General features: G+C 53.7%; 49 protein-coding genes and 1 riboswitch (1 of these 50 running past the window's edge). Of the genes, 17 read left to right on the forward strand and 32 right to left on the reverse strand.

What is annotated here, in order from left to right; translation table 11 throughout:
• From Q0824_RS16255 to Q0824_RS16290, 8 genes are all read right to left on the reverse strand, one after another.
• Window positions 1–1,124, reverse strand: a 1,124-nt coding sequence (locus Q0824_RS16255; protein ID WP_298453201.1) for an ATP-binding protein, incomplete at its 3' end; no start/stop codon positions are given.
• A 35-nt stretch (window positions 1,125–1,159) separates the two neighbouring features.
• Complete coding sequence (gene aroB / locus Q0824_RS16260; RefSeq protein ID WP_298453204.1) at window positions 1,160–2,257, reverse strand: 3-dehydroquinate synthase; 1,098 nt, start codon at window positions 2,255–2,257, stop codon at window positions 1,160–1,162.
• Window positions 2,250–2,816 carry a shikimate kinase AroK gene (aroK, locus tag Q0824_RS16265; RefSeq protein WP_298453207.1) on the reverse strand — a complete coding sequence of 189 codons (567 nt, stop codon included), beginning with the start codon at window positions 2,814–2,816 and terminating at the stop codon, window positions 2,250–2,252. Before aroK ends, aroB begins: the two co-directional genes overlap by 8 nt.
• 137 nt (window positions 2,817–2,953) lie before the next feature.
• The gene (gene pilQ / locus Q0824_RS16270; protein WP_298453479.1) at window positions 2,954–5,008 is read right to left on the reverse strand and encodes a type IV pilus secretin PilQ; all 2,055 of its coding nucleotides are present in this window, start codon (window positions 5,006–5,008) and stop codon (window positions 2,954–2,956) included.
• A 65-nt stretch (window positions 5,009–5,073) separates the two neighbouring features.
• The gene (locus tag Q0824_RS16275; RefSeq protein WP_298453209.1) at window positions 5,074–5,622 is read right to left on the reverse strand and encodes a pilus assembly protein PilP; all 549 of its coding nucleotides are present in this window, start codon (window positions 5,620–5,622) and stop codon (window positions 5,074–5,076) included.
• A 2-nt stretch (window positions 5,623–5,624) separates the two neighbouring features.
• Window positions 5,625–6,236, reverse strand: coding sequence for a type 4a pilus biogenesis protein PilO (pilO, locus tag Q0824_RS16280; protein ID WP_298453212.1), 612 nt, complete (start codon window positions 6,234–6,236; stop codon window positions 5,625–5,627).
• Window positions 6,236–6,799 (reverse strand): PilN domain-containing protein, encoded by a 564-nt coding sequence (locus Q0824_RS16285; RefSeq protein WP_298453215.1) that lies wholly within the window; start codon window positions 6,797–6,799, stop codon window positions 6,236–6,238. Before Q0824_RS16285 ends, pilO begins: the two co-directional genes overlap by 1 nt.
• The gene (locus tag Q0824_RS16290) at window positions 6,799–7,863 is read right to left on the reverse strand and encodes a pilus assembly protein PilM (protein WP_298453218.1); all 1,065 of its coding nucleotides are present in this window, start codon (window positions 7,861–7,863) and stop codon (window positions 6,799–6,801) included. Before Q0824_RS16290 ends, Q0824_RS16285 begins: the two co-directional genes overlap by 1 nt.
• 195 nt (window positions 7,864–8,058) lie before the next feature.
• Between Q0824_RS16290 and Q0824_RS16295 the strand changes: the two genes are divergently transcribed.
• On the forward strand, window positions 8,059–10,575 hold the full coding sequence (locus Q0824_RS16295; protein WP_298453222.1) for a penicillin-binding protein 1A: 2,517 nt from the start codon (window positions 8,059–8,061) through the stop codon (window positions 10,573–10,575).
• Between the two features lie 82 nt (window positions 10,576–10,657).
• On the opposite strand, the gene Q0824_RS16300 is transcribed toward Q0824_RS16295, so the two are convergent.
• Together Q0824_RS16300 and rpmE are read right to left on the reverse strand one after the other, a co-directional pair.
• Window positions 10,658–11,923 (reverse strand): malic enzyme-like NAD(P)-binding protein, encoded by a 1,266-nt coding sequence (locus tag Q0824_RS16300; RefSeq protein WP_298453225.1) that lies wholly within the window; start codon window positions 11,921–11,923, stop codon window positions 10,658–10,660.
• Window positions 11,924–12,150: 227 nt separating this feature from the next.
• Window positions 12,151–12,375 carry a 50S ribosomal protein L31 gene (rpmE, locus tag Q0824_RS16305; RefSeq protein ID WP_298453228.1) on the reverse strand — a complete coding sequence of 75 codons (225 nt, stop codon included), beginning with the start codon at window positions 12,373–12,375 and terminating at the stop codon, window positions 12,151–12,153.
• Window positions 12,376–12,590: 215 nt separating this feature from the next.
• Between rpmE and Q0824_RS16310 the strand changes: the two genes are divergently transcribed.
• The 5 genes from Q0824_RS16310 (at window position 12,591) to hslU (ending at window position 19,319) form a co-directional block, all read left to right on the forward strand.
• Window positions 12,591–14,765 (forward strand): primosomal protein N', encoded by a 2,175-nt coding sequence (locus tag Q0824_RS16310; protein ID WP_298453231.1) that lies wholly within the window; start codon window positions 12,591–12,593, stop codon window positions 14,763–14,765.
• A gap of 113 nt (window positions 14,766–14,878) precedes the next feature.
• Window positions 14,879–16,564 (forward strand): arginine--tRNA ligase, encoded by a 1,686-nt coding sequence (gene argS / locus Q0824_RS16315; RefSeq protein ID WP_298453234.1) that lies wholly within the window; start codon window positions 14,879–14,881, stop codon window positions 16,562–16,564.
• Window positions 16,565–16,573: 9 nt separating this feature from the next.
• On the forward strand, window positions 16,574–17,206 hold the full coding sequence (locus Q0824_RS16320) for an SPOR domain-containing protein (RefSeq protein WP_298453237.1): 633 nt from the start codon (window positions 16,574–16,576) through the stop codon (window positions 17,204–17,206).
• Window positions 17,207–17,415: 209 nt separating this feature from the next.
• Window positions 17,416–17,985, forward strand: a complete 570-nt coding sequence (gene hslV / locus Q0824_RS16325; RefSeq protein WP_298453240.1) for an ATP-dependent protease subunit HslV — start codon at window positions 17,416–17,418, stop codon at window positions 17,983–17,985.
• 2 nt (window positions 17,986–17,987) lie between these two features.
• Window positions 17,988–19,319: an HslU--HslV peptidase ATPase subunit gene (gene hslU / locus Q0824_RS16330; RefSeq protein ID WP_298453243.1), complete on the forward strand. Its 1,332-nt coding sequence runs from the start codon at window positions 17,988–17,990 to the stop codon at window positions 19,317–19,319.
• Window positions 19,320–19,369: 50 nt separating this feature from the next.
• Here hslU and Q0824_RS16335 read toward each other — a convergent pair whose 3' ends face one another.
• The 3 genes from Q0824_RS16335 to Q0824_RS16345 all read right to left on the reverse strand — a co-directional run bounded on the left by Q0824_RS16335 (window position 19,370) and on the right by Q0824_RS16345 (window position 23,586).
• Complete coding sequence (locus tag Q0824_RS16335; RefSeq protein ID WP_298453246.1) at window positions 19,370–20,614, reverse strand: patatin-like phospholipase family protein; 1,245 nt, start codon at window positions 20,612–20,614, stop codon at window positions 19,370–19,372.
• A gap of 119 nt (window positions 20,615–20,733) precedes the next feature.
• Window positions 20,734–23,040 (reverse strand): phosphoenolpyruvate--protein phosphotransferase, encoded by a 2,307-nt coding sequence (gene ptsP, locus Q0824_RS16340; protein WP_298453249.1) that lies wholly within the window; start codon window positions 23,038–23,040, stop codon window positions 20,734–20,736.
• A 15-nt stretch (window positions 23,041–23,055) separates the two neighbouring features.
• Window positions 23,056–23,586: an RNA pyrophosphohydrolase gene (locus Q0824_RS16345; protein WP_298453252.1), complete on the reverse strand. Its 531-nt coding sequence runs from the start codon at window positions 23,584–23,586 to the stop codon at window positions 23,056–23,058.
• Between the two features lie 172 nt (window positions 23,587–23,758).
• Here Q0824_RS16345 and Q0824_RS16350 point away from each other — a divergent pair, with 172 nt between their 5' ends.
• Window positions 23,759–24,415, forward strand: coding sequence for an HAD family hydrolase (locus tag Q0824_RS16350; protein WP_298453257.1), 657 nt, complete (start codon window positions 23,759–23,761; stop codon window positions 24,413–24,415).
• A gap of 60 nt (window positions 24,416–24,475) precedes the next feature.
• Here the strand turns inward: Q0824_RS16350 and Q0824_RS16355 are convergent, their stop codons facing one another.
• The 3 genes from Q0824_RS16355 to Q0824_RS16365 all read right to left on the reverse strand — a co-directional run bounded on the left by Q0824_RS16355 (window position 24,476) and on the right by Q0824_RS16365 (window position 27,226).
• Complete coding sequence (locus Q0824_RS16355; RefSeq protein ID WP_298453260.1) at window positions 24,476–25,672, reverse strand: class I SAM-dependent rRNA methyltransferase; 1,197 nt, start codon at window positions 25,670–25,672, stop codon at window positions 24,476–24,478.
• Window positions 25,673–25,898: 226 nt separating this feature from the next.
• A complete protein-coding gene (gene gcvH, locus Q0824_RS16360; RefSeq protein ID WP_298453262.1) occupies window positions 25,899–26,291 on the reverse strand; it encodes a glycine cleavage system protein GcvH in 393 nt (130 codons plus the stop codon).
• Between the two features lie 44 nt (window positions 26,292–26,335).
• On the reverse strand, window positions 26,336–27,226 hold the full coding sequence (locus Q0824_RS16365) for a LysR family transcriptional regulator (RefSeq protein ID WP_298453265.1): 891 nt from the start codon (window positions 27,224–27,226) through the stop codon (window positions 26,336–26,338).
• Between the two features lie 122 nt (window positions 27,227–27,348).
• Between Q0824_RS16365 and metE the strand changes: the two genes are divergently transcribed.
• Window positions 27,349–29,670 carry a 5-methyltetrahydropteroyltriglutamate--homocysteine S-methyltransferase gene (gene metE / locus Q0824_RS16370; protein ID WP_298453268.1) on the forward strand — a complete coding sequence of 774 codons (2,322 nt, stop codon included), beginning with the start codon at window positions 27,349–27,351 and terminating at the stop codon, window positions 29,668–29,670.
• On the opposite strand, the gene cpdA is transcribed toward metE, so the two are convergent.
• From cpdA to thiC, 4 genes are all read right to left on the reverse strand, one after another.
• On the reverse strand, window positions 29,664–30,470 hold the full coding sequence (cpdA, locus tag Q0824_RS16375; RefSeq protein WP_298453270.1) for a 3',5'-cyclic-AMP phosphodiesterase: 807 nt from the start codon (window positions 30,468–30,470) through the stop codon (window positions 29,664–29,666). The genes metE and cpdA overlap by 7 nt on opposite strands.
• A 232-nt stretch (window positions 30,471–30,702) precedes the next feature.
• Window positions 30,703–31,188, reverse strand: a complete 486-nt coding sequence (locus Q0824_RS16380; RefSeq protein ID WP_298453274.1) for a DUF1249 domain-containing protein — start codon at window positions 31,186–31,188, stop codon at window positions 30,703–30,705.
• 2 nt (window positions 31,189–31,190) lie between these two features.
• On the reverse strand, window positions 31,191–31,805 hold the full coding sequence (locus Q0824_RS16385; RefSeq protein WP_298453277.1) for an NUDIX domain-containing protein: 615 nt from the start codon (window positions 31,803–31,805) through the stop codon (window positions 31,191–31,193).
• Window positions 31,806–32,100: 295 nt separating this feature from the next.
• Window positions 32,101–33,978 carry a phosphomethylpyrimidine synthase ThiC gene (gene thiC / locus Q0824_RS16390; protein ID WP_298453279.1) on the reverse strand — a complete coding sequence of 626 codons (1,878 nt, stop codon included), beginning with the start codon at window positions 33,976–33,978 and terminating at the stop codon, window positions 32,101–32,103.
• A gap of 88 nt (window positions 33,979–34,066) precedes the next feature.
• Window positions 34,067–34,183, reverse strand: a riboswitch (TPP riboswitch).
• Window positions 34,184–34,389: 206 nt separating this feature from the next.
• Here thiC and Q0824_RS16395 point away from each other — a divergent pair.
• On the forward strand, window positions 34,390–35,751 hold the full coding sequence (locus Q0824_RS16395) for a TolC family outer membrane protein (RefSeq protein WP_298453282.1): 1,362 nt from the start codon (window positions 34,390–34,392) through the stop codon (window positions 35,749–35,751).
• Between the two features lie 85 nt (window positions 35,752–35,836).
• Here Q0824_RS16395 and waaA read toward each other — a convergent pair whose 3' ends face one another.
• Window positions 35,837–37,090, reverse strand: coding sequence for a lipid IV(A) 3-deoxy-D-manno-octulosonic acid transferase (waaA, locus tag Q0824_RS16400; protein WP_298453285.1), 1,254 nt, complete (start codon window positions 37,088–37,090; stop codon window positions 35,837–35,839).
• A 123-nt stretch (window positions 37,091–37,213) separates the two neighbouring features.
• On the opposite strand from waaA, the gene lpxL reads away from it, so the two are divergent.
• From lpxL to Q0824_RS16415, 3 genes are read left to right on the forward strand one after another with little or no spacing between them, the layout of a single operon-like run.
• Entirely contained in the window at window positions 37,214–38,161 is a 948-nt protein-coding gene (lpxL, locus tag Q0824_RS16405; RefSeq protein WP_298453288.1) for an LpxL/LpxP family Kdo(2)-lipid IV(A) lauroyl/palmitoleoyl acyltransferase, read from the forward strand.
• Window positions 38,148–39,125, forward strand: a complete 978-nt coding sequence (locus tag Q0824_RS16410) for an ELM1/GtrOC1 family putative glycosyltransferase (protein WP_298453291.1) — start codon at window positions 38,148–38,150, stop codon at window positions 39,123–39,125. The genes lpxL and Q0824_RS16410 overlap by 14 nt, the downstream gene beginning before the upstream one ends.
• Window positions 39,122–40,243 (forward strand): glycosyltransferase family 4 protein, encoded by a 1,122-nt coding sequence (locus tag Q0824_RS16415; protein WP_298453293.1) that lies wholly within the window; start codon window positions 39,122–39,124, stop codon window positions 40,241–40,243. The genes Q0824_RS16410 and Q0824_RS16415 overlap by 4 nt, the downstream gene beginning before the upstream one ends.
• A 1-nt stretch (window position 40,244) precedes the next feature.
• Here the strand turns inward: Q0824_RS16415 and Q0824_RS16420 are convergent, their stop codons facing one another.
• Both Q0824_RS16420 and Q0824_RS16425 read right to left on the reverse strand, forming a co-directional pair.
• On the reverse strand, window positions 40,245–41,294 hold the full coding sequence (locus Q0824_RS16420) for an ELM1/GtrOC1 family putative glycosyltransferase (RefSeq protein WP_298453296.1): 1,050 nt from the start codon (window positions 41,292–41,294) through the stop codon (window positions 40,245–40,247).
• A complete protein-coding gene (locus tag Q0824_RS16425) occupies window positions 41,291–42,313 on the reverse strand; it encodes a glycosyltransferase (RefSeq protein ID WP_298453298.1) in 1,023 nt (340 codons plus the stop codon). The genes Q0824_RS16420 and Q0824_RS16425 overlap by 4 nt, the downstream gene beginning before the upstream one ends.
• A gap of 111 nt (window positions 42,314–42,424) precedes the next feature.
• On the opposite strand from Q0824_RS16425, the gene Q0824_RS16430 reads away from it, so the two are divergent.
• On the forward strand, window positions 42,425–43,279 hold the full coding sequence (locus Q0824_RS16430) for a glycosyltransferase family 2 protein (protein WP_298453300.1): 855 nt from the start codon (window positions 42,425–42,427) through the stop codon (window positions 43,277–43,279).
• Window positions 43,276–44,604: an O-antigen ligase family protein gene (locus tag Q0824_RS16435; protein ID WP_298453302.1), complete on the forward strand. Its 1,329-nt coding sequence runs from the start codon at window positions 43,276–43,278 to the stop codon at window positions 44,602–44,604. The genes Q0824_RS16430 and Q0824_RS16435 overlap by 4 nt, the downstream gene beginning before the upstream one ends.
• Here the strand turns inward: Q0824_RS16435 and Q0824_RS16440 are convergent.
• From Q0824_RS16440 to Q0824_RS16460, 6 genes are all read right to left on the reverse strand, one after another.
• Entirely contained in the window at window positions 44,593–45,306 is a 714-nt protein-coding gene (locus Q0824_RS16440; protein WP_298453304.1) for a TcdA/TcdB catalytic glycosyltransferase domain-containing protein, read from the reverse strand. The two genes, Q0824_RS16435 and Q0824_RS16440, sit on opposite strands and share 12 nt — an antisense overlap.
• Before the next feature lie 5 nt (window positions 45,307–45,311).
• On the reverse strand, window positions 45,312–46,052 hold the full coding sequence (locus tag Q0824_RS16445; protein ID WP_298453307.1) for a glycosyltransferase family 25 protein: 741 nt from the start codon (window positions 46,050–46,052) through the stop codon (window positions 45,312–45,314).
• A 66-nt stretch (window positions 46,053–46,118) separates the two neighbouring features.
• Complete coding sequence (locus tag Q0824_RS16450; protein WP_298453309.1) at window positions 46,119–47,042, reverse strand: glycosyltransferase; 924 nt, start codon at window positions 47,040–47,042, stop codon at window positions 46,119–46,121.
• Between the two features lie 74 nt (window positions 47,043–47,116).
• A complete protein-coding gene (locus Q0824_RS17375; RefSeq protein WP_366521686.1) occupies window positions 47,117–47,938 on the reverse strand; it encodes a glycosyltransferase family 25 protein in 822 nt (273 codons plus the stop codon).
• A complete protein-coding gene (locus tag Q0824_RS16455; protein ID WP_298453311.1) occupies window positions 47,931–48,908 on the reverse strand; it encodes a DUF6492 family protein in 978 nt (325 codons plus the stop codon). The genes Q0824_RS17375 and Q0824_RS16455 overlap by 8 nt, the downstream gene beginning before the upstream one ends.
• Entirely contained in the window at window positions 48,905–49,795 is an 891-nt protein-coding gene (locus Q0824_RS16460) for a glycosyltransferase family A protein (RefSeq protein ID WP_298453313.1), read from the reverse strand. The genes Q0824_RS16455 and Q0824_RS16460 overlap by 4 nt, the downstream gene beginning before the upstream one ends.
• A gap of 204 nt (window positions 49,796–49,999) precedes the next feature.
• On the opposite strand from Q0824_RS16460, the gene Q0824_RS16465 reads away from it, so the two are divergent.
• Entirely contained in the window at window positions 50,000–50,878 is an 879-nt protein-coding gene (locus Q0824_RS16465) for a lysophospholipid acyltransferase family protein (protein WP_298453315.1), read from the forward strand.
• On the opposite strand, the gene Q0824_RS16470 is transcribed toward Q0824_RS16465, so the two are convergent.
• The 3 genes from Q0824_RS16470 to glnE all read right to left on the reverse strand — a co-directional run bounded on the left by Q0824_RS16470 (window position 50,879) and on the right by glnE (window position 55,516).
• Window positions 50,879–51,544, reverse strand: coding sequence for a 3-deoxy-D-manno-octulosonic acid kinase (locus Q0824_RS16470; RefSeq protein WP_298453317.1), 666 nt, complete (start codon window positions 51,542–51,544; stop codon window positions 50,879–50,881).
• Between the two features lie 55 nt (window positions 51,545–51,599).
• Complete coding sequence (locus Q0824_RS16475; RefSeq protein WP_298453319.1) at window positions 51,600–52,523, reverse strand: branched-chain amino acid transaminase; 924 nt, start codon at window positions 52,521–52,523, stop codon at window positions 51,600–51,602.
• Between the two features lie 89 nt (window positions 52,524–52,612).
• On the reverse strand, window positions 52,613–55,516 hold the full coding sequence (gene glnE, locus Q0824_RS16480; RefSeq protein ID WP_298453321.1) for a bifunctional [glutamate--ammonia ligase]-adenylyl-L-tyrosine phosphorylase/[glutamate--ammonia-ligase] adenylyltransferase: 2,904 nt from the start codon (window positions 55,514–55,516) through the stop codon (window positions 52,613–52,615).
• A 78-nt stretch (window positions 55,517–55,594) separates the two neighbouring features.
• Here glnE and Q0824_RS16485 point away from each other — a divergent pair, with 78 nt between their 5' ends.
• The gene (locus Q0824_RS16485; protein ID WP_298453323.1) at window positions 55,595–56,764 is read left to right on the forward strand and encodes a potassium channel family protein; all 1,170 of its coding nucleotides are present in this window, start codon (window positions 55,595–55,597) and stop codon (window positions 56,762–56,764) included.
• Window positions 56,765–56,786: 22 nt separating this feature from the next.
• Window positions 56,787–57,671, forward strand: partial view of a magnesium transporter gene (gene mgtE, locus Q0824_RS16490; protein WP_298453325.1) — the 5' portion only. Its footprint extends 459 nt past the window's final position; only the first 885 of its 1,344 coding nucleotides appear in the window; its start codon is at window positions 56,787–56,789; its stop codon lies off the right edge, out of view.

A 57,671-nucleotide genomic window follows, 5' to 3' on the forward strand; every position in this document is an offset into this window, starting at 1 on the left:
TCAGGCTCAGGCTCAGGCTCAGGCTCAGGCTCAGGCTCAGGCTCAGGCTCAGGCTCAGGCTCAGGCTCAGGCTCAGGCTCAGGAATAGGTTCTGCCGGCGCTACGGGCTCTGTCAACACCGGAACACCTTCCACTGCAGACATATCTTCCGGTGTTTCGGGACCAATGGTAATGCTTCTGCGAACACGATCAGGCTCTGGAAGCGCTTCACTATCCACAGCTACGGTTTCATCATACTGCTGGGACACGAACCACCAGGAAGCTCCCAGGATCAAAAGCGCCAACGCGGGCAAGCGAAACTGTCGGAAATCGATACGCTTGACGTTTTTTTGCCTGGATACATCAGACACGATATCCAGCCAAATGCCTGGCGTAACCCTTTTCAGCCGGGAAAAGCTCCCTTGGCTCAAATCATGTATCCGCGAAAGACGAGCGGGACTGAGGAGCTCACTCACCTTACCTCCCGCGTTATGGACGCGGGGCTCAAGATAGGAGAACACTTCTTCTATGGTTAGTGGTCGCAAATGGACCTGATGGACCTGATGGACAGTGACAGCGGAGTCGTCTAGACCTAGAAGCGTAACCAGGCGATCCTCCCCAGCGAAAACCGGGACAGCCGCCTTGGCTCGATCTGCCGCCAAAAACCCGTCAAGGATCAGCCTGAGTAGCTCTGGAGGGACCCGATCAGCATCGTCGACAAGTAGCACCATGCGCTGCCCCTTGCCAACCCTGGTTTCTGACCACCGGAAAAAGCGATACACGGCCTCTCGTGGGGTATCATCCGGGCTAGCGCCAGAACGGGCAACCTGTCGCAGATCCTTTGCAAGAGCGCTCGCACTGACCATGGCTGCAGAAGAAATGCGATGAAAACCCAATCGTGACGACTCACTGCGAACCAACTCTGCCAGCAACCGGCTTTTTCCAGACCCGGGGCCGCCGGTGAGTAGCAGAGCCATATCACCAAACCCGCATAGATGGCGCAATGCCTCCAGGGCGTGGTGACGCATACCATCCGGAAAGAAAGGGGTGTCCATCTCCAGCGGATTACCCCTAAGGCCATACCGCTGCTGCAAACGGGGGAACAGGCCTCCTCCGTCCAGGCTGTTGAAAGTGTCTTCAGTCACTAAACATCCCTACGGTTCAATATTACACGCCCTACTCAGCTTTCCTGATAACAGAAAGCGCTGAGCGTTGCCTTGAGATTTTCCGGAGATGCGCCGGATGTAACCTCTGCCTCACCCACAGCCTTGAGCAACACCAACCTTAATTTGCCATCGACATTCTTCTTATCGACGGCCATCAGGCTCATAAAGTCCGCAGGCCTCATTTGCTCGGGCGGCCGAGAAGGAAGACCAGCTTTGAGAATAATTTGCACAACCCGGTCATAATCAGCCGGGTTTATCGACCCCTCTCGTAACGACAGATCGGCAGCCATAATCATGCCAGTGCCTACAGCCTCTCCATGGAGCCAGTTGCCATAGCCGGCGAAGGTTTCGATCGCATGGCCAAATGTATGGCCAAGATTCAGAGTAGCTCGAATTCCACTTTCCCTTTCATCCTGAGCGACCACGTCGGCCTTGCTCGCACAAGAACGGAATATGGCTTCTCCCAACGCCTCGCTATCAAAAGCGACCAACCGACTCATCGTCTGTTCGAGCCAGTCAAGAAAGGCCAGATCACGAATAAGTCCGTACTTAATGACCTCCGCAAGTCCGGCGGACACTTCCCTGGGCGGCAAGGTCTTAAGTGTATCTGTATCAATCAATACCACTTCGGGCTGATGAAAAGCACCAACCATGTTTTTCCCAAGCGGATGGTTAATGCCGGTTTTACCACCCACGGACGAATCCACCTGAGACAATAGCGTGGTAGGAATTTGTATGAATGGGACGCCACGCTGGTAGCACGCAGCGGCAAACCCGGTCATATCCCCAACCACTCCACCACCAAGCGCTACCAGCGTCGTTTTCCGAGTGTGCTGCTTTTCCAGCAGGGCGTCGAAAATCAGATTCAGCGTTTCCCAGTCTTTGTGTTTTTCACCGTCCGGGAGTACCAGAGTATCAATAGCCTTCCCGGGAAAACTGGCTTTAGTTTTCTCCAGATACAGGGGCGCGACCACATCATTGGTTACGATCATTATCTGAGATCCGCCGACGTAATCTGAAAGGTCATATTTGCCCAGCACGCCTTCACCGATCACAATCGGGTAACTACGTTCGCCCAGCTCAACTTGAAGTTCGTGAAGCAACTTATACATGATTGCGTCCCTCCTTTCGCACCTGCCTTTGTTGCCGCGGTGTTCTTGGGTTTATGCGATTGACAAGTTGCCGCACCACAAGACGTGGACTCTTGCGATCAGTATGCATAATGATGTCTGCCAGCTCTGTATATAAGGGGTCCCTAACTGCAAACAACTTCCGCAAAACACCTTCGGGGTCGTCATTCTGTAGCAAAGGCCGATTCCGGTCTTTACGTGTGCGCTCCACCTGCTGCTCAATGGACGTTCTCAAGTAGATAACCACCGAATGCATTTTCAGGAGCGCGTGATTTTCAGGGCGCATTACCGCCCCACCACCGGTAGCAAGCACAGTCCCGGCCTCAGCCGACAGCTCTTCCAACATAGCCGTTTCTCGCTGCCGAAAACCCTCCTCCCCCTCAACATCGAATATCCAGGGAATGTTTGCTCCGCAGCGCTCCTCAATGATTCGGTCGGTATCAAGAAACCTGTATCCCAGCTCACGGGCAAGCATACGGCCGATGGTGCTTTTACCTGCGCCCATGGGGCCAACCAGGACTATGCGTTTGGGCAAAGACATAACTACCGCTCAATAATGTTCAGGCGGGTGAGAATATCACAGGGCTGAAGATTGCATAAGCTTCAGCATGGGTACCACAAGTCTTCAGACACAAAAAAGCCGCCGGTTTATCGCGGCGGCTTTTTTCCTGACCCCTGTTACTGAATCAGGTCATTCTTGATGATCTTCGGTGTGATGAAGATCAGGAGCTCGCTGCGAAGCTCAGTTACTTCTGTTCGCTTGAAAAGGCGGCCCAGATAGGGGATGTCGCCCAGGAACGGTGTTTTGGTAACCGTGGTTGAATTGGTGGACTCGAAAATCCCACCAAGCACAATCGTTTCACCGTTACCCACAAGTACCTGCGTTGTAATGGAGTTTGTATTGATGGCCGGACCGGCATCAGTATCTTCACCTCGGGAGTCCTGATTGACCTCCAAATCCATAATGATCTTGTCATCAGGTGTAATCTGAGGAGTAACCTCTAGCGACAAGACCGCTTCCTTGAATGAAGTGCTGGTTGCACCGCTGCTGGAAGCCTCCTGATACGGAATTTCCTGGCCCGACTTGATGGAAGCAGTTTGACGATCTGCAGTTACCACTCGCGGCTGTGACACCACCTCAGCTTGGCCATCGCTTTCAAAGGCAGACAACTCCATATCAATCAAGAAGTCAGTGCCAATATAGCCAAAGGCCAACGAGCCAGCTGGAGTACGATTAGTTCCAAGGTCTACGTTCAAGTCAGACGGAAAACCGAGAGCGCCACTGCCAGCAATCCCTGCCAAGCCGCCCTGAGAGCCGCCTACCACAACGTTGTTGTTTCCGTTGTTTGCATCACCGCGAGCTGCCGCGCCCCAGCGCACACCAAGCTCTTGGGCAACATTATTCTGGGCGCGAACAATTCTAGCCTCAATGGACACTTGGCGAACCGTTATGTCCCAAGTCGATACGAGGCGACGGATCTCATCCAGTTTCTCAGATGTTTCACGAACACTGATAGTGTTGGTGCGAGCATCAGATGATACGAAGCCTCTGCTGGAAATCAGCTCTTTGTCTTCTTTGATCAGACCAACGATGTCAGCGGCTTTCGCATAGTTAACCTGGATAATATCCAGACGAACCGGCGCAAGCTCTGCAATCTGCTTGGTTGTTTCAAGTTCAAGCTTCTCACGGGCCGCAATTTCTTCGGCGGGCGCAACCAGCAATACGTTGCCGATCTGACGCTTATCCAGCCCTTTGGTTTTCAGGATAAGATCCAGAGCCTGGTCCCATGGAACATTCTGCAAGCGCAGAGTGATACTGCCACCGACTGTGTCACTGGCAACCAGGTTCAGGCCGGTAAAATCTGCAATCAGCTGCAGCACCGAGCGTACTTCAATGTCCTGGAAGTTCAGGGAAAGCTTCTCCCCGGAGTACGGGAACTTCTCTTCACGGCGGGTTTCAGCTTCTTCTTCGCTCAGCTTTTCTACACTGACGGTAAATTGACTGCCGGATTGATAGGCAATGTAATCGTAATTGCCTTCAGGGCGAATCTCGACCACTGCATTGCCATCTTCAATGAATGTATCAACACGACTGACAGGTGTTGCGAAATCGGTTACATCCAAGCGACGGCGCAGATCCGCTGGCACGGCGATCCCATTCATCGTGAGGCGGATTTTCCCGCCCAACTCAGACAGATCTACCGGGGTACCGGGACTTCCCAGATCAACAATGACACGACCTTCGCCGTTCTGACCACGACGGAAATCTACGCCAGCCAATGTTCCCGGTGTAGACGCTGACTGCGATGCAGCTGCTGTACCGGAGGAGTTAACGGCAACGGAGCCGGCGGCTGATTCACCACCGATGGTCATTACCAACGAGTTGTTGTTCCGAACCGTCTCGTAAGGCGCAAGCTCAACCAGATTAAAGATCAAACGAGTGCGATCCTTTGTCTCCACAACAGTCATACTCTGGGCATTACCTGATCCAAGAGGAATGCTGCGAGTGTTAAGACCACTGGTAGTATCGCGTAAATCCACTGCGATTCGCGCCGGACGTTCAATGGTGTAGCCCGACGGTTCAGGCGGTTGGCCATCAAATTTAAGTGTCACTTCCAGGCGCTCTCCCGGTAGCGACGAAAACGACACGTCTTCCAGCGTGACCGCACTGGCCAGGCCGGATAACAACCCAAAAGCAATTACGCTGACGTATACATTGAGTTTTCTGAACATCGCTAGCCTCGACCCCGAACTTTTTTGTACATGCATTTTTCTTTCAGTTTTCATCAAGTCGCTCCTTAGCCTGCGTCTTCGTCCAGGGTCAGAGAGCGAGGACGCTCTACCCAGCCACCCCGGCCATTGGGAACGATTTCGATAAGCTCTATACGGGTTTCACTAACGCCAATAACCCGGCCGTAGTTCTGCCCCATGAAATTCCCGGTACGAACCCGGTGAATACCGCCCGCATTGTCCCGAATCAAAGCAAACAGGTTTCCGGTCACACCCTGAAGCGTGCCCACCATGCCAAGATCCTTGAGATCAAAATTCTCCAGCACCTCTTTAGGACGATCCAGATTAGGTTCAACGTCGCTGACCGGCTTTTCATCAACCATAGTCAGCTGCACATCCAGTGGCGGCTCAAACGGAGCTCGTCTGTCTGCTGCCGAGTAACTGAATGCCTCGTAAGCACTAAACTCAGGCAAGGGCTCGACGTGCCCCCGAGGTTTGGCTCGGGTGTCTGCCATGAACTTGTCCAGATCGGAAAAACCGCTGCCCTGGGAGCAAGCTGTCAAAAGTGATACCAGACAAACACCCAGCCAGGCCTTTCCCGCATGCTTTGCTGCCATGCTTATTCTCCAGCCCGGTAGCGGTAGGTGCGAGCAACTACTTGCATATCAAGTCGCTCACCGTCTCCGCCAGTTGGTTTAATGGTTAAATCGTGCAGTGTCACAATCCTGGGAAGGCTGGCCACACTGCTTACAAACGATGCAAGCTCATGATAGGAGCCTGAAACACGGATATTGATTGGCAGCTCTGAATAGAAGTCGCGTCTCTGCTCGGGCTGAAGCTTTACTTCTTGCAGCGCCAGGCCGCTACCCAATGCCGTGTTGGTGATATCCTCCAAAAGGCCGGGCACTTCTGTCTCACTTGGAAGCTGCCGTACCAAGGCGCCAAAGGTTTCTTCCATCTCGACCATTTGAGCCTTGAAAACCTCCAGATTAGCGACCTGGTAAGCTTTTTCTTCGTATTTTTTGCGCAAGTCCTGTTCGGTTTTTTCAACCCTGTCGAGCTGCACATACTGATCTTTTACAAAAAACCAGTACCCGCCCCCCATGATCAAGCCGAACACGATAAGAACAACAATGCCTTTGATAGGTGCTGGCCAGATGCCGGCATTATTGATATCAAGATCGTTGATATCAAATTCATTCAGGCTTTTAAGTGAATCCGCAAGGCTCATTACTTATTCCCTCCTTCCGGCTCAGGCGTTTTTTGCTGCACTGTCATGGTGAACTGGCTGTAGCCTGCTCGTTTTCCATCCGCAGACGACACATTCGACAAATTCGGGTTTGTGAACCATTCGGACTCGTCAAACTGCCGCATCAGTGTTGAAACGCGGCTGTTCGACTCTGCCATACCAACAATGCTCACCTGATCACCTGATTTCTTCAGATCTGTATAGAACAAGCCGTCGGGTAGCGTGCGAACCAATTCATCAAAGGCACGGACGATGACGGGGCGCTTACCCTGCAGGTCCTGAATAACCTTCATGCGCGCCAGCAACTCGTTGCGCTTACGCTTCAAGCTGTCGATTTCACGAATTTGCACGTCCAGTTTTTTGGTTGCCGATTCAATGTATGCATTGCGCGATTGCTGGTACGCAATACTGCTATCAAGATCGGAACTCCACAGGAACGTGAGACCGGCAGCGATAATAGCAGCACCCACTACCATCACAACAAACTGCTTCTGCTTCTCTGCCCGGAGCTCTTCGCGCCAAGGCCTGAGGTTAATTCTTGCCATTAGTCGAAGCTCCTCATTGCCAGGCCGCAGGCAATCATCAGCGAAGGAGCATCGTTGCTCAAAGCAGATGCGTTAACCCGCGAACCGACCGCCATTTCCGCAAAGGGATTCGCGACCAGTGTCGGCGTGCCTGTCTTTTCTTCCACCATTTCCGTCAGCCCCTGAATCGAAGCAGTACCACCGGCAAGAACCACGTAGTCAACCGCATTGTACTGACTGGCACCGAAGAAGAACTGGAGGGCTCGCGCAACCTGCTGAACCACGGCCTCCCGGAAAGGGGTTAGCACTTCGGATTCGTAATCGTCAGGCAGCCCACCCTGCTTCTTGGCAAGCCCGGCCTCTTCAACAGAAAGTCCATACCGACGCTGAATCTCTTCAGTCAGCTGCTTGCCGCCGAAAATCTGCTCTCGCGTATAGACAGTTTTGCCTTCAGCGAGAACGCTCAAGGTTGTCATGGTGGCACCAACATCAACGATAGCCACCACAAGCTCTTCGCCCTGGGAGTCGAGCTGAGCTTCAATCAAACCGTATGCACGCTCCAGCGCATAGGCTTCGACGTCCACAATTTTCGTATTAAGAGAAGCGATTTCAAGCGCATCCTGACGGATATCCACATTCTCTTTGCGGCAGGCCGCCAAGAGCACATCCACCTGGTCCGGGTTCGTTTCCGAGGGGCCCTGCACTTCGAAATCAATCGCAACCTCGTCAAGTGGGTATGGAATATACTGATCAGCCTCAAGGGCAATCTGATCTTCCATCTCAAATTCGTTGAGACCACCATCCATCTGGATGAGCTTGGTAATGACCGCCGAGCCGGATACGGCCACAGCAACCTGCTTGACGCTGGTGCGCGATTTTGAGGCTACCCGTTTGAGAACCTCACCAACCGCCTCAACGTCCGTGATATTTTTTTCCACGACCGCGTTAGCCGGCAGCGGCTCGACGGCGTAGCTCTCGACCTTGTAACGGTCGCCCTGCTTAGACAACTCTATGAGCTTGACGGAGCTGGAGCTCACATCAACGCCCAGTACTGCACTGGATTTCTTTCCGAACAATCCGAACACGCGCTCACCCTATACCTGGCTAGTTGCACCCGGTTACATGTGTTATGTGTTTTTTATTTAAGAGAATTTCTTCATTGTTCCGTTTACAATGCCCACTCTCGTTCAGCTGGGAACATTTGCGACGGTGAAGCGACTCATCCTTCCTAAAGCAATTTCTCAAATGATAGACCTATATCCAACAGTTGTCAGAAAAAAATGTCCCATTTGTTGCGTACTTCTCGCCTTTTCGCCTGGTTATTTCTCACCGGACTGAGTGTTGCCGTTATCGTAGGCTCAGGCTTTTATCTCTATCTCCGCCCAGGCCTTCCACCCGTTGAACAACTTCTGGACATAAAGCTCCAGACGCCATTGCGCGTATATAGCAAAGACAACAGATTAATAGCAGAATTCGGTGAAAAGAGAAGGGCACCGATCACAATCGAACAGATCCCAACAATTCAGTTACAAGCCTTTTTGGCGGCTGAAGACTCGCGTTTTTATGAGCACTTCGGGGTCGACATCAAAGGACTGGCGCGGGCTGCCATCGAACTGGTCTCTACCGGCTCAATCCAATCTGGCGGCAGCACCATCACCATGCAGGTTGCAAAAAATTACTTTTTGTCACGCGACCGGACATTTATTCGCAAGTTCAACGAGATACTTCTGGCTGTTCAAATAGAGCGTGAACTCGATAAAGATCGGATTCTTGAGCTATACCTGAACAAGATCTACCTCGGCAACCGGGCCTACGGTATTGCCGCTGCGGCGCGCGTTTATTACAACAAACCTGTCAACGAGCTGTCGCTTGCCCAAATGGCCATGCTGGCAGGACTACCCAAAGCCCCCTCAGCGTACAACCCACTAGCCAACCCGCAGCGAGCGATGCAGCGCAGGGACTGGATACTGGGCCGAATGAAAGATCTGGCTTACATCAGCCCAACAGCCTACGAGCTGGCCATTCAGGCACCACTCACTGCAACTTACAATGCCACCGAAACCGAAGTGGACGCCGACTACGTTGCAGAAATGGCGCGAGCAGAGATGGTCCGGCGCTTCGGAGAAGAGGCTTATACAGACGGATACTCCGTAACACTGACGGTAGACAGCAAAGAACAGCAGACAGCAACAGACGCCCTCAGAAGCGGGCTCGAAGCCTACGACCGTCGGCACGGGTTCAGGGGCCCCATCGGCAAACTTGACGCCGAAACCCTTGCAGGGGGTGACCTTGCCACCGCAATGCTGAATTACCCCAGAATAGAATCACTGATGCCCGCCGTTATTACCGAAATCGATGACAACAAAGGCGAAGCCCAGGCTCACGTGCGCCGGTTTGGCCCAGCCACTATGCCCTTCGAGACCATGCAATGGGCCAGCCGCTATAAAACTGAAAACCTGACCGGCCCAAAGCCCGAAAAACCCTCAGATGTCGTGAGCGTGGGCGACGTTGTATACGTTCGGGTAGACGAACTGCCCAAAGTATCAGCCGCACCTGAAGAGACCGAGCAAGCGGCACCCCAGGATTCCGGATTCACTCAGCCAGTCCGAGTGTCACTTATGCAAGTTCCGAAAGTTGAGGGTGCACTAATCTCTCTTGAGGCCAAAAGTGGCGCCATCCAAGCTCTCGCAGGCGGCTACAGCTTTGGACAAAGCAAGTACAACCGCGCGATACAAGCCAGGCGCCAACCAGGCTCCACATTCAAGCCATTCCTGTACCTTAGCGCTCTGGAGAGCGGCAGAACCCCTGCGACTATTTACAATGACGCTCCGATTGTTTTTGATGACTCAGAACTGGAATCCGCCTGGCGCCCACAGAATTCATCAGGGCAGTTTTATGGACCAACCCCACTTCGCGAAGCCCTTTACCGCTCACGAAACCTTGTCTCTATTCGACTCTTAAGGGATCTCGGCATTCCTCAAATGCTGGACTACCTCGACCAACTCAAGGTTCCGACCGACAGCATGCCCAAAGACCTGTCCCTATCACTGGGCAGCGGACAACTCTCGCCCATGGAGCTGGCCAGAGGCCTCGCGGTTATCGCTAACGGGGGTTACGACGTAGAGCCATTCCTCATCCAGAGCATCACTGATGTGAACGACAAGGACATATACCGGGCCCCTGACGTTGTTCTGTGCGACCGCAACTGTGGCACTGACGATCCGAAACCCGACACCGTCACAGAAGACACACTTGCAAGCACGCTGACCATGACAGAAGAAACCGCTCCAAAGACGCGTGTTATGCGTCGCTTAGCAGATGAGCGCTCAGTGTATATATTGCACTCAATGCTCCGGGATGTGGTTAAGCGGGGAACCGGGCGCCGGGCACTGGCCCTCGGGCGGGATGACATTGCAGGCAAGACTGGCACAACAAACGAACAGCGAGACACCTGGTTTGCAGGCTTCAACCACAACCTTGCTACTACGGTGTGGGTAGGATTTGACCAGCCTGCCCCATTGGGCCGCCGGGAGTTTGGTGCGAGCACAGCCCTGCCCATCTGGGTAGATTACATGAAGGTAGCGCTTGCTGGCGCGCCTTCAGCCTTCATGCCGCGACCCAACGGCATTGTGAACATTCGAATCAACCCCGAGACCGGAAAGCGCGCAAGGCCAGGCGAGGACGGCAGCTTTGAGATCTTCAAGGAAGAGGATGCGCCTGCACCTCTAACCGAAGAAGATGAGAGACCCGGCGGCACCCATGGCAACGGGGACGACCTTTCGCGTCAGATCTTCTGAGCAACCCACAACACAAAACAGACACCCACAAAAAAACCGGCGGGATCACCGCCGGTTTTTTATAAGCTCACAACGTCATCAATCAGATGATGTCATCCATACTCTTCAGCGGATAGTGCGCGGGGTAGCCTTTACCGGCAACTCCGGAATCCACTGCTGCACGGGCCACAGCAGCCGGAACAACTTCCAGCAACCGAACATCCATGGGCTTGGGAATGATGTACTCTTTACCAAACTCAAAGCTGTCAGCACCGTAGGCTTCACAGATTTCCTGCGGCACAGGCTCTTTCGCCAGCTCACGGATAGCATTGACCGCAGCCACTTTCATCTCTTCGTTAATGCAGCTTGCGCGAACGTCGAGCGCACCACGGAAGATGAACGGGAAGCCAAGAACGTTGTTAACCTGGTTAGGGTAGTCTGAGCGACCTGTCGCCATGATCAGATCATCACGAACAGAGTGCGCTACCGCAGGATCGATTTCAGGATCCGGGTTCGAGCAGGCAAACACAACCGGGTTGGGCGCCATCTTCTTGAGCTGGTCAGCGCTCAGCAGATCGGGACCAGACAATCCCAGGAACACGTCGGCCCCATCAATTGCTTCGTCCAACGTACGCTTATCGGTGTCGTTGGCAAACATCGCCTTGTACTGGTTAAGGTCATCGCGACCAGAGTGGATCACACCCTTGCGGTCGAGCATGTAGATGTTATCAGAGCTGATACCGCAGCTGATCAACAACTTCATGCACGCGATTGCAGCAGCACCGGCACCCAGGCAAACCACTTTCGCTTCTTCAATTTTCTTGCCCTGCAATTCAAGGGCGTTGATCATGCCAGCTGCAGTAACAATCGCTGTACCGTGCTGGTCATCGTGGAAGATAGGCACGTTGCACTTTTCAATCAGTGCGCGCTCAATTTCGAAACACTCCGGCGCCTTGATATCTTCAAGGTTAATGCCACCGAAGGTGTCAGCAATACGCTCAACGGTTTCAATGAACGCCTGAGGACTTTCAGAATTGACTTCGATATCGAACACGTCAATTCCCGCAAAGCGCTTGAACAGTACGCCTTTGCCTTCCATTACCGGCTTGCTCGCCAGCGGGCCCAGGTTACCCAGACCGAGGATCGCAGTACCATCGGAGATAACGGCGACAAGGTTACCCTTGGCCGTGTACTTGTATGCGTTCTCCGGGTCCTTCGCAATCTCGCGAACCGGCTCTGCAACGCCTGGGCTATATGCCAAAGCGAGGTCGCGAGCGGTCGCTGTCGGCTTGGAGATTTCTACACTAATCTTTCCAGGCCGCGGCTTGGCGTGATATTCAAGGGCTGCTTCTTTCAGATCTTGAGACATTGCCACTGTTCCGTTTGTCACGTTAAAAGGTAATAAGCCTTCAGGCGGCAAGCGCCTACCTGAAGGAGCGCGACATTATGGCGCGCCCGCCCGGAAACGACAAGGGCAAAGCGAACAAACTATGAACAGTCAATACGGCGAATTGCGTATAATCAAACACTAAGCTGTTATTTTGCACTTCCCATAAAAAAAGCGCCCTCAGGCGCTTTTTCGACTCTACAACCGAATCAGTCTTCTTTCTTTCCGGCGATACGACCACCAAAACGCTTCTGGAACTTGTCGATACGGCCGCCGGTATCCATAACCTTCTGCTTGCCAGTGTAGAATGGGTGACACTGGGAACAAACATCCAGCTGCAGATCATGACCAATAGTAGAACGAGTCTTGATCACATTTCCGCAAGAACATGTTGCGGTGATGTCTTCATACTTGGGGTGAATACCTTCTTTCATGGCGAACCTCTGTGGGTCATGCCGCTACCTGATCACGGGGCGTTCGTTAAAGCCCAAGTGCCAGGCACCGCATGTTTGAATCAATGGAGAAGACGGGGCACAATCATGCCCTGCCGCAAACAGACCGCGAATCTTACTTGCAATTATCCTGGCAGGCAAGCCTTGCAGGTGCATGAATCCTGCCTCATACGCATAAACCATTAAAGGATTACCCGGTGCCATCAACAGCCCGTATTGCGCTGAATCGGCCACTAAGAAGGCTCTTTGACTACCTTGTTCCAGAGGGAATGGCTTTGGAGTCGGGCCAACGTGTAAAGATTCCTTTCGGGCGCCAGCAGGCAATCGGCCTGATTGTGGAAACAGACATTGAACCACCAGAGGGTATCATTCTGAAGCCGGTGCTAAATGCACTGGAAAATTGGCCTGCCCTGCCCAGCGAAACCTTCCAGTTGCTAAGCTGGGCCAGCGACTACTACCAGCACCCGCTGGGGGAGTGTTTGTTCACTGCTCTCCCACCAGCACTGCGCCGGGGCCGGCCGGCCATACAAAAAACTGAAGACAGGTGGCAAGCTTGCGGCAGCAGCGCCGTCCTCCCAGCAAAAGCCCACAAACAGAAAGCCCTGCTGGAGTGGATTGCCCAACACGAGCAGGGCGTTATAAACAACGAGATCATAAAAGCGGGCTTCACTCGACCGCAACTAAAGTCTCTGCTTGAAAAAGAACTGGTTCGAGTTGCAGCGCCGAAGAGCGCAAGCCCCCAAAGCCAGCAATACAATGAGTCCATTGCAGCCCCAACGCTTTCCCCCGCACAGTTGGTCGCCGCCTCCCAGCTGCCGCCACCCGATGAAGGCTTCAGCGCCTCCCTTTTATATGGCATCACAGGCAGTGGCAAAACCGAGATTTACCTGCACTACCTGAAACAGAATCTTACCGCTGAGGATCAGGCGCTGGTACTGGTTCCGGAAATCAACCTGACCCCCCAAACCGTTGCCCGCTTCAAACGCTATTTTGGCGAGCGCATAACGGTGTGGCACTCAGCCCTGAACGACACCGAGCGTTTGAATGCCTGGCTCAAAATTCGCAATGGTGAGCCCATCATCCTCATTGGCACCAGATCGGCTGTGCTACTCCCATTCACCGCGCTGAGAACACTGATTGTTGATGAGGAGCACGACAGCTCATACAAGCAAGGCGAAGGGTTTCGTTATTCCGGCAGGGATGTTGCTGTGTATCGTGCGCACCTGAATCGCTGCCCGATAATCCTTGGCTCCGCGACACCATCTCTGGAGTCTTATCACAACGCCTTGGCGGGCAAGTACAGACTTATAAAACTGGAAGAGCGTGCCGGAGAGGCGCTACCGCCCTCGATTAGCCTCCTGGACATCCGCAGCCGACCCCTGGAAGGCGGCCTCTCCCGCCCGGTCCTGCAAGCACTTCAGAAAACACTGGAAAGCGGAAACCAGGCACTCGTGTTCGTAAACCGTCGCGGTTTTGCGCCGGTGATGATGTGTTTCGACTGCGGCCACATGGTCGAATGCCCACGCTGCGACACGCGCCTCACCTACCATCGCCGTGACCGCGCTATGCGCTGCCACCATTGTGACTTTCAGACAGCAGCAACCGAAACCTGCCCAAAATGCAAAAGTGACGCCTTCAAGCCCGTTGGCCAGGGCACAGAACAAACCGAAGACGTTCTCGCGAACAGCTTTCCCACCACACCCATAGTGCGCGTAGATCGCGACAGCACGCAGCGCAAAGGCAGTATCCAGACGATACTCGAACAGGTGAACACCGGAGAGCCCTGCATCCTTGTTGGGACACAGATGCTTGCAAAGGGGCACGATTTCCCCAATGTGACTCTGGTTGTTGTCATCAATGCAGACGGAGGCCTATTCAGCGTCGACTTCAGGGCCCCGGAGCAACTGATTCAAACCTTGCTCCAAGTCAGCGGAAGGGCTGGCCGCGGAACGAAAATCGGTAAAGTGATAGTGCAAACTTGCCACAGCGATCACCCGCTACTCAGAACGCTCTGCAATGGCCATTATCTCGAAATGGCAGACCAGCTTCTTGAAGAGCGCGAAACCGGCCAGTTCCCACCGTTTCGAGCTATGGCCATCTTCCGAGCCGAAGCGGACACCATGGAGCAAAGCTTGCAGATCCTCGACAGTATCAAACCGCTCGCAAACAAACCCGGTATCGAAGTTTGGGGCCCCCTGCCCGCTCTGATTGCTCGGCGAGCCGACCGACACCGGGCGCAACTTGTGCTCAACACAGACAACCGGCGACGCCTCAATAAACTACTGACAAATGTTTGCCAGACGCTTGAACAGCAGAGATTTCAAAAGGGCGCGAAATGGATGATTGACGTGGACCCGCAAGAAACGGGCTAATCACCACAGGGCTTTTGCTTGCGGCCGGACTTTCCGCGATAATGTCCCTCTTCAATTATCACTGGGCGCTCTGCCCCAACCCAACTTTCCAGTAAACTGAGCTATCTCACAGCATGAAAGAGACCGTTTCTGATCTGCTCCAGTCCGCACTGGCCGCTCTTCAATCTGAAGGCACGCTGCCAACCGACCAAGCCTATACACCACAAGTGGGCAACACCAAGGATAAATCCCACGGTGACTACGCCTGCAACATCGCATTGGTTGCGGCCAAAACAGCAGGCTGCGCACCACGCAAGCTGGCCGAAATGCTGATTGAGAAGCTGCCCGAAAGCAGCGCAGTGGCGAAGGTGGAAATTGCAGGCCCAGGGTTTATTAACTTTTTCATGAGCACCGCCAGTGCATTTGAAATCGTAAATACCATTCTGGATGAGGCTGAGCAGTTTGGTCGCAACGCCAGCGGTAAAGGCGAAAAAGTTCAGGTGGAATTTGTATCTGCCAACCCTACAGGTCCACTCCACGTAGGCCACGGCCGGGGCGCAGCCATTGGCGATTGCCTTTGCCGCCTGCTGGAAGCCAACGGTTATGACGTTACTCGCGAGTTTTATTACAACGATGCCGGCGCCCAGATCAGCAATCTTGGCTTGTCAGTACAGGCTCGCGTTAAGGGGCTGACACCCGAGGACGAGAGCTGGCCTGAAGACGGCTATCGTGGCGACTATATCTCCGATGTTGCAAAAGCCTATCTGGCCGGTGATACGGTTACGGCTGACGATCGTGAAGTAACTGCCAGTGCTGATCCTGATAACCAGGATGCCATTCAGGAATTTGCAGTGGCGTACCTGCGCCGAGAGCAGGATCTCGACCTCAAAGCCTTTGGTGTCGAGTTTGATGTGTATTTTCTGGAATCATCCCTGTACGAAGACGGCAAAGTAGAAGCTACCGTTAAACGCCTACAGGAAAACGGCTACACCTATGAAGACGGCGGCGCATTGTGGCTCAAAACCACAGAGTTCGGTGACGACAAAGACCGGGTGATGCGCAAGAAAGACGGCGGCTACACCTATTTCCTGCCGGATGTGGCTTACCACCTGGACAAATGGCAGCGCGGCTATACCACGGTCATCAATGAGCAAGGGGCCGACCACCACTCCACGGTAACCCGCGTTCGCGCAGGCCTGCAGGCATTGAACGCAGGCATCCCAAAAGGCTGGCCGGATTATGTTCTGCACCAGATGGTAATGGTCACCCGCTCCGGACAGGAAGTAAAAATATCCAAGCGTGCCGGCAGCTACGTCACTATTCGCGATCTGATTGACGAAGTAGGCCGGGACGCCACCCGCTTTTTCCTTGCAGCGCGGCGCGTTGACTCCCAGTTGACCTTCGATATTGACCTGGCCCGCTCCCAGACCAATGAAAACCCGGTGTACTACATTCAGTATGCCCACGCACGCATATGCAGCGTGTTGCGAAAACTGGCCGCTGAAGGCGTTACGCGCGGGCTCAATGAGTGCGTGGGCGATTTGACTTTGCTGGTTCTGGATGAGGAAAAAGAACTGGCAAACCAGCTGGCGAAATATCCGGAGCTGATTGCCAACTCTGCCTTACAGCGTGAACCGCACACCCTCACGCACTATCTGAGGGAGCTGGCCGGCCAGTTCCACACGTATTACAACGCCCACAAGGTGCTGATAGAAGACACAGCACTGCGAGATGCCCGCATCAGCCTCTACCTGGCCGTACGCCAGGTAATTGCCAATGGGCTGGACCTGCTGGGCGTCAGCGCACCGGAAGAGATGTAAGTAACAACAATGTCCCGAGACTATGCTCGTAAAAATCGCTCAGGTGCTTCTGCAGCCCCCAACAGGAAAAAGCCTGCCAAGCCTGCTAGCGCCCAGAAAAGGCGCGCAAAGCCAGCTGCGCCTGCGCGCTCTCAGCGAGGAGGTTTATCCTTGAAGTGGATTTTTTCACTGGCAACGGTTGGTGGCTTTATCGGGTTTATTGTTTATCTGAATTCTGTGCCACCAAGCAGCGGGCCGCAACAACCGCCCACTGCCAAAGAGTCAGCACAAACTCCGGCAACGAAAACCGCCAAACAGGAAGAGAAAAAGCCCGGTTTTCGGTTTTATGAAATGCTGCCGGAATCGGAGGTTATTCCGCCAAAAGTGGAGGAGTACACTCCGGGCCCAACCAAGCAGGACTTCGACTACCTGGTGCAGTCTGGCTCTTTCCGCAGTAAGGAAGATGCCGAGCGTCAGCGCGCGCAAATTGCCTTCCAGGGGCTCAGAGCCGGCGTGCAGCGCATAGAACTCGACAGCGGTTCCGTCTGGTATCGAGTCAATGTTGGGCCCTTTAGCTCCCGCAGTCAGATGAGTTCAGCCATCGACAAGCTTGTTTCGATTAACATTCAGCCGCTTATTCGTAAGGTCCCCAAGCAGGGATAGACCTTCCAGAGAGTTGCGGGAGGCTGTGACGCGGGGCTTTTCAAAACCGTGCGGAGCCATGGATGGCGGAGCCGAGCGTACAGGGACGTATTCACAGCGTGTTTTGAAAAGCCCCGCGCCACAGCCTCTTCTCCCAAACCTCTTGAATTCTCTTTTACCGCCTCCATAACTGCCCAATACCGATTTTTAATCAGGCAATTGGAGCCCGAATGACTACCATACTTTCCGTCAGACGCGATGACGAAGTTGCCATGGGTGGCGACGGCCAGGTTTCTCTGGGAAATACCATGATGAAGGGTAACGCCCGCAAGGTACGCCGCCTCTATAACGGGCAGGTTATCGCGGGTTTTGCAGGTGGCACTGCTGATGCTTTTACTCTGTTTGAGCGCTTTGAGGCGCAGCTTGAAAAGCATAACGGCAATCTCACAAGAGCCGCGGTTGAACTTGCCAAAGACTGGCGGTCAGACAGGGCCTTACGCAAGCTGGAAGCGCTTTTGGCTGTGGCGGATAAAACAGCTTCCCTGATCATCACCGGTAACGGTGACGTAATAGAGCCAGAGCACGGGTTGATTGCTATCGGCTCCGGCGGGCCGTTCGCTCAAGCCTCCGCACGGGCTCTGCTTGAAAACACCGAGCTTTCTGCCCACGAGATTGTAGAGAAAGGCCTGGAGATAGCCGCAGATATCTGCATCTATACCAACCACAATCGCACTATTGAATTGCTCTCCAAAGACGCAGCTACCAAACCAGAACCCTCCAAAACGACTGATCCGGAGTAACCATGTCTGCAATGACTCCCCGTGAAATTGTTCACGAGCTCAATAAACACATCGTGGGTCAGCAAGAGGCCAAGCGAGCAGTAGCGATCGCCCTGAGAAACCGCTGGCGCCGGATGCAGCTGGACAGCACGCTTCGGGATGAGGTCACGCCCAAGAACATCCTCATGATTGGCCCCACCGGCGTGGGCAAAACTGAGATTGCCCGCCGCCTGGCCAAATTGGCAGATGCACCTTTCCTGAAAGTTGAAGCCACCAAATTTACCGAGGTTGGCTACGTTGGGCGTGATGTCGAATCCATTATCCGCGATCTGGCGGATATGGCTGTAAAAATGCTGCGGGTTCAGGAAATGAAGCGTCACGAAGAGCAGGCTTTGGACGCAGCTGAAGACAGAATTCTGGACGCCCTGCTCCCACCGCCAAAAAGCTTTAGCGAAGACAGCCAAAAGACCTCCGAAGATTCCTCCACACGCCAGATGTTCCGGAAAAAGCTGAGGGAAGGCGAACTCGACGATAAAGAAATCGAGATCAATCTTCGTAATTCAAGCGCCGGCGTAGAGATCATGGCGCCTCCCGGAATGGAAGAGATGACCAACCAACTGCAGAGCATGTTTTCCAACATGGCTGCTGATAAATCCAAACCCCGGAAAATGAAGGTGGCAGATGCCCTGAAACGGGTGAAGGAAGAGGAAGCCGGCAAGCTGGTCAATGAGGAGTCGATCAAACAGAAAGCCATTATCGCCGTTGAGCAGAACGGCATTGTGTTTCTCGATGAAATTGACAAGGTGGCCAAGCGGGCGGAGAACAGCTCGTCGGATGTATCTCGGGAAGGCGTTCAGAGGGATCTCTTGCCGCTGATTGAGGGCAGTACCGTGAGCACAAAATACGGTTCAGTTCGCACAGATCATATTCTGTTTATCGCTTCCGGCGCCTTTCACCTGTCCAAGCCGTCAGACCTGATTCCGGAATTACAGGGCCGCCTGCCCATACGTGTGGAGCTGCAAGCTCTAACCCCGGACGATTTCAAGCGCATTCTTACAGAGCCGGATGCCTCTCTGGTTCAGCAGTATGAAGCCCTGATGAATACCGAGGGCGTCAAGCTGACGTTCAGTGAAGACGCAATTGCGCGCATTGCTGAAATTGCCTGGAAGGTGAACGAGACAACCGAGAACATCGGTGCCAGGCGTTTGCACACGGTTTTGGAAAGGCTACTGGAAAGCCTGTCGTTTGATGCTGGTGATGGGGTAACCGAAGCGTTTGAAGTAACTGCAGATTACGTTAATGAGAAGCTTGGAGAACTGTCGGAAGACGAAGATCTGAGTCGTTATATTCTCTGATTTGAAATAATCATTGAGCCAGGCGTGCTCTGCGCGCCTGGCTCGCACCCCTACTCTGCTTTTGAAAACAGGTGGGTTACTGTTCCCAGTCCTGCCGCCAGCTTGCTCTTTCCCGCTGCCTTCTTCTTTCTGCTCTTGGCCACATAAAGCGGCAGCATTTCGCCATAGAGGCTGGTACTAATGGTGCGCTGCTCATCTTCCAGACGATCCCGGCGCAGCTTGATACCGTATTTTGCCAACTTCGGCTCCAACTCATCAGCGCGATTTCGCAAATCCTGACGGGTCATCTGATAAGCGTGTTCACACACCATTCGACGCGACTGAAAGCTGAACACGTCAGAGAAAAACAACTTGGCGTCATCCCGAGTCGGCTCAAACAGCAGGATATCCTTATCTGGATAGTCCGTCGCATAGTGAGCAATGCCTGACTGCATGCGGGAATACACCATGGTCCGGAACATCTGTGACAACAGGTTTGGCATCCCCGAACGAGTCAATTCTCCGGGCGCCATAGTGCCCGCCCGTACCGCCGCACTGGCATCAATGGGCACCAGGGGGTTCACTGCAAAAACCAGATCTGCACCATCTTCAAACGCGACCGATGCGTGCAAGCCTTTGCGCAGTGTTCCATCCACGTAGTACCGACCATCAATATCGACCGGCACATACAGCCCCGGAGATGCCATGCTCGCCTGAATAGCTCTGGAGATGGGCACATGGTCAAACCCGGGAGCGCCAAAGCACACGGCGTCGCTGCTTTCCACGTCTGCCGCAACAATGTAAAGGCTACGCTTTAGCTGCCGAAAGTCGTTCGAACGGCCCAACATGGAAAACGCACGCATCAGATAATCATGGAGGCCTTCGTTATCGAAAAGCCCGGCAGGAGCCGCCTGAGACAGTATGGTGAGGGCTTCGAGCAAACTCTGATCGTAGGGGTTGGCAATAAAACGGCGCACGGCTGTGGTGACCAGTCCGGGCACAGCCAGCACCCGCCCCGCCATTTCCTTCAGTGCTGGCCTGAAGAACACATCGGGGTGAAAAGGGTGAACTTCAGCTTCATTGCGCACAAAAATTCGACACAATTGTGCCGTGGTCATCTGGTTCGCCAGATTGGCAGCTACGAATGAGCCCGAGTTAACACCGACATACACATCAAGGTTATTGAAGTCCAACCCATCCAAGGCCTCATCCAGCGCCCGGAGCGCGCCAATCTCGTATATGCCGCCTAAAGGACCACCCCCGCCCAGTGCGAGCCCGATGCGTGGTGCTGGTTTCAGTTCGGTTGGCTTCTTCATGGCCTTTCCTTCTCTGGATGAATAGCCAGATTTGCATTCTGGCCTGCCTGATCTACAAGGTAACAACCCGATTTAGAGCACGCACCCTATATTTGAGCGACTGCCCGATATGACAAACTTCAGGAGGCGACCTGTTCCACCAGAGCGGCGCTCGAAGATATTCCAGGCCGGAGGTAACGGCCAAAGCCGGCGTCGCGCAGCGCAAGATCCACACAACTCTTGATCACGTGAGGGGAATCCAGCAACAACACGTCCTTCAAAAGTTTTACCGCCCACTCCCGACTAACGCTGCGAATCACGGACTTAACCTTTGGCAGGCTGGCGGCGTTCATGGAGAGAGAGTCGTAACCCATGGCCATCAGCAGCAATGCACCACCGGGATCCCCCGCCAGCTCGCCGCAAATTCCCACTGGTTTGCCGACGGCATGGGCATCCTGAGCAATCCGCACCAGGGCCTGTAAAACTGCAGGATGATACGAATGGTAGAGCTGGGCAACGCGAGGGTTGTTGCGGTCAACTGCCAGCAGGTACTGGGTCAGATCATTTGAGCCCACAGACAGGAAATCCACACGATCTGCAAGCTCGCGAACCTGGTATACCGCGGCGGGTATTTCAACCATTACACCCACTTTGGGCATGTGGATGTCAAAACCTTCCTCTCGCACCTCGTGGTATACCCGGTAAATCAGGTGCAGGGATTCTTCTACCTCAGAGATATTGCTGATCATCGGCAGCATGATTTGTAGGTTATTCAGGCCTTCGCTTGCTTTTAGCATGGCCCGCACTTGAACCAAAAATATTTCCGGGTGATCCAGAGTCACCCGAATACCCCGCCAACCCAGGAACGGGTTCTCTTCCTCGATCGGGAAGTAGGTCAGCGCCTTGTCACCACCGATATCCAGAGTGCGCATGGTTACCGGGTTGGGTGCAAAGGCCTCCAACTGCTCCCGATAATACTGCCGCTGCTCCTGCTCCGATGGAAAGCGATCTTTAATCATGAAGGGCACTTCGGTGCGATAGAGCCCTATGCCCTCGGCTCCGTGTGAAAGGGAGCGAACGACATCGGTCATCAATCCCGTATTCACCAGCAGCGGTACCCGATGGCCATCAGTGGTTATGCAGGGCTTGTCGCGAAGTGCTTCCAGCCCGCGGTCGAGCTCGGCCTCTTCTTCGCAGATGGTTTGAAAAAATGCCCTGAGATCTGACGAAGGAGAAGCGAAAATCTGCCCCTCAAAGCCATCAACAATCAACTCGCGCCCGTCGAGCTGATTGACCGGGATATCCACCAACCCCATAACCGTGGGGACACCCATTGCGCGGGCTAGAATGGCCACATGGGAGTTGCTGGAGCCTTTGACTGAAACAAGGCCCACCAACTGGTCCCGGGGCACCTCTCCCAGCATGGCAGGTGTCAACTCTTCACTGACCAAAACCGTGCGCTCTGGGTAAATCAGGTCTTTTTGGTCACCTTCTTGCAGATAGGAAAGCAGGCGGCGGCCAAGGTCGCGGACATCGACGGCCCTTTCCTGAAGGTAGTGATCGTCCATCATTTCGAAATGACGTACGTAGTGTTGAACTACCTGTTTCAGGGCACCTTGAGCCCAGTTTCCTTCCCGGATGCGATTATTGACCTCTCCGGGCAATGCCTCATCACCCAGCATGCGGAGATACACATCAAACAACGCCAACTCTTCCGGACGAAGCCGTGAGGTGAGCCGCTTGGCAACCTGGCCTATGTCTTCGCACACTGATTGCACTGCCGACCGGAACAGCTCCAACTCCTGCTCGATGTCTTCTGTCGGCTTATCGGGAACCACGTCCAGATCGGCTGCAGGGTAGACCACCACACCATGACCAATAGCCACGCCAGGCGCGCCCGGCACACCGTTGAAGCTGACGTCACGGGTCTCTTCCCCAGTTAGCGAAAGGCCGCTGATGGCGCCGGTCGCCTCACTGTGGGCTATAACACCTGCAAGCTGAGCGGAAACCGTGACAAGAAATGCTTCTTCACCTTCATCAAAGCACCGGGAACTCTCGCGCTGCTGCACAACGAGAACCCCAAGCACACGGCGATGGTGAATAATGGGAACACCCAGAAACGAGCGGAAGCGCTCTTCGCCAGTTTCGGGAAAATAACGGTAACGGGGGTGGGAAGGTGCGTCTTCCAGATTGATGGGCTCTTCCCGGGAACCGACAAGACCCACCAGACCCTCTGAGTGGGCAAGGCTCACTTTGCCGACGGCTTTCAAATACAGGCCTTCAGTGGCCATTAGAATATAACGATTGGAAACCGGATCCAGCAAGTAGACAGAACAGACCTCGGTGTTCATGGCCTTTTGCACCCGCGACACGATAATACCCAACGCTTCCGAGAGATCCCGGGCGCTGTTTACCTCTTGTACAAGACTTCGCAGAATGCTCAGCATGGGTGTGTCAGTCCGTCATTTCGCCTGTTCCTTTAAACGCCGGTTGTGCTCGCTCCGGTGCCACTGCTCCATGTTATAGAACAGTCTTGGCGCAAGTTCTCTCAGCGCACGTCGGTACACTTCACGCTTGAAGGACACCACCTGACCCAACGGATACCAGTAGCTTACCCACTGCCAGCCATCAAATTCCGGTGAATCCGTACCATCAACGCGCACTTGTGCATCGGGTGATAACATCCTCAGAAGGAACCATTTCTGTTTTTGACCCACGCAGACGGGGTGCGAGTTGTGCCGCACCATCCTTCGGGGAAGACGGTACCTCAGCCAGCCCCGGGTGCAACTGATGATTTCTACATCACTGGCGCCCAGGCCAACTTCCTCTCCAAGCTCCCGATACAGCGCATCTTCCGGCGATTCTTCGTGATTAATTCCGCCTTGAGGAAACTGCCAGGAATCCTGCCCTATTCGCCTTGCCCAGAGAACCTCTCCCCGGTGGTTGGCCAGAATGATTCCGACATTGGGTCTGAAACCGTCTGAATCGATCACGGTACAGTCCTCTTTATAGAGTCGGCAGGCCGGTGAGATATGCACCGGCCGGATTTTTTCCAAGTTGCGCTCATTCTTACAGAATCCCAAGGCTTCGGCAAACGCAGCTGCTCTCGGGTACCCGTGGTAACATATCGGCTTTCGCAAGCCCTATGCCTCTGGAGGTAATCGTTTGACGCTCGCAATTTTTGATCTCGACAACACCCTGCTCGCTGGCGACAGCGATCACGCCTGGGGCGAGTTTCTTGTAGAAGAAGGCATCGTTGATGCCGAGACCTATCGCCAAGCGAACGACCGCTTTTATCAGGAATACCTGAATGGCGAAATGGACATCCTGAACTACCTCAAGTTTGCGCTTCAGCCTTTGTCTATACATGGCATGGATGAACTGCTGGCGTGGCGAGCTGCGTTCATGGATAAGAAAGTGCGCCCAATGCTGCAACAAAAGGCCAGTGAGCTTTTGAACAGTCATCGGCAGCAAGGCCATACCCTGATGATCATCACGGCCACCAACCGGTTTGTGACCGAACCCATTGCAGAAGTGCTGGATATTGAACACCTGATCGCCACCGAACCTGAACTGGTCAATGGGCGCTACACCGGTGAAATCGCAGGTATTCCCAGTTTCCAGGAAGGCAAGGTCACCCGGCTGAACGATTGGCTGGCAGCTCACAATGAAAGCTTGGCCGGCGCCTGGTTTTACAGTGACTCACACAATGACTTGCCACTATTGGAAAAGGTAGAGAACCCGGTTGCGGTTGATCCGGATCCCAAGTTGGAAGAATTCGCTAGAGCGAACGGTTGGAAGGTTATGTCGCTTCGCGATTGAGCGCCATTGAAGAAGTACTGAGTCCGTCATTTTCAGGAAAAGACGGACTCAGCCATGCCATCACATGAAGCCGGTCAGCGACCGCACAAAGCAGGATTTGATGTAGTCAGTTTCAGGAATCCCCGGAATGATTGGGTGATCCGGGGCCTGATGCCCCTGCTCCAGCAATTGCACGAAGCGATCGATCTTTCGACCACTGCCGCGAATGATATCTACCAGTTTTTCCTGCGAGAGATGCATGGAACACGAGGCAGAAACAAGAATCCCGTCCCGCTCCAATAGTCTAAGCCCAAGCTGATTAAGCCGCGCATAGGCCTGCTCGCCAGCTTTTTGGTCACGGCGACGGGGAATCAGCGCGGGCGGATCCAGCACAACGATATCGTACTTTTCCTTCTCCTCCGCCAGCGCTTTCAACGCATCAAACGCATCGCCTTCGATGGTTTCGACGTTATCGAGGCCGTTCAGCTTGGCGTTGTGATGCACCGAATCAATGGCGCCTGAAGAACTGTCCACACAGGTGACCTGGGTGGCACCGGCACAGGCCGCCTGAATACCCCAGCCACCTACATAACTGAACACATCCAGCACCCGCTTACCTGGCGCATAAGCCTGCAGGCGCTGACGATTCATGCGGTGATCGTAAAACCAACCGGTCTTTTGACCGCCTTCAAGCGGCACTTCGAAACGAACGCCGTTTTCTTCTACTTCAAGCAATGTCGCTTCCGGGCCATGAGCTTGCTCAACGTAAGAGTTCAACCCTTCAACGCTGCGCATCTTACCGTCGTTCTTGAGGATGATGGCTTTCGGGTGCGCCAACCGTTGAACCGCACGAACGATGGATTCTTTCATCAACTCCATGCCCGCGGTGGATATCTGGACGACGACAGTGTCGCCAAACCGGTCTATCACCAACCCGGACAGCCCATCGCTGTCGCCGAATACCCAGCGGTAGAAGGGTTTATCGAACAGTCGGTCCCGCAGTGTCAGCGCTATTTCCATTCGCTGAGTTAATCGGTTCGGTGTCATACCCTGCGCTGCGTCTCTGCTGATCAGGCGACCGCAGATAAGAGCGTGGGGGTTTACGAAAATCACACCGAGAGGCTTGTCATTGGACGCACGCAACTCAGCCTGGGTGCCAGCTTCAAACTGCGTCAGCGGTGACCTCTGGATATCGACTTCGTTGCTGTAAACCCACAGGTGACCAGCCCGAAGCCTGCGCTCCGCGCCTTTGCGTAGATATAAAACCGGGAAATTCATTGCTGCCACCTAGGGTAGAGAAAAATAGGGCGGGAATTATACATTAACTGACGACAGCCACACACGGGCAGGGAACGCAGTCGGGGCGCGCCTCCCAAAACACGCTGTGAATACGTCCGTGTACGCTTGGCTCCGCCATCCATGGCTCCGCACAGTTTTGGGAGGCGCGCCCCGACTGCTTCGACACTGGAGGTGCCTATAACGACTTCCAAAGCAGTGCTAACAATTACTCGGCAGCGGCTACATGCTCGGCGTAGGCATCAGCATCCATCAATCCATCAAGCTCGCCCTTATCAGCAAGCTTTACCTTGAACATCCACCCATCTCCGTATGGATCTTCGTTGACCTTCTCTGGCTCGTCCTCAAGGCTTTCGTTAACTTCAAGAACTTCACCGGTTACCGGGCTGAACACATCGGATGCGGACTTCACAGATTCTGCGACGCCAGCCTCTTCGCCGCCGGTAACGGTCTCTCCCACTTCGGGAACGCCAATGTAAACCACATCACCCAATTGCTCCTGGGCGAAGTCGGTTATGCCAACAGTTGCGGTGCCATCAGCGTGTACGCGCACCCACTGGTGGGTGTCGATGTATTTGAGATCAGAAGGTGTTTCACTCATAAGGGTAATTCCTGACAAAATTTTTGGGCAGTGTAACCGAAACCTTAGCGCCAGCGAACCTCTCGTGCCAGCTTCATGAAGGAATCGAGATATTGCACACCCACATCACGCTCGCGACAGCCAAGAAAGATCTGCTTGGAGATACCTTCTTTGCCCAGTTTTACCGGCACAATGCCCAGCCGGTCGCTGTATTCCGTGACTAGCCATCGAGGTAGCGCAGCCACGCCACGGCCTGCGGCGACCATTTGCAGCATGATGTCGGTGGTTTCGATGGTTTTGTGACGGGCTGGGCGCATGTTTGCGGGCACCAGTATGTGATTGAACACATCCAGCCGTTCGATCGCCACGGGATAGGTAATCAGGGTTTCCGTTTCCAGATCCGCCGCATCTGCCCAGGGTTTGCCTGCGAGGCGGTGGGACGCAGCAACCACCAGCACCTGCTCGTAATCAAACACTGGCTCAAACACCAATCCGGGCCTGTGCAAAGGGTCAGGCGTAACCAGCATGTCGATGTCGTGACCAAACAGCGCGCCGATGCCGCCGAACTGGAATTTTTGTTTTACGTCGACATCCACCGATGGCCACTGTTCAAGGTAAGGGCCAACAACTTTTAGCAGCCATTGATAACAGGGGTGGCATTCCATCCCGATACGCAGGGTGCCGGCCTGCCCTCTGGCGAACTGGCCGATGAGCATTTCGGCATGTTCGAACTGGGGCAACAGGCGATTCGCCAGTGCCAGCAGGTGGCTACCGGCTTGGGTCAGCCTTAGCTGCCGGCCTTCTCGCAGCCAAAGCGGGGTTCCCAGCTGCTGCTCCAGTTTGCGAACGGAGTGGCTAAGCGCGGACTGGGTAAGGTGAAGGCGATTCGCCGCAGCGGTGAGAGAACCTTCGGTTTCAACAGCCCGGAGAACTTCCAGATGGTTACGCTCAATCATTCGACAACCCATGAGTGAAATTAATAGAATTCTGAAATAATACCATTATCATTCATCAACCCCGAGCGCTAATCTGGCAACTCCTATCAACAACCCAACAAACACATATCCAGGAGTTCCGGATGACCACTACACACAACCTCGGCTACCCGCGCATCGGCGCTCGCCGGGAACTGAAATTTGCGCTGGAAGCACTTTGGAACGGCCAGTCCAGCGAACAAGCGCTGCAGGAAACCGCCGCAGAGTTACGTGCGCAAAACTGGCAAGAGCAGGCAGGCCTTGCTTTGGCACCGGTAGGCGATTTTTCGCTTTACGACCAAGTGCTGGACATGAGCGCGACACTTGGCAATTTGCCTGAGCGTGCCAGCGTCCATGCAGGCTCGCAACTGGACGAGTACTTCCGTGTAGCCCGGGGTCGCTCCCCTAGCGACAGCGCCTGCTGCAACGTACATGCGGGTGAAATGACCAAGTGGTTTGATACCAACTATCACTACATAGTGCCGGAGTTCAGTGCCGATACGAATTTCAGCCTGAACGCTGATCGCATTCTGGCGCAACTGGCGGAAGCCCGTGCCCAGGGTGTAAACACCAAGCCAGTTATCATCGGACCGGTTACCTATCTATGGTTGGGAAAAGCCAAAGATGAGTCTGACCGCTTGAAGCTGCTGGACAAATTATTGCCGGTATACACCGAGTTACTGACAAAGCTTGCCGATGCGGGTGCCGAATGGGTGCAAATTGATGAGCCGGCTCTGGTTACTGAGCTGAATGCCGACTGGAAGCATGCTTTTATTCTCGCCTACCACGAACTGAAAACCGCACCGATAAAACTGTTGCTGACCACCTATTTCGGTGAACTGCGAGAAAACCTGCAACTTGCCTGCGAGCTGCCTGTGGCGGGCTTCCATCTGGATGCTATCAGCGCAGCCAATGAGGTGTCGCGACTGGCCGACTGGCTACCTGCGCACAAAGCCCTGTCTCTCGGAGTGATCAATGGTCGCAACATTTGGAAAACTGACCTGAATGCCACGCTGGATCTTCTGGAGCCATTAAAGGAAAAGCTGGGCGAACGCCTTTGGCTGGCACCTTCCTGCTCTCTTCTGCATGTGCCGGTTGATCTGGAAAGCGAAACCACGCTGGATGCAGAAGTACGCAACTGGCTAGCTTTTGCCCGGCAGAAGCTTGAGGAGTTAGCCACGCTGGCAAAAGCACTTGATGAAGGTCGAGAGGCGGTGACCAACGAACTGGCGGCCAACCAGACAGCCATCGACAGCCGGCATCAGTCTTCACGGGTTCATAACCCCGCCGTTGCCGAGGCAGTCGCAGCCATCACCCCCGAGCACGGCCAGCGCAAGAGCCCATTCAGCACGCGAACCAGGTTGCAGCAGGAACGCTTCAAACTACCTGCTTACCCAACAACCACCATTGGCTCCTTCCCGCAAACACCGGAAATTCGTGAGGTACGTAAAGAGTTCCGCCTCGGCAATCTGAGCCAACAGGACTACACCGCGCGGATTCACGAAGAAATTGCCTACTGTGTCGAGCAACAGGAAGCGCTTGGCCTGGACGTGCTGGTGCACGGCGAGGCAGAGCGCAACGACATGGTGGAGTATTTTGGCGAGCAGTTGGAAGGCTACGTGTTCAGCCGGTTTGGCTGGGTGCAATCCTATGGCTCACGATGCGTGAAACCGCCCATTCTGTTTGGTGACATCACCCGCCCCGACGCCATGACGGTAGACTGGACCAAATACGCCCAGTCCCTGACCGACAAGCCTATGAAAGGCATGCTCACCGGCCCGGTTACCATTTTGAACTGGTCGTTTGTGCGGGATGACCAGCCACGCAAAGACACCTGCCTGCAGCTGGCACTGGCTGTGCGCGAAGAAGTGCAGGATCTGGAAAAAGCCGGCGTAGGGATTATCCAGATTGATGAGGCCGCCTTGCGCGAAGGCTTGCCACTGCGACAGTCAGACTGGAACAGCTATCTGGAGTGGGCAATCGAAGCTTTCCGCATCAGCGCCAATGGCGTGCAGGACGACACCCAGATTCATACCCACATGTGTTACTCGGAGTTCAACGACATCATCGGGGCGATTGCCCGTATGGATGCCGACGTAATCACCATCGAAACGTCGCGCTCTGCCATGGAGTTGCTGGACGCATTCAAGGGTTTCGAGTATCCCAATGATATAGGGCCAGGGGTTTATGACATTCACTCCCCGAACATTCCACGAGTGGAGCAAGTAACTGACCTGATGAGCAAGGCGGCAGAGCGGATTCCGGCAGAGCGCTTGTGGGTCAACCCCGATTGCGGCCTGAAAACCCGGCGCTGGGAGGAAGTCGTACCTGCACTGGAGGCAATGGTAGCGGCAGCCCGTGAGCTGAGAGGGCAAATTGAGGGAATAGATGTAGCAGAGCAAGAGCTGGCAGAAGCGGCTCAGTAACCGGTGCTGTTCTGATCCAGCTCAAACTCGAAACTCCGGGCCCGGCAGACTTCCGTAGTGAAGTCGCCGGAAGCCTGGAGCTCAAACCAGCGATACCCGGGCGCCAGATCATCTACAGAGAACTTGCGTGAGCCGGAGGTAAACTGGATACAGGTGGATGGCGTAGCCAGCAGGTGCACGTCATTTCTCTGCTGCTCAAAGGTCTGGTGAATGTGGCCCCACAACACAATCTTTACTTGAGGAAACCGATCAATCAATTGCCAGAACTCGTCACGATTCCGCAGGCCAATATCAGTCATCCAGTCCGTATCAATATCAACGGGATGATGGTGAAGAGATACGAACGCGGGTACATCCGGATGCTGTTCGAGCATGTCTTCAAGGAACCCCAGTTCAGATTCCGAAAGCTCTCCGTGAACTTTTCCTGGCACAGATGAATCCAGAAGAATGAATTGCCACCCACCCTGCATTACATGCCGACGGTCTGCACCGTAACCTGCAGCAACGGTTTTCAAACTGGCTACCTGGTCATGATTACCCGCAATCCAGGCAGACCCACAGTCAAACGCACCAAGGCGTTCACCAAGAACGCGATAGGCTTCTTCCGAGCCGTCCTGAGCAAGGTCGCCGGTTACAAGGACCAGATCTGGTTGCCCGTGTGTCTTGAGCACCTCAGCTATGACTGCATCGAGGCTGTCGCGGGTATTTACACCAAGCAACGCGCCATCATCGGCAGCCATCAGGTGCGGATCCGTTAACTGCAGTACCCGAAGTGTCGGGGTGGCTTCCGTTGAGGTCATGATGCTTATGGTCTGCTTACAGCCAACGATTAAGGAATAGGTTCAATGGCAGCTGATTTTTATTAGCTCCCACGGCATTACAATGAGTGTACGTTGTCAGCCACTGGATTGATTACTTATGACTGGAACCCGCGTCACATTCTGATTGAACGTTGACAAAATTTTGCACAATTTGCCAATCACATCCGCAACTTCAATGCTCAGCGTGTCACCGAATGGATAAGAAACGGGCTCAACTGGTACCTTCACCTGACATCCAGGTGGCGTGCTCCAAGGGTAAGTGCCCAAATCTCAAACAGTACTCAAGCCAGTCTGCGAGAAAACCATTGACCTGAACCTTCTCATCGGGATGGTGCATGAAACGGTTTGGGTAGTCGTTAACCGGTGCGATCTGCGTGTCACGATAGCAACTGATCACTTCTGCCATAGTGGCGTCATGGTATATCCGAACCGTCATCTTCGGATTATTGAGCCAGCGCCCACTGTTATGGATCTGCTCCAGTAGGAGGGTTTCGGTGTATCGGGCTGTTTGCAAAACCTGGATCCGAACCCGGCCCAAGTATTCATTTTCCCGGTGTAGCTCGATTTCGGATATAGGCTTTTCGTCTACCCTCAGTTGGCGCAGCCTGCGAAGGCGCTGGTAATTGCCATCACACAAGGCACCGAGCTGGCGCAGATCCGGCACGTAACGCTTGGGTTTCATTGCCCACTCACTCATGGCTACCACCCTGCCCGCAGTCTGGCACGGTTGATCTGCAGCCACTGCATGGCGATGATTGCCGCGGCGTTATTGATGCGGCCATCACTGATCATTGCTATGGCTTCATCTGCCGAAACCACATGGGCACGAATGTCTTCACTTTCCTCTTCGAGGCCGAAAAGGCCGCCCGCGAATTCGGTGCTGACTTTGCCACAGTAGAGATAAACCATTTCTGTCGTGCCGCCCGGGGACACCAGGTAATCGCAGATTTTTTCGAGTTTGCTGAAGCTGAGGCCCGCCTCTTCTTCGGCTTCTCTTTGGGCAACGTCTTCGCTGCTTTCGCCCTCTTCGTTCATGCCGGCGATCAGCTCCAGCAACCAGGGGGACTGATCGCGCCCGATTGCGCCCAGGCGGAATTGTTCAAGCAGTACAACTTCGTCTCTTTCTGGATCATAGGGGAGTACGCAGGTGGCGTCGCCGCGGATAAAGAGTTCGCGGGTAAATTGCGGCATGTTTCGGCCATCAAAGCGCGGGTGTGTCAGCCATAGTTTGTCCATGCGGAAGAAGCCCTGGAAGACGGTTTCGCGCTTTTCAACTTTGACATCGCTGGCCTTGAACTGGAACGGCTTGGTCATGCTTTACTCTGTTTTGAAATCGGTTTTGCACGATAGCCGGTTGGTGTTGTTTATTGCAAGCCTGCTTTGGGTGGGGTACCGAGCTTGGCCTCGGCCTGCCGGTTCAAGGGCTGGATAAATCGGGGAGGGTTGCCCAAAACACGCTCCTTGCGGCACATCCCTGTGACGCTTGGGCTCCGCCATCCATGGCTCCGCACAGTTTTGGGCAACCCTCCCCGATTCATCCGATTAAACACTGCAATAGCCGCTCTTCCCGCAGCCAGCAGTGCCCAACGCGAGACAAAAATGATGCAATTTACACTTTATCGTAAAGCTTACTCCCGGATTCCACGAACTCCCGGGACTTCTCTTTCATGCCCGCATCCACAGCTGAAATCTCATCAATTCCATGCTCAGCCGCATAATCGCGAACTTCCTGGGAGATTTTCATGGAGCAAAATTTCGGGCCGCACATGGAGCAGAAGTGCGCCACCTTCGCGGAATCCTTGGGTAAGGTTTCGTCGTGGAAGGCGCGGGCGGTGTCTGGGTCCAAACCAAGGTTGAACTGGTCTTCCCAGCGGAACTCGAAACGGGCTTTTGAAAGCGCGTTGTCGCGGATTTGGGCGCCGGGGTGGCCTTTTGCCAAGTCGGCGGCGTGGGCGGCGATTTTGTAGGTGATGATGCCGGTTTTTACGTCATCTTTGTTGGGCAGTCCCAGGTGCTCTTTGGGCGTGACGTAGCACAACATGGCGCAGCCGAACCAGCCGATCATAGCAGCGCCGATGCCGGAGGTGATGTGATCGTAGCCCGGAGCAATGTCGGTGACCAGCGGGCCGAGGGTGTAGAAGGGTGCTTCGTCGCAACACTCCAACTGCTTGTCCATGTTCTCTTTTACCAAGTGCATGGGCACGTGGCCGGGGCCTTCAATCATGCATTGCACGTCGTGCTTCCAGGCAATTTTGGTGAGTTCTCCCAGTGTTTCCAGTTCGCCGAACTGAGCCGCGTCGTTGGCGTCGGCTATGGAGCCGGGGCGTAGACCGTCGCCTAGGCTGAAGGAGACATCGTAAGCTTTCATGATTTCGCAGATATCTTCGAAGTGCTCGTACAGGAAGCTTTCTTTGTGGTGAGCCAGACACCACTTAGCCATGATGGAGCCACCGCGAGAGACGATTCCAGTGGTGCGTTTGGCGGTCATGGGTACGTGATGCAAGCGCACGCCTGCGTGGATGGTGAAATAGTCGACGCCCTGCTCTGCTTGCTCAATCAAGGTATCCCGGAAGATTTCCCACGTGAGGTCTTCTGCTACACCGCCTACTTTTTCCAAAGCTTGATAGATAGGCACTGTGCCAACAGGCACCGGTGAGTTGCGGATCAGCCATTCGCGGGTCTCGTGAATGTTCTTACCGGTGGAGAGGTCCATGATGGTGTCGGAACCCCAGCGGATGCCCCAGGTGAGTTTCTCTACTTCTTCTTCAATTGAAGAGGTAACTGCCGAGTTACCAATGTTGCCGTTGATCTTCACCAAAAAGTTGCGGCCGATGATCATCGGCTCGGATTCGGGGTGATTAATATTTGCAGGAATGATGGCCCTGCCCCGGGCGACTTCGCTGCGCACGAACTCGGGGGTAATTTCTGCTGGAATACTCGCTCCGAAAGATTGGCCAGGGTGCTGATCATCCGCCAAGCCTTGCTCTCGAGCTTCCTGCAGCTTCATGTTTTCCCTTATGGCGATGTATTCCATCTCCGGCGTAATTATGCCTTTGCGGGCGTAGTGCATCTGGGTAACGTTTTTATCTGCCAGCGCCCTGAGAGGCTTGCGTTCGTCCATAAAACGGAGCGGGTCAAGCTGAGGGTCTTTCATTCTGCGGCGGGTGTATTCCGAGGTGTAGCCTGGCAGAGGAGCTGTATCTTCACGCTCCGATATCCAGGCAGCGCGGATGGCTGGAAGGCCTTTGCGCAGATCGATGGTGGCGTCAGGGTCTGTGTATATGCCGGAGGTGTCGTACACCACTACCGGTGGGTTTTTCTCGCCACCCATTTCTGTGGGCGTATCCTGCACGGTAATTTCACGCATAGGCACCCGCAGATCGGAACGACTACCCTGTACGTATATTTTTCGTGAGCCCGGTAAGGGTTTAATCGCAGCAGAATCTACGCGAGCGGAATCACTGAGGTAAGTTGGCAGATCGGTCATCATTTGCTCCCGGAATTTTATTGGATATTCGGGTCGCGCATGACGGAGGGAGCCGACACCATAGAGTTTGCAGGTGTTTCTGGCTCTTCGATAGCCTGGTCTCAATCCCTACGCCGGTATTATCCGGATCAGGTCGCGGGTTCTGCGATGCAATCTCAGCCGGCTATCTGAACAAGTCAAACAGCCAGCACCCCGTCAAGACGCGAGTCTGTAATCTATAGCGCTCAAAGTGAGTGCTATATGCAAGTGTAGAGCTGAGCGGAATTATTGTCCATAATGGTCAGATTGTTTCAGCCGGCTTGTTTAACCATGCCATTACCGATGTTGCCCCCATGTCACCGCGGGACACTCTGGTATTCCTTTTCAACGGCCCAGGCGGGCGTAGGCGCGCACATGTACTCAGGAGTAATAATGAAGAAACGATTGCTTTCCGGACTTATTGGCCTCTTGGCGGCTCAGCCGGCCCTTTCCTTAGACCTGATCGAGACCTATGAGAAAGCACTCTCTTACGACTCCGGCATCGCGGCAGCCCAAGCCAGATTCGAATCCCAGCAGGCCGCCAGCGACATAAGCAAGAGTACCCTGCTGCCCCAGATTGGTGCCTATGCACAAGGAAACCATACGGATTTTGATGCGAAGAACGGCGTAGGAGACAGCTACAAATCTCTCAACTACGGTGTGCGCCTGACCCAGCCAGTGTTTCGTGCTGACAACTGGTTTCGATACGACTCCAGCAAATTCCAGACCGCAGCAGCTCAAGCCCAATACAATCTGGCGCAGCAGCAACTGATTCTTGATGTCGCCACGGCCTATTTCAATGTGTTGCGGGCGCAGGATACAGTGACAACGGCCAGAGCCGGTGAAGCTGCGATTCGACGCCAATACGAACAGGCGCAAGAGCGTTTTGATGTTGGTCTGATCGCCATTACGGAAGTCTATGAAGCTCGCGCCAGCTACGACGATGCCAGAAGCATCCGGATTGCTGCAGAAAACCAGACAAACATAGCCCGGGAGCAATTGGCCCGGTTTACAGGCGAATACTCCGAAGAGCTGCAGAACCTGCGCCAGAATTTCCCTCTGGGCCAACCAGAACCTCAGGACCCGTCCGCGTGGGAAATGACGGCTCTTGAACAGAACTGGGCGATACAAGCGGCGATGTCAGTGCTGGATTCCAGCGAAGCTAATCTGGATGTCGCAAAATCCGGCCATATGCCGACGCTCGACCTGGTCGCCTCCTATGGGCAAACCGAACTTGATGGCGCCAAGCAAACTCAACAGGAAGGAACCCAGGGCGTTATCGGCCTTGAGCTTAACGTACCGCTGTATATGGGTGGCGGTACTCAAGCTGGCGTTCGACAGCAGCGTTCGCTGGTAACGGTAGCTCAGGAAGATCTGAATACAACACGCCGCGACGTAAGAGTGAGCACTCGCAGCCTGTACTTGACCGTAAACAACAACGTGGAAACCGCGTCTGCGTTGAAGCAAACCATTATTTCCCGCCGCAGCGCATTGGACGCGACCCGCGCGGGGTATGACGTGGGCACCCGCAATATCGTCGAGGTACTGGATTCAGAGCGCGCCTACTACGTGGCACTGAATGACTATGCCAATGCTCGCTACGATTATGTAACGAATACCCTTCGGCTAAAGCAGGCTGCCGGCACGCTTAGCCCGAGGGATCTTATTGAGCTGAACGAGTGGCTGAGCGCCACGGCGCCCGGGATTGAGGCTCTGGCTAACGACAAAGAAACTCTGCAAGACCCCACTCGCTAGGTTGCGCAGCTAGAACGAAGATCAAGACAGGGTGGGGAGTACGCCTCCCCACCCACAACGTGCGGGCTCCCCACGTCAATCCGATTTAAACCCGCTCGATAATCCCATCAACGACCCGATCCAATGCGCCCCTATTCTTGTTGACCACCGACAATGCGCGCTGGCCACTCGCTAGACGCTCGTCAGCATTACTGAACAGTGCGAGCAGGTGGCGAAACAGCTCATCAGCATCGCTAACCATGGTTACCCCACCATCATCAAGAAGCCGTTCGTAGATGGTTTCAAAATTGAACACATTATGCCCGGAAACAACGGGAATTCCCCAGCCTGCCGGCTCCAGGGGATTGTGTCCGCCACGCTCAATCAATGAGCCGCCCACAAATGCCACATCACTGGCGCCATAGAGCATCATCAGTTCACCCATGGTGTCGCCCAGATAAACCTGAGCACTCGAGGGCTCACCCCCCAAAGATCGACGCGCCAGAGAGAACCCCTGCTTGCTGATCAGCTCTGCAACAGACTCAAAGCGCTCAGGGTGGCGAGGCACGACAATCAATAGTGCATCGACCCTATGCTCCAAAAGTTGCTTGTGTGCCGCCAGCAGCTGGGCATCTTCACCTTCATGGGTGCTACCCGCAATCCATACAGGACGAACAGATAGACTGCTTTTCAGTACCCACGATGCTGCCCGCACTGAGTCAGGAATATCCACATCAAATTTTACGCTGCCAGTAACAGCCACTTTGGATGACGCAACTCCTATTCTTCGAAAACGCTCCGCATCCTTTTCAGCCTGCGCGGCCACCCAGCTGATACTGCGCATGATCGGCGCAACCAGGCGTTTGACGCGCTCATAACCCAGCGCAGAACGCTCGGAAAGCCGGGCGTTGATAAGGAAGACAGGAACCCCGCGGGACCGGCTCTGGCGAATCATATTCGGCCATATCTCCGTTTCCATAATAACCAGTATTCTGGGATTAACCCGGTTCAGGAAGCGCCGAATCGCGCCGGGTGTATCATAGGGGGCATAGGCATACTGCACCTGATCGCCAAACATTTTCATGGCCTGTGCCTGGCCGGTGTCGGTCATGGCAGTCATCAGGATAGTAATATTGGGATTGCGAGCGAGCAGTCTTCGCACCATGGGCGCAGCGGCAATGGTTTCACCTACCGACACCGCATGCACCCAAACAACCGTGCCGTTGGCTCGGGGCACAAAGCCCAAGCGCTGTTGCCAATTAATGCGGAGTTCGGGTGCTTGGCGGCCCTGCCACCACAGACGCAGAAGAATAAACGGCAACGCCAGGCGTATAAGTTGTGAATAGATAAGTTGAAGCACGCAGTACCCCCTGCAAATCAGTGCGGTATCATAGCGCAAACCCTGATAATTTGCTTCCGACTGACCATGCTGGGCAACATAGCCAAAGCAGCAACTCACTGAGCTAGCAGGACAGATTTTCAAGTGAAGAAAAAATACCGCAACCAGGCGCGAAATACAGACTACTCAGCCTATCGCCACCCCCGCTGGTGGCCGACCTGGATCGGAATTGCTGTTATGTGGTGCGCGGCCCAGCTTCCCATTCGCTTCCAGTGGTGGCTTGGCAAGTGCATAGGTCTTCTCGCATGGCGTTTTGCCAAGCGGCGGCGCCATATTGCCGAGGTCAATATAAGACTGTGCTTTCCTGAGCTCACGCAGGCACAACAAGGTGCGCTGGTTCGTAATAGTTTTATCGCAAACGGAATCGGCCTGATGGAGCTGGGCATAGCCTGGTTTCGGAACCCGGCAAAGCTTATGGGGATAACGGAAGTTCACGGAAAGGAGCATTTGGACAGCGCTTTGGCCAAAGGCAAAGGTGTGCTCTTGCTTGGCGGCCATTACAGCACCCTGGACCTAGGAGGTAGCCTGGTTACCGAGTACATTGAAGCAGACGTAATGCAGCGAGACCACAACAACCCACTGATGAATGCCATCATGACCCGCGCAAGGGAGCGCCGGTATGGGACAGCTCTGGGTGCACGGGATCTTCGCGGCCTGTTCCGCAGCCTTAAACAAAATCGCACTGTGTGGTACGCCACAGATCAGGACTATGGCCGCAAGGATATTGTTTTCGCGCCATTCTTTGGCATACCAACCGGCACTATCACGGCGACATCTCGTATCGCTGCGCGCAGCCACTGTAAGGTGGTTCCATTCAGCCACTTCCGGCGACAGGATAAACCCGGTTACGACATTTACTTTCACCCCCCGCTGGAGCCTTTTCCGGGCGGCGATGACATGCAGGATGCGACCGAGATCAACCAGATTCTCGAGCGCGAGATTCGGCGAGCGCCCGCCCAGTACCTCTGGATGCACCGCCGCTTCAAAACGCGGCCAGACATAAACGACCCAGGTTTTTATGGCGACAAATAGCACTCAAGCGGCACCTGTAATCTGGCTGCTCACAGACAATAAACCCGGGCACCGGAATCAGTTAAAGGGCCTTGGCAATCGGCTACGGGTAAAGGTTGGCGCAAGCCTGTTCTGGTTATCAGCGCCAGATATCCGTATTCCATTGTGGCGCGCCCTTTTGGCGATTCCGCCTGCGTTGGACAAGTCCCTCCCCCACCCTGACTTGATCATCGCAGCCGGCACAGGCACTCACAAACTGCTGCTGTCCTTGCGGCGGCTCAGGAACACCAAAACTCTGGTCATCATGAAACCCGGGTTCCCGCGCAGCTGGATTGACGGAGCCATCATTCCTGCCCATGATGGCATTGCACCTGACCGAGACACACTGATCACAGAAGGTGTCATTAACACAGTCACTCCCCTTGCCCGAATTACCGAAAAGCCCGAAGCCTTGTTGTTACTCGGCGGCCCGTCACCCCATTACAACTGGGACGATGACGTTGTTTTCGGGCAAGTTATAAATCTGATCGGAGAATACCCCCAATGGCGCTGGACGATCAGCGGTTCAAGAAGAACACCGCAAGCCCTCAGGGAGAGAGTGAGCGAGCTTGCCAGCCTCAAAATTACCGTAGCAGACCCTGACAAAACCCATGAAGACTGGCTAAACCACAACATTGCGGCATCCCGGGCCATCTGGGTAACACCTGACAGCATGTCCATGGCGTGTGAGGCTGCCACATCCGGCGTGCCAACCGGGTTGTTCCAGCTCCCGGAGCGTTCCGAAAGCCGTGTGGTCAAAGGCGTGCAACAATTGGTTGAAGCGGGCCATGTAGCACGCTGGAGCGATCATGCAACAGTGATGGGGGGCAAAACTGGCCAGGAAGAGCCTTTCTGGGAAGCAGACCGAGCGGCTCAATGGGTGATTGAGCGCTGGATTACCCCACGCACTGAAAAGCAGAAAAGATCAAAGAGGACGTCTCAGTGAGGATTCTCCAGGCATTACCGGCGCTCTACAGCGGCGGAGTAGAACGGGGAACTGTTGAGTTTGCGGCTGACCTTGTGCGGCACGGCCACGAATCCTATGTTGTATCAAGTGGCGGCCCTCTGGTGGAGCGCCTTGAGGAACAGGGCTCAACCCACGTCAAAATGCCCATTCATCGCAAATCACCTGCGTCTTTTGGGCAAATTCGCCCCATGCGAAACCTGATACGGGAGTTGCAACCAGACATTATCCACGTGCGCTCGCGCATGCCGGCCTGGATCGTGCGTTTGGCATGTAAAGGGTTGCCGGCGCGCCAGCAGCCACTGATTATTTCAACCTTCCACGGCATGTACTCCGTGAATCCCTACAGCGCCATCATGGCAAAATCCGATCATGTGATCGCAGTATCAAACTGTGTGCGCAGCTACATTACCGAAAACTATCAGGTGCCAGAGCAACAGTTGACCGTGATACAGCGCGGCGTGGATGTGGATTACTTTCAACAACGAGAGCTGAACGACGCATGGCGACAGGCACTGTTTACACAATTCCCACACCTTGAGAACAAACGGATTCTCATGATGCCGGGGCGGATTTCCCGCTGGAAGGGCCAGCTGCAGTTTCTTGAAGCCATGGCAGAAATCACCCGCGAACAGCCAGACTGCCACGGCATTATTGTTGGCGGTGCAGAGCCCGGCAAAGAGCGCTTCATGCAGGAACTTGAACAGCACCGCGCAAAGCTCGGGCTTACCGACAAGGTAACCTTCCTTGGGCAGCGGGATGATATGGCGGAACTCTATCTGCTCGCCGACCTGGTGTGCCATATGTCGACAAAGCCCGAGCCCTTCGGCCGCACAGTCACCGAAGCGCTATCCTCCGGCACGCCGGTAGTTGCGTTTAACCGTGGCGGTGCCGCAGAAACACTGCAGGCGTGTTTTCGGGATGGGCTTGTGACACCTGATGACACCCATGAGTTTGCCAGGGTGGCAGTAAGGCTGCTAAACAGCGAAACATCAGATATCGAAATTCCTTATCGGTTTCGGCTGCAAGCGCAGACGGAGGCTACACTGGAGGTTTACCAGAATCTCCTCGAAGCAAAAACCGGAATCAGCTCACACTAAATTACCGCGCACTAGATGCCAAAGAGTGTCGAAGTAAGCTGGGGATCTGCTGTTCCAGTCTTGAGAGCAAAAGATCTCGAGCATGATTATCGATATTGGCGTTGGCTGGCAAACTGGGCATGACCGCCCCTAACGTCCACAGCTTGCAATATCCTGCCAACTCAAACTGCTCAAGCGCTTTATGATGACGCTCAGGCGGCTTTCCATCCGCTGGCTTCAGAACAGTTGTCGGCTTTCGGCTCGCGATGGCTTCACTGATCATTGTCATGCTATCCGCAGTAACAAACACCGCATCTGACGCGTCCAAATAGCTATTCATTACCTTTCTCGGCGATTCACTCCACCAAACCGAATCCGCCAACACTGAAACCGGCAGAGCCTTCTTTAGTAACTGCTCACCAGCGCAGCCAGTGCGCCGGGAAGTCGTCACAAGCCACCGGCAATTATCGCGCTTGGACAAACCTTCAACCAAGCCACCAATCTGGCTCCATGTGGTTTCATCAAAAGAATAACCGGCACCATCACCACCGACAACAAGACTATAAAGTGGCTGCCTATTCTTCAGTTGCAGCCTATCTCTTAGCGCACCCCCATTCTCTGCCGGCTCGCTCGGATTCGTTGCTGTTGGAACCAGATCCATAACGATGTTGTGCGACTGCCCCGTTGGCTCGAGCGTCAGATGCGCCGAAAACTCACTCGAATGCAGCCTGCGGCCGGAGCCCAGAAAAATATTGGGCACAGACCACTTTCGAGCCAGTGCTACATTCAAAAACGACGTATTACCACCCGCGGACACAATCAGATCCGGGCGCGTAGTCTCAGAGCCGAGCATGCCAGAGTCATAGAAAACTGTACCAATGTGCGGGCCGACACGGTTGATTCTGAGCATATAGGGCAACAAAAGCCGAGACAGTGATCTGACACGCAATGCCACTGTTTGCTCGACGCAAACAAGCTCATAGCGCGTCGAAAGCCAATCCACCAGACCCCGCGCTTGGCTCACATGGCCAGGGACACCGTCCGATAGAATCAAAACCTTGAGCTTAGTCACGTTGTGCCCATCACTTCTCTGTAAATACCAATAGTTTCCGCAACCATGCTATCAAACGTAAGCGCTTGCTGAGCCCATAGAAAAACCGGACGCTGGCTCTGTCTGGCAACGTCAGGGTTCTCTGCCAGCCAGGTTAATTTGCAACTAAGCGCATCGATATTATTGCATTCAACCAGATAGTCTTGGGGTAGCACTTCTTCTGCACCCGGCACCCTGGTAGACAGCACAGGCAGGCCACTTAATAAAGCTTCAGCCAGAACATAGCTGAAGCCCTCCCGGTGAGATGCGAACACAAGAAGGTCCGCCGCTTGCATCATTCCCCGAACATCTGCCCGAAAACCAGCCAGCTTCACACATTGCTCAAGCCCCTGCCGACGAATAGTTGCCTCAAGCCTGGTTCGCTCGGGACCCTCCCCTACAATAACCAGCTGCCCATGACTGGGCCGCCATGCCAGAATCAGGTTATCAAATGCCTTGACTGGCACCAGCCTGCCAACCGCCAGCGAAATTCGCATATCCGGGTCTAAACCGAAGGTTTGCGCGAGAGTTGTTCGGTCCATTGAGGGACTGAAATAAGGCGTCATCCCATTGTAAACAACCCGCAGATCAGGATGATCAACGTTCGAAACTACACCTTTGCTTACTCCAATGACCGTGTTCATATGGGAGAACATTCTGGTGGAACGCTTGCGGCTATGAATGGAACCAATCCGATACCCTGGCACCACTGCTCGGACACGTGCCAGCATCTCAACCGCTTTGTTTGCTTGGGCATGGATAATGTCCGGTGCCTCCCGTCGCAAGATCAGAGCAAGCCGGGCCAACAAAACAGGATTGCGTCGCCCACCGCTAAGGTTGAGGGAAATAAACCTTACTGATGGCTCAAAACGGCCGCTGTATTTTGCATGGGCAATGGCAACAACCTCACAACCCTGCATCGCCAAACCATTGCAGAGTTCTGCAAAATGATTTTCCAGCCCGCCGTCGCCATCGCCGGCCATCACCTGACATATTTTCATCTGACAACCTCGTGTGTGTATTGACGCACTTCAGTTATACAACGGCACGCGATACACTTGCCCGGGATTTCCTGGGGCATCTTATACGCATTTCGATGTGAGACAATTTACATGAAGCTATCTGTCATCATAAGCACTTACAACTCCCCCCGTTGGCTGGAAAAAGTGCTTTGGGGCTACAGCGTACAATCTCACAAAGACTTCGAAATTATTATGGCAGACGATGGTTCGGGCGATGAAACCCGCGCACTGATTGACAAGATGCGCACAGAAACCGGCCTGACAATCAAGCATGTCTGGCAAACCGACGACGGTTTTCGCAAATGCCGAATTCTTAACAAAGCGGTTCTGGAAGCCAGCGCGGATTATCTGGTATTTACGGACGGTGACTGCATCCCCAGAAATGACTTTCTTGAAGTGCACGCCAGCGAAGCTGCACCCGGGAGATACCTGTCTGGTGGTTACCACAAGTTGCCAATGAGCACGAGCGAAGCCATTTCGAAAGACGACATTCTGACTGGCCGCTGTTTCGATCTGGGATGGCTTAAACAGCATGGGCTTAAAACAAGCTACAAGAACAGCAAGCTGGCTGCTAACCGCTGGCAGGCAAAAGTGTACAACACCCTGACACCAACCCGGTGCCGGTTTAAAGGATCAAATGGTTCCGCATGGAAGAAGGATGTTCTTGCAGTAAATGGCTTTGATGAAACCATGGCCTATGGCGGTGAAGACAGGGAGTTTGGTGTGAGGCTGATAAACAATGGCATCAAACCGAAGCACGTTCGTTATAACGCGATCGTGATTCATCTGGATCATAAAAGGGGGTATGTTGATCCCGTTTTAGTAAAAAAGAACAAAGATTTTCGACTTGGCGTTGAAGCAAATAAGATACTGACAACCCAAAATGGCATAGAACAGCTGCGCCCTTCTGCGAATATAGAAACCGATAAAGCATCCCAACTGTGACAGCCATCCAAGCATCCCCCAAAAAACGCATTCAAAAGCTTGAAGCCCCAAAGCCGTATCTTGAGCTCTTGATGCTCGCTTGCGTCGTATTGTTTATTCTTTTCAAGCGATCCTATCGCGATATCGGCGATGTTGCGCTGGGGCTCCTCGTTTTGGGTACTCTGTATCACGCGTTTAAAGCCGGTCAACACATGAAAACCGATGCTTATCCGCGCCTCTTTGTGATCTCGCTGATCGTACCAACCGCGTCGTGGCTGAACAGCACCCTGTTTATTCCTGAGCTCGCCCTGCCGACTCCCTCTCCTTTCAGCCTCTATACCTTTTTCATATTCTGGTTCCTGGCATACTGGATACAGGGCAATGAGCAGCGCATAGCATTGGTTCTGCTCGCCTACTGCTGTGGCGCGCTACTTTTATTCATAACAGCTCCCGCAGAGCTCGCAGAAGAGCTCAACCGCGCAGCTTCAGGTGCGAGGGTAAGTTTTGGACTACGAAACGCCCAACACACCTCGCTGATCGCGGCGTTTGGTCTCCTCGCATCTATTTTCATGATGCTTTCACGTACTCGCTTAAGCCGAAGATTGGAAATTATCAAGGCGCTGGTGTCTCTGCTATTCGTAACGATATTCATAGCGATCACAATAGCTGCACAGTCTCGCCAGGCATGGCTACCTATAGCTTTATGCTTGGGGCTAACACCCGCACTATTGAAAGCGACCGGGACTCTTCAGATTCGGATTGTCCCGATGATCGTCCTGTATGCATTACTCGGTATCATCGGCGCACTTGCTGCGAACCTCGACGTAGTGCAAAACCGTGCCACTGCTGAGAGTTCAACTCTTAGCAAAATTTCGCACGGCGACATCTCCGAAATACCCAATGACACAAGCATCGGGATACGAATTCATTCGTGGTTCGAAGCGAGTCACTGGATTGCAAAACGTCCAGTTTTTGGCAACGGAGAAGACATAAAGGAAGATGTAATCGTAGCGGCTGAAAGTCTTCCCGAGTGGGTCAGGGCAGAATTCAAACACCTCCACAGCTCCCACATTGAGACTCTTCTAAGCTATGGCATAGTGGGTGCGACGTTAATCTATTTTATTATTATCTTCCCTGTCGCCAGAATCATCAGAGAAAAGAAAGGGGCGGAAGGGGCTAAATGGGTAATATTTTCCATCTTCACCCTTATCATCTGGCTCACTATCAATACTTTCGAGTCATTTTTCTATATGTGGGATGGGATATACGTCTTTACAGTTTTTTACGGGGTCATCTACAGCTTTTCTTTCAGCGCTGAGAAACACGAGCACTTTTCATCCTCGTAGCCTCACCTGGAAAAAATACTTTTGCCATGTATAAAATCTCCCCCAGAAACCAAGGTGCTTGGCCTTCAAGAAAACCATTTTTCGAGACCTTTTCCAGCTGTGCTGATACCAATGCACGAGATAAGCATCAGCGGTGCACTCGAAAAAGATATCTTCACCTTGGTAAGGGTTAAAAAAGTGCCGAGGGAAGATCTTCGACGGTTCCAAATCACAAACGCTGTTGTCGATCAAAATCTCCGTGAAAATGTGGGGGCCGATATATAAAGGGGACGTCCATATTTCAGCCTCGTAGAAGGAGATTAACTCCGCCAGAATATTCGAATTTTTTTGTGCGAAAATAGCACATGTACCAATCCTCGAGTCAGCCTCATACCCCACCGCGAACATCAAATCCTGGAAAAGGGGGAAAGGATCCCTGCGTATTGTCACGTCTAGATCGAGATACAGCCCACCAAACTTTTGAAGTATTTTTAGTCGCAAATAGTCAGTAACAAACGCATACAGCCCTCGACGAAAACACTCGCGTGCAAACCGGCACCCCTCAATCCATTGAAGAATTTCCGTGTCCGACTCGGTCCACAACCTGTACTTGAAACCCTGCTTTCTCCAATCATCCACGCAAGCATGGCCAAGCGGCGACATCTTCTTACCCAGCCAAATTCCATGAATTATCTCGCTGGTGTTTTTTGCCTCTTGCTGCATTGATATCACCGCAACCGGAACTTCAGGTTATGAACCGTGCGCGCAACGGCTTCATTCAGATGCTTGGCCTTTCTGTAGAGCGTTACACGGAGATCACGTTTCGATTTCTGCTTCGCGTAACCGATCATGGAGTCAAATTCTTGGTCATTAGTCAGGCATGGCGGGTGCACACCATAGTTCTCCACACCATGCTTCCAGAACTCATCCATCTCCAAATCCACTGGCTGAGTCCATTCCCTGGCGTGCCGGAGAAACTTTTCAGCCCCGGTTGGGGTTAGATAATAACCTGTGGTGCTTTTGTGTCCTTTGGAGTATTTGAACACTTCAATACTGCCGATCTCAAATACGCGCTTCAGAGGTGTACTCTTCTTTCGCAAAGGAGAAAATAGCCTGACACACTCAAGATTCTCGGGGAGCTTTTCTGTGACATTTACAAAGGTGTCAAAGCGCTCCGGGAATAACAGTGCATCATCTTCAAGAACAATCATCGGACGCCCTGACTCTACGCACTGCTCCCAAATCAGATAGTGACTGGCGTAGCACCCAAGCTGTCCCGGAGACATGTCATCAGGCTCTTCTCGCCGACGTTTCATTGAGTTGTAATGGCGAAACAGGTCATGCCCCTTGCTTCCATTAACCGCATCAAAAAAAGAAAACTCGAGATCGAGGGATTGCAATTGCTGAGAGATTTTCTCTCGGCGCTCGAGAGCCGACGCTAGGCTTATGACGACAATTTGGGGGGGCATATTTAGTAAGAACCATTAGTTTGAATGTTTATCATCCCGTTTCTCGGGCGAACTCTGGTTGGCCGATTATTTCCGAATAATCGGCAGCCATCGCTTGAGAGCAACCTCAATATTATTGAGATGCTTGAGCATGCTCAAGCCCGTGAGCGGGTTATAGGTCCACGGCTTGGCAGGAGTCTCCCCCTTACAGTCCAGAAACTGCTCGGCGATGGGAGGCACATTCTCACTGGACGCCGCCAGAAAACGTGAAGCCTGCTCCTCCGTCCACATACGAAAGGGGTAAAAACCACACCTCTTACGCTTCTCCGCAAGCTTCAAGCCCAACGTTTTACTTTTACCACGATAAGCAGGAACCTCGGGCAACCACATTGCAAATGGCGCCCAGAGATACAACATAGGGCCGAAAGACGCCTTGGCCTGACTATCGTTTGCAGGCTCAGACTGGTGAAATTCCCAACCTGCTGCGAGCAAACGCGCAGGCTTAAACATAACCAGGTCGGAATAGTGAACCCCTGCACTTTGCCCCATATTCTTGCGCATGAAAACTGACGCATCAGGCCCCGACTCTGGAATCAGTGGTCGCTTTAACTGATCGACACCCCGAATAAAGCATGGATGAATGAACGCAACGTCCGGGTTCGATTCAAACAGCTTATCAAGCTCTATCACCTCATGCCCCAGTATGGGCCTTACCAACTGCGTATCGTCTTGAAGATAACAAAGAAGGTTTCGGTCTTTCAGCTTAACCAAGGCATTCTGCATGTTGTGGTACAACCCGCCATGCTTGATGCTGCCCTTTTTTTCCGGTAACACAACCTGGTGGCGGTCTTTAATGCCCGCAAGGAACTCAAGAGTTTGTGGGTCGTTGCTATCGTCGTCGAATATAACAATTTCGGGCTGATCAATGGCAGCCTCAATGGAGTCAATGCAGTTTTTCAGAAAGGCGCCGCGATTGAACGAGAAGATACAGAATGTGATGCTAGCTGACATAGTTATCCCTGTGAAATTCCAGTACCCACCGCGAAGGCATAAACATTGTCTTACTGAGGCAAAGCTGCTCTCAGCTAACGACTGAAGTCTTGGCGCCGTGCCTTTCCAGGCCTTGCTTTTATGAGGTACCAAAAGTTATGAACGATCCTGCCAAACTTTTGCCTAAGCATGTATGACCGCCACCTTATGTAGCTTCGGAGAGTTCGCTTCGCCTTCTGCTCCTCACCCCAAGGCATAAAAGACCCCTGTACAGGGTCGTGGGTAAGGCAGGGCGGATCTATGCCATGGCACTCAACCCCGTTGACCCAGAAATGATCCATTAATCGATCAACTGGTTCTGCCCAACTCTGACAATAAGCAATAAACTTTCCAGCAGCTGGGGGCGTTAGATAATAGCCTGTTGCACTAATGTGCCCCCGCAGATACTTGCCTAACTGAAGTGATCCTAACTCCGTGACTGGATAGTAGAGAGTATTCCGAGCTTTATTCTCAAATAGCCGGACACATTCCACGCTGTCTGGCAGCAGAGGAATCGACTGCAAGAACTCAGTGAACTGCGCAGGGAAAATTTGCGCATCGTCCTCAAGCACTATAACTGCCTGCCCCGATTCAACACACCGCTGCCAAATGAGAAAGTGACTCGCGAAGCAGCCCAACTGCCCATATGTAAGAGGCTTACCGCCGATCAACCTGACCCTCTCAGGGTCGTAGTGATCAAACAGCGCGTGACCGTCCTTCCCATCAACCGCATCGAAGAACTCAAACTCCAAATCAAGTGAGGCGAATTGAGTTTCAATGGCTGCCCTTCTCTCAGCTGCGCGCACGAGACTAACCACAAGAATCAAAGGATGCTGCCCTGCCCATTCAGCATGCTGGGAACATTTAACGTCAGTCATTCAGCCCGTCCTGTTTTGTAATCAGATTCATTAGCTGGCCAGACCAATTCTCAACCGACCATAACTTCCGCCCCGTACTTTGGGAATGAATAGTCACGAATTTTATAGCGGGGTCCTTGAAGCACAAAGCGACTTCGCGAGAAAGACGCTCTGCATCACTGGTATCGAAAATATATCGGATATGCTCTGTATCTGCCCAAACGACATTCTGACCATAGTCCGTCTGCCTACGAGCCAAGAATGCTTTGTAGGTTGCAAACTCAGACCAGCGGCGCGGGGGCTGCTTCAGTAGAACACTCCACCAGGGTTCACCATGCTCTGATTCAAGCCACTCAAACAACGCTCTCAGGGTTGGCACATGTATTATAAAAGGAGTGTCAAAATAATCGTTGATGCGGCCATTATCTTCAGGCTTTGCATGGACCAGATGACTCGCCTGATTCACCCAGTTCCGGACTTTTGAAATCAGCCTTTCTGGCGTGCCCCATGTGGCATAACAGGCGATGGCACTCCCTGCAGGCAAGAGCTCCGCTGGCGTTGCATCCGGGCAGACAACCACATCAGAATCGATAACAACCGCATAGTCACATTCAGACTCCGCCGCTAGCTTGAGTTTACATATCTGCTGGGTGTGCCAGCCGGTGTAATGCGGCCAGGACGGCACGCCGATTTTTCTGGACAAGCTTCCGGCTATGCGGGTGACATGGCGCCCGAGCATTCGTTCATAAGCCCGCGCCTTCAGCCGCTTTTGCTCTAGTGCTGCAGGTAGGACGTCGGCTGTACTGAGCATAGTAAGAGAGCCGCCCCCGAAACCGCTGAAGGCATGCCTATCCTCTGCCTGAACAACGGTTGCATGCGGAATATCCCGCAACCCTGAGCGCTCTATGGAGGCTCGTAACAGCCTGTAGTGCTCAAGATCGCCAGACCAAGTGGGCGTTATAAGAATGAATGACGGCGCTGCATCCATCATTTCGCGCCCCTATCCCGCCGCCGCGACTGCCAAACCCGCAACCAGGTTCTAAGCCGACTGCGGGTTTCACTGCCGCTGTAGCGTCCTTTCGCAACATGCCGGATCCGGAATACACCCGGAATCGAAATCGGCTCACCCTGGCTACGCAACAACCAGCGGAACGCCCGATCTTCATGGCATTTTGCAAAGCTCTCTACCGGCTGCTGATAGAGCCCAATGTTGCGGCAATAGCCGACAGCTCTGCAAACGTCACCATGGGCGATCTGTAGTGGCCCAGTCGCCTTGGATATATGCCGTGATGTAAACGATGAGGTATCGATATCGAGCACTTGTGGCTCAGAGGAACCCGCCTGGAGCATGGGGTTGTTCTCCGCCAGCAAGTCCGTTGTTCGTTCGATTTCCGGGAATAATAATGCGTTCTGGCGCCCCTGCAACGCCTCTGCCAAGGCATCCAGACAGTTGTCACGAAACATCAGGTCGCAATCAGTAAACCAGACCCAGTCAGCCTTTGTTGCCAGGGCGGCGCGGTTGCGACCAATACCGCGACGAAAAAGCTGCTGTTTTGGAATTGGTTGCCAGTTCCAGCTAACACCCGGAACCACCTGTTGACCAAAAAAATCCAACAGTGCTTTTGTTTTAGCATCTTCCGGGCTGTAAAAAACGGTCATCGTCACATCAAGCTTCTCAGGCGGAAAAAGCACCACAGAGCTAAGCTGATAAACAAGGAAATGTGAGTAGTTCCAGCAGTGGCTGACAACTTCAACACTCAGGTGCCCCGTGCGGGCAGCGCGATCCTTTTCTGGCGGTAGATTGGGTTCAAACCATGCGGCCGGTATCCAGCCACCTGCCGCAAACCGATAAAAAGCCAGTACGATCAAATTCCACATAGTTGCTGCCCGAGTCGCGCCTGATTCTTGCGCCCGACTGAAGGGGTGGATTTCCTCCGGGCGTCATTCCTTAAAGCGGCAAATTCTAACATGGCGCGGTCTCAAATACAGGAAACCATCTGTTAACCAAACAGCCCCCAACTTGTACGTACCAGATGACAGTGGTACTTTTCCGATCTGCATCCCGCTGATTGGATTTTTCTTGTGTCCGGCAAACTCATCGCTCTGGCTTTCCGTTTACTATCCCTGCTCAGCCTCCGCTCGGCGCAACGCATTGGCCGTTTTCTCGGCGGCTTAGTTTGGAGATTGGGTGGTCGTTCTGTAGAAACCACCCGCAAAAATTTGCTCGCCTGTTATCCAGATCTTACAGATGCGGAACGGGAACACCTGGGTCGCCAGAGCCTTCGCGAAACCGGTGCCACAGCGATGGAGATTCCTTTAATGTGGGAGTGGCCGGTTGAACGCTGTTTGGGTCTGATAAAGGAAATTGAAGGCGAAGACCTGCTTGATGGCTACAAGGCAGACGGCAAAGGCTTACTCCTGCTTGCGCCACACTTGGGCAACTGGGAACTTGCAGGTTTGTTCTTTGCTTCCCGCTATAAAATGGCAGCCCTTTACAGCCCGCCTAACCGCCAAGAGTTTGAAACCTACATCAAGAATGTCAGAAGTCGCAGCGGTTCTGAACTGGTCGCGACGGATCGGCGAGGCATCATCCGCCTTTTTACCATTTTGCGGGAGGGTGGAGTCGTAGGCATACTGCCAGATCAGACCCCAAGGCTGGAGGGCGGTGAGTTCGCACCATTTTATGGCATCCCCACAGCCACAATGACGCTCTCGTCAAAACTGATTCATAAAACGGGCGCGCAGCCGCTGATCACCTTTGCCCAGAGACTACCCAACGGCGAAGGGTTCAAGATTGTCATCAAGAAAGCGGACGAAGGTATGACGTCGAAAGATATACCTGAATCGCTTGCCGCGCTGAACCGTTCAGTGGAGCAATGTATTGAAATGGCGCCGGAACAGTATCAGTGGGAGTACAAACGCTTTCGCCGAACGGCACCAGGGGAAACACCGGTTTACTAATCAGTCTTCCCGGTAACCCTTCATAAATCTCTGCCAGAATTGCTCTCGCAGTTTGTCATCCAGTTGCCCCAGGCACTTCTTTGTTGACCGCTCAAGGCGACTGATGTTGCTTTCTTTCCACCCGTCTCCAGCCTGTTCTGGCATGATGCGCCCCCGGTCAAAATCAATCAGGTAGATTTGATCCGCAACCAGAATGTTCATGCAGTTCAAATCCGCATGGTTCACGCTGGCGTTGTGAAACCGGCGCACACAGGCACCTGCCGCCTGCCAGATTTCTCCGCTCGACGCGTCAACATACTCAGAGATCGGCTTTGCACCAGGAATCCGACGAATAATCAGTGATGCACTATAGAATAGAGGCCCATGCAACCGGTAGCCTGCAGCAATAGGCTCAGGTACGGGCAAACCTTCATCGAGAAGCTGATTCAACAAGCGGAATTCGGCGAACGATCGAACGGCATCCACGCTGGTGAATACATAACTTCGTCGAATAAAACGACCCGGCAAGCCTCCGCGACAAAAGTGTCGCAATACAGCCTCGCCAAACGACCCTTCAACAAACCAGGCAGCGCCTCGGCCACCCTGGGTGATCAAAACTGCCTGCCCACCCCAGAAATCCGGGTCGAACCACTCTTCCCGGAAACTCTCTTTAACGGCTGAAGACACCAGATAACCTCCAGTGCCTCCAATATGCTTGACGCAGCTCGCCCCCACAGGGGAATTACCCTGCGTGCGTCAGCCAGTCGCTATGCTGCGGCAGTTTTCCTTTCACCGCATCAAAATACATAGCCTGCAATTTCTCGGTTACCGGTCCGCGCTTGCCAGCGCCAATAGCACGACCGTCCAGCTCACGAATTGGCAGCACTTCAGCTGCGGTACCAGTAAAGAAGGCTTCGTCGGCAACATACACTTCATCGCGAGTAATACGACGCTCTTTCACCGGAATGTTCAACTCGGCGGCAAAATCCAGAATGGTTTGGCGGGTAATGCCTTCCAGGCAAGAAGTCAGCTCTGGTGTGTGCAGAATCCCATTGCGCATGATAAAGATGTTTTCGCCCGAACCCTCAGCCACATAACCTTCGTTATCGAGCAACAGCGCTTCTTCACAGCCACTGGCAATCGCTTCGTTCAACGCCAGCATGGAGTTGATGTAGTTGCCGTTTGCCTTCGCCTTGCACATGGTGATGTTAACGTGGTGGCGAGTGTATGAAGAGGTGCGCACCTTGATGCCAACTTCCTTGGCTTCTGGCGACATGTACGAAGGCCAACTCCAGGCCGCAACCATTACATGAACCTTCAGGTTATCCGCACGCAGACCCATGCCTTCAGAGCCCAAAAACACCATCGGGCGCAGGTAGGCTTCATCAAGGTTATTCTCACGAACCGCTGCAAGTTGAGCTGCGTTCAGCTCTTCTTTGCTGAACGGCATCTTCATGTTCAGAATATGGGCAGAGCGGAATAGACGATCGGTATGGTCCTGCAGGCGAAAAATAGCCGGGCCATTCGCAGTGTTGTAAGCGCGCACCCCTTCAAAACAGCCCAAGCCGTAGTGCAGAGTGTGGGTCAGGACGTGGGTTTTGGCTTCACGCCAGGGGACCATTTCACCATCCAGCCAGATAACGCCATCGCGATCAGCCATCGACATGCTTCGTTGCTCCTAAAAAAGCGGTTTTTGGAAACCTAGTGTAGCTTGGCATTCTATCAGGAAATTTTGGCGAAACGACACCAGGCTTGCTACACCAACATGATTTTCTTCCAGACGGACTGAATGTATCGCCGCTCGCCTGTGAACGCATCACTCGCCACCTGGCTATTAAGATTTTGCAGCGCTCGTCGGTGAATGCTGGATCGTAAGGCGATATAGGCCTCACGCAGCTTCTCCGCATCGCCCACCGGCAACACCCCAGCCCGACCCAGCTCCTCCATTTGCCGGATGTTGTCAGACCACTGAGTCAGCTCCGGGTGCGCCTCACTCCAGGCCAGCATCAGGTACTGCACCATGAATTCCATATCCACAATGCCGCCGGCATCGTGTTTTATGTGGAAGGTCTCTTCCCGCAGGCTTTCTGGGGTACCCAGATTGCTGCGCATTTTCTCGCGCATCTCCAGCACTTCCTGGCGCAGGGAATCCTTGTCACGTTTCTGGCAAAGTATGTTGTGTCGAACCGTCTCAAACGCTGCAATTGTTTGCTTGCTCCCTGCAACGCCGCGGGCCCGAGCCAAGGCTTGATGCTCCCACGTCCAGGCGTCGTTGCGCTGGTACTTTTCAAATGCACTCAGGGTACTCACCAACAACCCCGAATTACCCGATGGTCGCAGCCGCATATCGACCTCATACAACTGGCCCGAAGGGGTTTGCGCATTCAGGATATGAACAATGCGCTGGCCCAGGCGAGTATAGAACACCACGTTATCAATGGGTTTATCGCCATCCGTTGTTAGCTCTGGGTCTGCAGTGTGAACAAACACCAGGTCAAGATCCGAGGTGTAGCCCAGCTCGATGCCACCGAGCTTTCCGTAGCCGATCACCGCAAAGTCCGTGCCGCCGCTTGCCCCTTCAGCTTGCCCGGGATACCCATGGCGGGCGACCAGATTGGCGAAAGCAACGTCGACCACGTGATCAAGCACCACTTCCGCAATCCAGGTGAGATAGTCACTTACCTTCATGAGAGGCAAGGTGCCCTTTAGCTCGGAGGCCGCAACGCGGAGGGTGTGGGCCTTTTTAAAGTGGCGCAGCGACTCCATCTGGTTTTCCAGATCATCATAGGAAATCCGCAGCATTTGCTGGCGCAGGTCATCCTGCAACTCTTCTCGCGCCGGCGGGCTGTATAGGCTTTCAGCGTTAAGCAACTCATCCAACAGCAAAGGGGTTTCAGCCAACTGCCGTGCAATCCAGGGGCTGTCGCTACACAGGCTTACCAGTTGCGCGCGGGCTCCGGGGTTTTCCAGCAATAAAACCATGTAGGCCGTTCGGCGCAAAATCGCTTCAACCAAAAGCAAAACACGGGACAAGGTTTCTGAGGGTTTCTCCACTTCGGATAACGCTTCCAGAAGCACCGGCATAAACTGGTTCAGTCGCTTACGCCCCTGCGTCTGCATAGTCTGAACAGTGCGACTGTCACGCAAACTGGCGAGTAGACCAAGACTGCCCGCTGGATCTTCGTAGCCGTGTTGTTCCAGCCACTCGATATCTGAAGCCTCATCAACTTCCGCCAGCCAAAGTTCACACCAGCCTTCATCCAGGGATGACTGGGCACTGTCTTCGCTTTCTTCTGTCGCAATAATGTTAGCAAAGTGGGTTGTTACATTTTCTCGGTGCAGTGCCAAAGCATGCTGGCAGCGTGGCCAATCGTCGAAGCCCATGATCAGTGCAATGCGCGCTCTTGAAATATCATCCTCAGGCAATAGCTGGGTTTGTTTATCCTCCATGCCCTGCAGGGCATGCTCAAGGTTGCGAAGAAAAACATAGGCTTCGCGAAGCTCATTGACCACCTGCGAAGGCAATAGCTCCAACTCCTCCAGCTCTTTCAGAATAACCAGCAATTCACGCTGCTGAAGCTCTCTGTCGCGGCCACCTCGAATGAGCTGGAACGCCTGAACCACAAACTCGATTTCCCGAATGCCACCACTACCAAGCTTGATGTTGTTCTCAAGCCCCTGCCTGCGCACCTCGCGGCCAATCATCGCTTTCATACTGCGCAGGGATTCAAACGCGCTGAAATCAATGTAACGGCGATACACAAAGGGCCGGAGGCTTTCCATCAGAACTTCCCCAGCCTTCCGATCACCCGCTACCACACGGGACTTGACCATGGCGTAACGCTCCCAGTCTCGCCCCTGATCCTGATAGTAGGTTTCCAGTGCGGCGAAACTCAGTGCAAGCGCACCACTTTGCCCATAAGGGCGTAGGCGCATGTCCACACGGAACACAAAGCCATCAGCGGTGATCTGATCCAGCGCCTGAATCAAACGCTGCCCAAGCCGGATGAAAAACTGCTGGTTGTCCAATGAGCGCCGACCACCCCGGGTTTCGCCTTTGCTGGGAAAGGCAAAAATCAGATCTATATCTGAAGACACATTCAACTCACGACCGCCCAGCTTGCCCATGCCGATAACAATCAAGGATTGGGGCGCCTCCGCACCTGTCACCGGATCTACTCCCCAAGGGGTGCCATACTGCTCACAAGCGGCTTCGTTCAGCCAGTCCAGCGCACCCTGAATGCACACTTCGGCAAATGCACTGGTCGCTGCCATGGTTTCCGCCAGATCAGCCCAACGCAGCAAATCCCGCCAGATGATGCGGAACTGCGTCTCCCGGCGAAAACGACGCAACGCCACATGCAATTCTGGCTCATCCATTACGTCCAAAAGGTATTCGCGACAGCGCGCCTGAAGATACTCTGGCGTGGTTGGCTCACTCAGCAGCCTTGATTCCAACAGAGCGCGCACCTGCGCGGGGTGTCGCTCAAGGGTTTGCCGCAAAAACAGGCTCCGGGCGATAGCCTGAGCGATCACCTCTTTCGAGATGCCGGAATCCGCCAGCAGCCTGCCTGGCAAACCTTCCGAAAAAACCGATGCCCAACTGGCAGAAACATCATCCGCCAACGGCAAAGGAAGGCAATTCCATGGCTCGGACATAATGCAAACCCCTGTCTCTCTGTTATATTTCCGTTACTGTATAACGAACTAACCCGAGACTGAACAGGCCAACACCGGATGCTAAGAAACCGCTTCCCCCTCAACGCGGAACATGAGAAAAGCAAAATCCCCATGGGCGGGCTTATCCGGAAGCGGGCAAAAAACCTGTTTATGGTTCTGATCGCACTGCTGACTACCCACATACTGATAATCTGGGCAGTAGAAGAGCTGACTTTGTTCGAGTCGCTTTGGATGACGATGACTACCATTGCGACCGTAGGCTATGGCGACTATGCACCCGTAACCTACATAGGCCGCATCAGCACCATTTTGTTCATCTTCGTGGGCGCTATTACCTTAATGACGCTGATTGTCAGCGATTTTATCGAGTACCGGTTCTACCGCCGGGAACGCATTCTCACCGGACGCTGGATCTATAAAATGAACAACCACATAGTCATTATCAATACCCCGAAACACGGCGGCACAACCTACTTCATGCGCTTTGCAACGCAAATTCGGGCCGTACAGGGCTATGAAAGCATTCCGATCATGCTACTTACCCGGGAATTCCCAAGCGGGCTACCCGCCGAGCTGTCCGATTTAGGCATCGTTCACTACCATGGCTCTGGGTTCGATCCGGAAGCACTGAAGGCTGTGCACGCAGGCAGTGCCCAGTACATTGTTGTCTTGGCTGCCGACGAATCTGACCCTCACTCAGACAGCCTCACTTTCGACATATCCCACCGCCTTGGCGAGCTCAATCTGGGCCAGAAAACAACCGTAGAGTGCGTTACAGACGCCAACCGCAGCCGCTACAAAGAGCTTGGCGTTCGCGCCGTTATTCGCCCGGTTCGCACCTACCCTGAGATCATGGTGCGCTCTGTAGTGGCTCCGGGATCAGAAAAAGTTCTGGAGGACATGTTCAACTACGAGCAAGACCACCCACACCGCTACGACCTGGAACTGGATGATCTTAACTGGGCCGATATTGTCAGCGCGCTGATACGCCACGGCATAGGCACTGCGCTGGCTTATATCAACCACGATGACGAAGTTATATGCCATCCTGCCATATCGGAAGAGATTGAGGGCAAAGGCCTTATCGTGCTGGTCAAATCCAGCGACACGCCAGATCTGGAGGTGGTTAAAGAGGCTCTGGAGCGCTATCGCAAGTTTATGGAAAAATGGAGAAACATGCAGGAAGATGCGACCATAACCAATACTTCAAACCCTACTACTCACTGAGAAATTTTCCCAGGCATCGTCTATGGAGTCCGTCCTTTTCCAGCCGCTGGTAGATGCGCTTGCATCCGGCCAGCCTACGGCCGTTGTTGACGCCGCGAATCTATTCAACGCTGCCGACCTTGCCGAATTTATCGAGCAAAATATTGAGGGAGAAACAGGCCGCGCTCTGTTTCAGGGCCTCCCTATTGCTCTACGAGCGAAAGTTCTGGGCTATACCAACCCGGACACCCAGCTGCTACTAACCGAAACAACACCTCTGGCTGAACTGGCACTACTTACTACGGAAATGCCATCGGACGACCGGGTTGATTTTTTCAACCTGCTTGAAGAGCCTCGTCAGAAACAGCTAATCAAAAAGCTTGACCAGGAAGATCAGGAAGACCTTACCGCGCTTCTGGCATACCCAGAGGGCACGGCTGGCGCGTTGATGAGCACGGATTACGCAGTGTTTGAATCCGGCATCACCGCGAGTAAAGCCATAGACATTCTGCGCAAAACAGCAGAGAACAAAGAAACCATCTACCAATCCTACGTGATTGATGAAGACCAGGTGCTGGTCGGCGTAGTGTCCTTGCGCCGGCTGATTATTGCCAAGCCCGACACCGTTATCGACTCCCTGCTCGCCACGGGCCTGGTGACCACGCACACGAACACGTCGCAGGACGATGTAGCCAGGCTGATTGCCAAGTACGACCTCTTGGCACTACCCGTTGTAGACGACCACAACCGCCTTGCGGGCATCATCACCTACGATGACGCCATGGACGTTATCGAGGCAGAGGCAACGGAAGACATTCACAAAGGCGGTACGGTCAGCAATCTCGATTCAGGCATTACTCTGGCCTCACCTTTTTCACTCTACCGATCCCGTATCCAATGGTTGGTTATTCTGGTGTTTGCCAACATC

Source organism: uncultured Marinobacter sp., assembly GCF_947488835.1.
Lineage (GTDB): Bacteria > Pseudomonadota > Gammaproteobacteria > Pseudomonadales > Oleiphilaceae > Marinobacter.

Coding starts and splice junctions, on each gene's coding strand:
- Q0824_RS16395 (WP_298453282.1), top strand. CDS start 34,390: ATGAAGAAACGATTGCTTTCCGGACTTATTGGCCTCTTGGCGGCTCAG.
- Q0824_RS16295 (WP_298453222.1), top strand. CDS start 8,059: ATGTCCCATTTGTTGCGTACTTCTCGCCTTTTCGCCTGGTTATTTCTC.
- Q0824_RS16335 (WP_298453246.1), bottom strand. CDS start 20,614: ATGAAGAAGCCAACCGAACTGAAACCAGCACCACGCATCGGGCTCGCA.
- aroK (WP_298453207.1), bottom strand. CDS start 2,816: ATGTCTTTGCCCAAACGCATAGTCCTGGTTGGCCCCATGGGCGCAGGT.
- rpmE (WP_298453228.1), bottom strand. CDS start 12,375: ATGAAAGAAGGTATTCACCCCAAGTATGAAGACATCACCGCAACATGT.
- Q0824_RS16440 (WP_298453304.1), bottom strand. CDS start 45,306: ATGCAGCAAGAGGCAAAAAACACCAGCGAGATAATTCATGGAATTTGG.
- Q0824_RS16455 (WP_298453311.1), bottom strand. CDS start 48,908: ATGATGGATGCAGCGCCGTCATTCATTCTTATAACGCCCACTTGGTCT.
- cpdA (WP_298453270.1), bottom strand. CDS start 30,470: ATGACCTCAACGGAAGCCACCCCGACACTTCGGGTACTGCAGTTAACG.
- pilQ (WP_298453479.1), bottom strand. CDS start 5,008: ATGTTCAGAAAACTCAATGTATACGTCAGCGTAATTGCTTTTGGGTTG.
- Q0824_RS16385 (WP_298453277.1), bottom strand. CDS start 31,805: ATGACCAAGCCGTTCCAGTTCAAGGCCAGCGATGTCAAAGTTGAAAAG.
- aroB (WP_298453204.1), bottom strand. CDS start 2,257: ATGTATAAGTTGCTTCACGAACTTCAAGTTGAGCTGGGCGAACGTAGT.
- Q0824_RS16380 (WP_298453274.1), bottom strand. CDS start 31,188: ATGAGTGAGTGGGCAATGAAACCCAAGCGTTACGTGCCGGATCTGCGC.
- Q0824_RS16460 (WP_298453313.1), bottom strand. CDS start 49,795: ATGTGGAATTTGATCGTACTGGCTTTTTATCGGTTTGCGGCAGGTGGC.
- Q0824_RS16285 (WP_298453215.1), bottom strand. CDS start 6,799: ATGGCAAGAATTAACCTCAGGCCTTGGCGCGAAGAGCTCCGGGCAGAG.
- Q0824_RS16450 (WP_298453309.1), bottom strand. CDS start 47,042: ATGTCAGCTAGCATCACATTCTGTATCTTCTCGTTCAATCGCGGCGCC.
- Q0824_RS16365 (WP_298453265.1), bottom strand. CDS start 27,226: ATGATTGAGCGTAACCATCTGGAAGTTCTCCGGGCTGTTGAAACCGAA.
- Q0824_RS16355 (WP_298453260.1), bottom strand. CDS start 25,672: ATGAATTTCCCGGTTTTATATCTACGCAAAGGCGCGGAGCGCAGGCTT.
- Q0824_RS17375 (WP_366521686.1), bottom strand. CDS start 47,938: ATGACTGACGTTAAATGTTCCCAGCATGCTGAATGGGCAGGGCAGCAT.
- Q0824_RS16445 (WP_298453307.1), bottom strand. CDS start 46,052: ATGCCCCCCCAAATTGTCGTCATAAGCCTAGCGTCGGCTCTCGAGCGC.
- hslU (WP_298453243.1), top strand. CDS start 17,988: ATGTCTGCAATGACTCCCCGTGAAATTGTTCACGAGCTCAATAAACAC.
- Q0824_RS16475 (WP_298453319.1), bottom strand. CDS start 52,523: ATGTCGATGGCTGATCGCGATGGCGTTATCTGGCTGGATGGTGAAATG.
- Q0824_RS16300 (WP_298453225.1), bottom strand. CDS start 11,923: ATGTCTCAAGATCTGAAAGAAGCAGCCCTTGAATATCACGCCAAGCCG.
- glnE (WP_298453321.1), bottom strand. CDS start 55,516: ATGTCCGAGCCATGGAATTGCCTTCCTTTGCCGTTGGCGGATGATGTT.
- Q0824_RS16320 (WP_298453237.1), top strand. CDS start 16,574: ATGTCCCGAGACTATGCTCGTAAAAATCGCTCAGGTGCTTCTGCAGCC.
- gcvH (WP_298453262.1), bottom strand. CDS start 26,291: ATGAGTGAAACACCTTCTGATCTCAAATACATCGACACCCACCAGTGG.
- Q0824_RS16410 (WP_298453291.1), top strand. CDS start 38,148: ATGGCGACAAATAGCACTCAAGCGGCACCTGTAATCTGGCTGCTCACA.
- Q0824_RS16430 (WP_298453300.1), top strand. CDS start 42,425: ATGAAGCTATCTGTCATCATAAGCACTTACAACTCCCCCCGTTGGCTG.
- metE (WP_298453268.1), top strand. CDS start 27,349: ATGACCACTACACACAACCTCGGCTACCCGCGCATCGGCGCTCGCCGG.
- Q0824_RS16485 (WP_298453323.1), top strand. CDS start 55,595: ATGCTAAGAAACCGCTTCCCCCTCAACGCGGAACATGAGAAAAGCAAA.
- ptsP (WP_298453249.1), bottom strand. CDS start 23,040: ATGCTGAGCATTCTGCGAAGTCTTGTACAAGAGGTAAACAGCGCCCGG.
- pilO (WP_298453212.1), bottom strand. CDS start 6,236: ATGAGCCTTGCGGATTCACTTAAAAGCCTGAATGAATTTGATATCAAC.
- argS (WP_298453234.1), top strand. CDS start 14,879: ATGAAAGAGACCGTTTCTGATCTGCTCCAGTCCGCACTGGCCGCTCTT.
- Q0824_RS16425 (WP_298453298.1), bottom strand. CDS start 42,313: ATGAAAATATGTCAGGTGATGGCCGGCGATGGCGACGGCGGGCTGGAA.
- thiC (WP_298453279.1), bottom strand. CDS start 33,978: ATGACCGATCTGCCAACTTACCTCAGTGATTCCGCTCGCGTAGATTCT.
- hslV (WP_298453240.1), top strand. CDS start 17,416: ATGACTACCATACTTTCCGTCAGACGCGATGACGAAGTTGCCATGGGT.
- Q0824_RS16275 (WP_298453209.1), bottom strand. CDS start 5,622: ATGGCAGCAAAGCATGCGGGAAAGGCCTGGCTGGGTGTTTGTCTGGTA.